This window comes from Mycobacterium gordonae (assembly GCF_002101675.1).
In the GTDB taxonomy this organism is placed as follows: domain Bacteria; phylum Actinomycetota; class Actinomycetes; order Mycobacteriales; family Mycobacteriaceae; genus Mycobacterium; species Mycobacterium gordonae.
Map to the genome: position 1 here is coordinate 1 of NZ_LQOY01000260.1, position 57,076 is coordinate 57,076.

The 57,076-nt window shown below is 66.9% G+C and carries 54 protein-coding genes and 1 pseudogene (1 of these 55 cut by a window edge); 30 read left to right on the forward strand and 25 right to left on the reverse strand.

The annotated features are described in order from the left end of the window. Window positions 1–702: PE family protein (locus tag AWC08_RS34385; protein WP_142283977.1), on the reverse strand; the 702-nt coding region annotated here is incomplete at its 3' end. A 199-nt stretch (window positions 703–901) separates the two neighbouring features. Here AWC08_RS34385 and AWC08_RS34390 point away from each other — a divergent pair. The 5 genes from AWC08_RS34390 (at window position 902) to AWC08_RS34410 (ending at window position 6,543) form a co-directional block, all read left to right on the forward strand. After that, complete coding sequence (locus AWC08_RS34390) at window positions 902–1,540, forward strand: TetR/AcrR family transcriptional regulator (RefSeq protein ID WP_065137261.1); 639 nt, start codon at window positions 902–904, stop codon at window positions 1,538–1,540. After that, window positions 1,530–2,459, forward strand: coding sequence for an ABC transporter ATP-binding protein (locus AWC08_RS34395; protein ID WP_065137260.1), 930 nt, complete (start codon window positions 1,530–1,532; stop codon window positions 2,457–2,459). Before AWC08_RS34390 ends, AWC08_RS34395 begins: the two co-directional genes overlap by 11 nt. Continuing rightward, complete coding sequence (locus AWC08_RS34400) at window positions 2,456–4,084, forward strand: ABC transporter permease (protein ID WP_174900805.1); 1,629 nt, start codon at window positions 2,456–2,458, stop codon at window positions 4,082–4,084. The genes AWC08_RS34395 and AWC08_RS34400 overlap by 4 nt, the downstream gene beginning before the upstream one ends. Continuing rightward, on the forward strand, window positions 4,081–4,755 hold the full coding sequence (locus AWC08_RS34405) for a methyltransferase family protein (RefSeq protein ID WP_065137259.1): 675 nt from the start codon (window positions 4,081–4,083) through the stop codon (window positions 4,753–4,755). The genes AWC08_RS34400 and AWC08_RS34405 overlap by 4 nt, the downstream gene beginning before the upstream one ends. A gap of 105 nt (window positions 4,756–4,860) precedes the next feature. After that, entirely contained in the window at window positions 4,861–6,543 is a 1,683-nt protein-coding gene (locus AWC08_RS34410; protein ID WP_069433526.1) for a CocE/NonD family hydrolase, read from the forward strand. Between the two features lie 16 nt (window positions 6,544–6,559). On the opposite strand, the gene glgC is transcribed toward AWC08_RS34410, so the two are convergent. Beyond that, complete coding sequence (gene glgC / locus AWC08_RS34415) at window positions 6,560–7,774, reverse strand: glucose-1-phosphate adenylyltransferase (RefSeq protein WP_065137257.1); 1,215 nt, start codon at window positions 7,772–7,774, stop codon at window positions 6,560–6,562. A gap of 226 nt (window positions 7,775–8,000) precedes the next feature. Here glgC and glgA point away from each other — a divergent pair, with 226 nt between their 5' ends. Continuing rightward, window positions 8,001–9,164, forward strand: coding sequence for a glycogen synthase (gene glgA, locus AWC08_RS34420; protein WP_069433527.1), 1,164 nt, complete (start codon window positions 8,001–8,003; stop codon window positions 9,162–9,164). 25 nt (window positions 9,165–9,189) lie between these two features. Here glgA and AWC08_RS34425 read toward each other — a convergent pair whose 3' ends face one another. The 5 genes from AWC08_RS34425 to folP all read right to left on the reverse strand — a co-directional run bounded on the left by AWC08_RS34425 (window position 9,190) and on the right by folP (window position 12,441). Further along, entirely contained in the window at window positions 9,190–9,357 is a 168-nt protein-coding gene (locus tag AWC08_RS34425; protein WP_003406247.1) for a DUF3117 domain-containing protein, read from the reverse strand. Window positions 9,358–9,533: 176 nt separating this feature from the next. Further along, on the reverse strand, window positions 9,534–10,127 hold the full coding sequence (locus tag AWC08_RS34430; protein ID WP_069433528.1) for a DNA-3-methyladenine glycosylase I: 594 nt from the start codon (window positions 10,125–10,127) through the stop codon (window positions 9,534–9,536). Then, on the reverse strand, window positions 10,124–10,489 hold the full coding sequence (locus AWC08_RS34435; RefSeq protein WP_065137254.1) for a DivIVA domain-containing protein: 366 nt from the start codon (window positions 10,487–10,489) through the stop codon (window positions 10,124–10,126). Before AWC08_RS34435 ends, AWC08_RS34430 begins: the two co-directional genes overlap by 4 nt. Window positions 10,490–10,528: 39 nt before the next feature. After that, window positions 10,529–11,476: a glucosyl-3-phosphoglycerate synthase gene (locus AWC08_RS34440; protein ID WP_069433529.1), complete on the reverse strand. Its 948-nt coding sequence runs from the start codon at window positions 11,474–11,476 to the stop codon at window positions 10,529–10,531. Beyond that, window positions 11,473–12,441 (reverse strand): dihydropteroate synthase, encoded by a 969-nt coding sequence (folP, locus tag AWC08_RS34445; protein WP_142283978.1) that lies wholly within the window; start codon window positions 12,439–12,441, stop codon window positions 11,473–11,475. The genes AWC08_RS34440 and folP overlap by 4 nt, the downstream gene beginning before the upstream one ends. Before the next feature lie 468 nt (window positions 12,442–12,909). On the opposite strand from folP, the gene AWC08_RS34450 reads away from it, so the two are divergent. Both AWC08_RS34450 and AWC08_RS34455 read left to right on the forward strand, forming a co-directional pair. Continuing rightward, window positions 12,910–13,698 carry a hypothetical protein gene (locus AWC08_RS34450; protein ID WP_142283979.1) on the forward strand — a complete coding sequence of 263 codons (789 nt, stop codon included), beginning with the start codon at window positions 12,910–12,912 and terminating at the stop codon, window positions 13,696–13,698. Between the two features lie 320 nt (window positions 13,699–14,018). Continuing rightward, a complete protein-coding gene (locus AWC08_RS34455) occupies window positions 14,019–14,450 on the forward strand; it encodes a hypothetical protein (RefSeq protein WP_232007846.1) in 432 nt (143 codons plus the stop codon). A 318-nt stretch (window positions 14,451–14,768) separates the two neighbouring features. Here the strand turns inward: AWC08_RS34455 and fadD6 are convergent, their stop codons facing one another. Together fadD6 and AWC08_RS34465 are read right to left on the reverse strand one after the other, a co-directional pair. Next, window positions 14,769–16,541 (reverse strand): long-chain-acyl-CoA synthetase FadD6, encoded by a 1,773-nt coding sequence (fadD6, locus tag AWC08_RS34460; RefSeq protein WP_069433532.1) that lies wholly within the window; start codon window positions 16,539–16,541, stop codon window positions 14,769–14,771. Window positions 16,542–16,575: 34 nt separating this feature from the next. Next, entirely contained in the window at window positions 16,576–17,133 is a 558-nt protein-coding gene (locus AWC08_RS34465) for a TIGR00730 family Rossman fold protein (protein ID WP_065137248.1), read from the reverse strand. Window positions 17,134–17,196: 63 nt separating this feature from the next. On the opposite strand from AWC08_RS34465, the gene AWC08_RS34470 reads away from it, so the two are divergent. After that, entirely contained in the window at window positions 17,197–19,323 is a 2,127-nt protein-coding gene (locus tag AWC08_RS34470) for a GTPase domain-containing protein (RefSeq protein WP_069433542.1), read from the forward strand. On the opposite strand, the gene dapE is transcribed toward AWC08_RS34470, so the two are convergent. Further along, window positions 19,320–20,384, reverse strand: coding sequence for a succinyl-diaminopimelate desuccinylase (dapE, locus tag AWC08_RS34475; RefSeq protein ID WP_069433541.1), 1,065 nt, complete (start codon window positions 20,382–20,384; stop codon window positions 19,320–19,322). The two genes, AWC08_RS34470 and dapE, sit on opposite strands and share 4 nt — an antisense overlap. A gap of 86 nt (window positions 20,385–20,470) precedes the next feature. Between dapE and dapD the strand changes: the two genes are divergently transcribed. Next, on the forward strand, window positions 20,471–21,424 hold the full coding sequence (gene dapD, locus AWC08_RS34480) for a 2,3,4,5-tetrahydropyridine-2,6-dicarboxylate N-succinyltransferase (protein ID WP_142283981.1): 954 nt from the start codon (window positions 20,471–20,473) through the stop codon (window positions 21,422–21,424). On the opposite strand, the gene AWC08_RS34485 is transcribed toward dapD, so the two are convergent. Together AWC08_RS34485 and AWC08_RS34490 are read right to left on the reverse strand one after the other, a co-directional pair. Further along, window positions 21,385–22,701: an MFS transporter gene (locus AWC08_RS34485; RefSeq protein WP_069433533.1), complete on the reverse strand. Its 1,317-nt coding sequence runs from the start codon at window positions 22,699–22,701 to the stop codon at window positions 21,385–21,387. The two genes, dapD and AWC08_RS34485, sit on opposite strands and share 40 nt — an antisense overlap. Window positions 22,702–22,813: 112 nt before the next feature. Then, window positions 22,814–23,314: a MarR family winged helix-turn-helix transcriptional regulator gene (locus AWC08_RS34490; RefSeq protein WP_069433534.1), complete on the reverse strand. Its 501-nt coding sequence runs from the start codon at window positions 23,312–23,314 to the stop codon at window positions 22,814–22,816. 78 nt (window positions 23,315–23,392) lie between these two features. Between AWC08_RS34490 and AWC08_RS34495 the strand changes: the two genes are divergently transcribed. Next, complete coding sequence (locus AWC08_RS34495; protein ID WP_069433535.1) at window positions 23,393–23,638, forward strand: hypothetical protein; 246 nt, start codon at window positions 23,393–23,395, stop codon at window positions 23,636–23,638. Between the two features lie 89 nt (window positions 23,639–23,727). Here AWC08_RS34495 and AWC08_RS34500 read toward each other — a convergent pair whose 3' ends face one another. Both AWC08_RS34500 and AWC08_RS34505 read right to left on the reverse strand, forming a co-directional pair. Continuing rightward, window positions 23,728–24,897, reverse strand: coding sequence for a PPE family protein (locus tag AWC08_RS34500; protein ID WP_069433536.1), 1,170 nt, complete (start codon window positions 24,895–24,897; stop codon window positions 23,728–23,730). A gap of 17 nt (window positions 24,898–24,914) precedes the next feature. Next, entirely contained in the window at window positions 24,915–25,214 is a 300-nt protein-coding gene (locus AWC08_RS34505) for a PE family protein (protein ID WP_069433537.1), read from the reverse strand. Window positions 25,215–25,679: 465 nt separating this feature from the next. Between AWC08_RS34505 and AWC08_RS34510 the strand changes: the two genes are divergently transcribed. Next, window positions 25,680–26,927, forward strand: coding sequence for an Rv1453 family transcriptional regulator (locus AWC08_RS34510; protein WP_065134579.1), 1,248 nt, complete (start codon window positions 25,680–25,682; stop codon window positions 26,925–26,927). Between the two features lie 3 nt (window positions 26,928–26,930). Here the strand turns inward: AWC08_RS34510 and AWC08_RS34515 are convergent, their stop codons facing one another. From AWC08_RS34515 to AWC08_RS34540, 6 genes are all read right to left on the reverse strand, one after another. Continuing rightward, a complete protein-coding gene (locus tag AWC08_RS34515) occupies window positions 26,931–28,334 on the reverse strand; it encodes an acyl-CoA synthetase (protein WP_065134578.1) in 1,404 nt (467 codons plus the stop codon). A gap of 10 nt (window positions 28,335–28,344) precedes the next feature. Further along, on the reverse strand, window positions 28,345–29,130 hold the full coding sequence (locus tag AWC08_RS34520) for an alpha/beta hydrolase family protein (RefSeq protein WP_065134586.1): 786 nt from the start codon (window positions 29,128–29,130) through the stop codon (window positions 28,345–28,347). Between the two features lie 29 nt (window positions 29,131–29,159). Continuing rightward, window positions 29,160–30,068, reverse strand: a complete 909-nt coding sequence (locus AWC08_RS34525) for an alpha/beta fold hydrolase (protein ID WP_065134585.1) — start codon at window positions 30,066–30,068, stop codon at window positions 29,160–29,162. A gap of 113 nt (window positions 30,069–30,181) precedes the next feature. Next, a complete protein-coding gene (locus AWC08_RS34530) occupies window positions 30,182–30,391 on the reverse strand; it encodes a hypothetical protein (protein ID WP_065134577.1) in 210 nt (69 codons plus the stop codon). 90 nt (window positions 30,392–30,481) lie between these two features. Beyond that, a complete protein-coding gene (locus AWC08_RS34535; protein WP_065134576.1) occupies window positions 30,482–32,737 on the reverse strand; it encodes a CaiB/BaiF CoA transferase family protein in 2,256 nt (751 codons plus the stop codon). Then, entirely contained in the window at window positions 32,734–34,200 is a 1,467-nt protein-coding gene (locus tag AWC08_RS34540; RefSeq protein WP_065134575.1) for an aldehyde dehydrogenase family protein, read from the reverse strand. Before AWC08_RS34540 ends, AWC08_RS34535 begins: the two co-directional genes overlap by 4 nt. A 168-nt stretch (window positions 34,201–34,368) precedes the next feature. Between AWC08_RS34540 and AWC08_RS34545 the strand changes: the two genes are divergently transcribed. The 8 genes from AWC08_RS34545 to AWC08_RS34580 are packed head-to-tail and all read left to right on the forward strand — an operon-like array spanning window position 34,369 to window position 41,080. Then, the gene (locus AWC08_RS34545; protein WP_069433538.1) at window positions 34,369–35,571 is read left to right on the forward strand and encodes a cytochrome P450; all 1,203 of its coding nucleotides are present in this window, start codon (window positions 34,369–34,371) and stop codon (window positions 35,569–35,571) included. Window positions 35,572–35,575: 4 nt separating this feature from the next. Beyond that, complete coding sequence (locus tag AWC08_RS34550; protein ID WP_082986419.1) at window positions 35,576–36,778, forward strand: acyl-CoA dehydrogenase family protein; 1,203 nt, start codon at window positions 35,576–35,578, stop codon at window positions 36,776–36,778. Beyond that, on the forward strand, window positions 36,775–37,317 hold the full coding sequence (locus tag AWC08_RS34555) for an FAS1-like dehydratase domain-containing protein (protein ID WP_065134573.1): 543 nt from the start codon (window positions 36,775–36,777) through the stop codon (window positions 37,315–37,317). Before AWC08_RS34550 ends, AWC08_RS34555 begins: the two co-directional genes overlap by 4 nt. Next, the gene (locus AWC08_RS34560; protein WP_065134572.1) at window positions 37,317–37,715 is read left to right on the forward strand and encodes a Zn-ribbon domain-containing OB-fold protein; all 399 of its coding nucleotides are present in this window, start codon (window positions 37,317–37,319) and stop codon (window positions 37,713–37,715) included. The genes AWC08_RS34555 and AWC08_RS34560 overlap by 1 nt, the downstream gene beginning before the upstream one ends. 2 nt (window positions 37,716–37,717) lie before the next feature. Continuing rightward, window positions 37,718–38,833: an acyl-CoA dehydrogenase family protein gene (locus tag AWC08_RS34565; RefSeq protein WP_069433539.1), complete on the forward strand. Its 1,116-nt coding sequence runs from the start codon at window positions 37,718–37,720 to the stop codon at window positions 38,831–38,833. Next, a complete protein-coding gene (locus AWC08_RS34570) occupies window positions 38,830–39,282 on the forward strand; it encodes a MaoC family dehydratase (RefSeq protein ID WP_065134570.1) in 453 nt (150 codons plus the stop codon). Before AWC08_RS34565 ends, AWC08_RS34570 begins: the two co-directional genes overlap by 4 nt. Next, entirely contained in the window at window positions 39,282–40,451 is a 1,170-nt protein-coding gene (locus AWC08_RS34575; protein WP_065134569.1) for a lipid-transfer protein, read from the forward strand. The genes AWC08_RS34570 and AWC08_RS34575 overlap by 1 nt, the downstream gene beginning before the upstream one ends. An 8-nt stretch (window positions 40,452–40,459) precedes the next feature. Next, window positions 40,460–41,080, forward strand: coding sequence for a TetR/AcrR family transcriptional regulator (locus tag AWC08_RS34580; RefSeq protein WP_065134568.1), 621 nt, complete (start codon window positions 40,460–40,462; stop codon window positions 41,078–41,080). Between the two features lie 86 nt (window positions 41,081–41,166). Here AWC08_RS34580 and AWC08_RS34585 read toward each other — a convergent pair whose 3' ends face one another. Further along, a complete protein-coding gene (locus AWC08_RS34585; RefSeq protein WP_069434824.1) occupies window positions 41,167–42,123 on the reverse strand; it encodes a proline dehydrogenase family protein in 957 nt (318 codons plus the stop codon). After that, the gene (gene pruA, locus AWC08_RS34590) at window positions 42,123–43,754 is read right to left on the reverse strand and encodes an L-glutamate gamma-semialdehyde dehydrogenase (protein ID WP_069434825.1); all 1,632 of its coding nucleotides are present in this window, start codon (window positions 43,752–43,754) and stop codon (window positions 42,123–42,125) included. Before pruA ends, AWC08_RS34585 begins: the two co-directional genes overlap by 1 nt. Before the next feature lie 82 nt (window positions 43,755–43,836). Between pruA and AWC08_RS34595 the strand changes: the two genes are divergently transcribed. From AWC08_RS34595 to AWC08_RS34625, 7 genes and pseudogenes are all read left to right on the forward strand, one after another. Beyond that, the gene (locus AWC08_RS34595) at window positions 43,837–45,408 is read left to right on the forward strand and encodes a PucR family transcriptional regulator (RefSeq protein WP_069434826.1); all 1,572 of its coding nucleotides are present in this window, start codon (window positions 43,837–43,839) and stop codon (window positions 45,406–45,408) included. Between the two features lie 97 nt (window positions 45,409–45,505). Beyond that, window positions 45,506–45,964: a DUF4190 domain-containing protein gene (locus AWC08_RS34600; protein ID WP_232008059.1), complete on the forward strand. Its 459-nt coding sequence runs from the start codon at window positions 45,506–45,508 to the stop codon at window positions 45,962–45,964. Between the two features lie 95 nt (window positions 45,965–46,059). Next, window positions 46,060–46,863 carry a trehalose 2-sulfotransferase gene (gene stf0, locus AWC08_RS34605; RefSeq protein ID WP_069434827.1) on the forward strand — a complete coding sequence of 268 codons (804 nt, stop codon included), beginning with the start codon at window positions 46,060–46,062 and terminating at the stop codon, window positions 46,861–46,863. Beyond that, window positions 46,812–47,774, forward strand: coding sequence for a sulfate adenylyltransferase subunit CysD (gene cysD, locus AWC08_RS34610; RefSeq protein ID WP_276077505.1), 963 nt, complete (start codon window positions 46,812–46,814; stop codon window positions 47,772–47,774). Before stf0 ends, cysD begins: the two co-directional genes overlap by 52 nt. Next, complete coding sequence (gene cysC, locus AWC08_RS34615) at window positions 47,774–49,681, forward strand: adenylyl-sulfate kinase (protein WP_065134561.1); 1,908 nt, start codon at window positions 47,774–47,776, stop codon at window positions 49,679–49,681. The genes cysD and cysC overlap by 1 nt, the downstream gene beginning before the upstream one ends. Window positions 49,682–49,849: 168 nt before the next feature. Beyond that, window positions 49,850–50,460 (forward strand): annotated as a pseudogene (locus tag AWC08_RS34620) (putative sulfate exporter family transporter); the annotation flags it as partial. A gap of 185 nt (window positions 50,461–50,645) precedes the next feature. Further along, entirely contained in the window at window positions 50,646–50,936 is a 291-nt protein-coding gene (locus tag AWC08_RS34625) for a CDGP domain-containing protein (protein WP_069434829.1), read from the forward strand. Here the strand turns inward: AWC08_RS34625 and AWC08_RS34630 are convergent, their stop codons facing one another. The 3 genes from AWC08_RS34630 to fdxA form a co-directional block, all read right to left on the reverse strand. Continuing rightward, window positions 50,937–52,202 (reverse strand): alpha/beta hydrolase, encoded by a 1,266-nt coding sequence (locus tag AWC08_RS34630; protein WP_065134559.1) that lies wholly within the window; start codon window positions 52,200–52,202, stop codon window positions 50,937–50,939. 220 nt (window positions 52,203–52,422) lie between these two features. Then, window positions 52,423–53,508, reverse strand: a complete 1,086-nt coding sequence (gene dapC / locus AWC08_RS34635) for a succinyldiaminopimelate transaminase (RefSeq protein ID WP_069434830.1) — start codon at window positions 53,506–53,508, stop codon at window positions 52,423–52,425. A gap of 20 nt (window positions 53,509–53,528) precedes the next feature. Then, the gene (gene fdxA, locus AWC08_RS34640) at window positions 53,529–53,855 is read right to left on the reverse strand and encodes a ferredoxin (RefSeq protein WP_065134557.1); all 327 of its coding nucleotides are present in this window, start codon (window positions 53,853–53,855) and stop codon (window positions 53,529–53,531) included. 190 nt (window positions 53,856–54,045) lie between these two features. On the opposite strand from fdxA, the gene AWC08_RS34645 reads away from it, so the two are divergent. The 3 genes from AWC08_RS34645 to AWC08_RS34655 form a co-directional block, all read left to right on the forward strand. Continuing rightward, the gene (locus tag AWC08_RS34645; protein ID WP_069434831.1) at window positions 54,046–54,618 is read left to right on the forward strand and encodes a PadR family transcriptional regulator; all 573 of its coding nucleotides are present in this window, start codon (window positions 54,046–54,048) and stop codon (window positions 54,616–54,618) included. After that, window positions 54,615–56,651 (forward strand): NADPH-dependent 2,4-dienoyl-CoA reductase, encoded by a 2,037-nt coding sequence (locus AWC08_RS34650; protein WP_069434832.1) that lies wholly within the window; start codon window positions 54,615–54,617, stop codon window positions 56,649–56,651. Before AWC08_RS34645 ends, AWC08_RS34650 begins: the two co-directional genes overlap by 4 nt. A 214-nt stretch (window positions 56,652–56,865) precedes the next feature. Continuing rightward, window positions 56,866–57,076, forward strand: partial view of a hemophore-related protein gene (locus AWC08_RS34655; RefSeq protein WP_065134555.1) — the 5' portion only. The gene runs 122 nt beyond the window's last position; the window shows 211 of its 333 coding nt (coding positions 1–211); the start codon lies at window positions 56,866–56,868; its stop codon lies beyond the right edge, outside the window.

Consider the following 57,076-nt stretch of genomic DNA (forward strand, 5'->3'; position numbering starts at 1 on the left):
CAACCCGCCCACCCCACCGGCGCCGCCCGCACCACCGGCCCATCCGGTACCGCCGATGCCGCCGGTGCCGATCAACCCGGCATTCCCGCCGATTCCGCCGGTCAGGGGCAGCACACCTCCGGTCGGGGAATAGCCGGCACCGCCGTCGCCGAGCAGGAAGCCGCCGGCCCCGCCGTTAGGCTGAGCCGCTGTTCCCGCGGCACCGTTGCCGATCAGGTCGCGGCCGAACAACGCCTGGGTGGGCGCGTTGACGATCGGGTCGACCGCCTGGCCGAAGGGGCTGGCAATCCATGCCTGCCCGGCCTGGTGAACCGGCTTGTACACAAGGGCCTGAAACGCGCCGGAAGTAAATTCGTTCAGCGCTTCCACCGGAGCGGCCGCGAAACCGCCGCCGAGCAGGGTGGCCTCCAATTGCGCGAGAATCGCCGCTTCGGCGCCGCCGTAGGAGGCCGCCGCGGCGCCGAGGTTCTTGACGAATTCCTGGTGGTAGACGGCCGCCTGCGCCGCGGCCGCCCGGTAGTCGGTGGCGTGGGTCCCGAACAGTGACGCGATCGCGACGGACACTTCGTCGGCCGCCGCGGCGGCCAGCTGAGTCGTCGGGATCGCCGCGGCCAGGTTGCCGGCACCGACGGCCGATCCGATCTGTCCTGCGTCTGCCGCCGCCGTTTCGATCATGTCCAGTGCCGCGACCACAAATGACATTTCGCTACTCCTCGATGCGTAATTCAGCCCGCTCGACATCTTGGCACTCGACGCAGCAAAAAGTGGTGGAATCGGCGACTTCGCGTGTCGCCGGAAGCCGCACCGGCTGCGATCCCGTGGCAACCGCCGCCTTGCCTGCAAAACAGGGCGATGCGAGCCCCCTTGACGATAGGCTGAACGCGCGTTTAGTGTACTGAACATGCGTTCAGCCGACCTGACTGCGGTGGCCCGGATACGCGATGCGGCCATCGAGCAATTCGGTGAGCACGGATTCGGGGTGGGCCTGCGCAGCATCGCCGAAGCGGCCGGGGTGAGCGCAGCGTTGGTCATCCACCATTTCGGGTCCAAGGACGGCCTGCGGAAGGCCTGCGACGAATTCGTCGCCGAGGAAATCCGCACCGGCAAGTCCGCGGCGATGCGGTCCAACGACCCGGCCACCTGGCTGAGTCAGATGGCCGAGGTCGAGTCCTATGCGCCACTGATGGCATACCTGGTCCGCAGCATGGTGTCCGGCGGTGAACTGGCGAAAATGTTGTGGCAGCGCATGATTGACAACGCCGAGGCGTACCTGCAGGAAGGCGTGCAGGCCGGCACTGTCAAGCCGAGTCGCGACCCGAAGGCCAGGGCCAAATATCTGGGCATCACCAACGGCGGCGGGTTCCTGCTCTATCTGCAAATGCACGAGACGCCAACCGATTTGCGCGCGGTGCTGCGCGACTATGCCCGTGACATGGTGCTGCCCGCTCTGGAGATCTATTCCCAGGGCCTGCTGACCGATCGCACCATGTACGACGCGTTTCTCGCCGAAGAGAACCAAGGAGGGTCACATGACAAGTAATTCCCAAGCGCCCATCGATGTTCGCGGTCTCACCAAGAACTTCGGCAATGTCCGGGCGCTCGACGGTCTCGACCTCACCGTGCACGAAGGAGAGGTCCACGGTTTCCTCGGACCCAACGGCGCCGGCAAGTCGACCACCATCCGCATACTTCTCGGGGTAGTCAAGTCCGATGGCGGTAGCGCGCGGCTGCTGGGCGGCGACCCGTGGAGCGACGCCGTCGCCCTCCATCGCCAAATCGCTTACGTGCCGGGCGATGTCACATTGTGGCCGTCACTGACCGGTGGGGAGACGATCGACCTGCTGGCCCGGATGCGCGGCGGAGTCGACGCACGGTTGCGGGCCGAGCTGACGGAGCGCTTCGAGTTCGACCCGACCAAGAAGGTGCGCACCTACTCCAAAGGCAACCGCCAGAAGGTTTCGCTGATCTCGGCGTTTTCGTCACGGGCCAGGCTGCTACTGCTCGATGAGCCGACCAGCGGACTGGACCCGCTGATGGAGAACGTTTTTCAGCAATGCGTCACCGAAGCCCGGAACCGCGGCGTGACAGTACTGCTGTCCAGTCACATCCTGGCCGAGACGGAAGCGCTGTGCGAACGCGTGACCATCATCCAGGCGGGCAGGACCGTCGAGAGCGGCTCACTGGAATCCATGCGCCACCTCAGCCGGACCTCGATCAAGGCCGAATTAATCGGCGACCCCGGCGATCTCACCCGAATCAAGGGCGTCGCCGACGTCAGCTTCGAAGGCAACACGCTACGGGCTCAGGTCGACAGCGACAGCCTCGGAGAACTGATCCGGGCACTCGGCGATGCCGGGGTGCGCAGCCTGGTCAGCCAGCCGCCCTCGCTCGAGGAGCTGTTCATGCGTCACTACAGCACCGACGGCGCACGGGACGCTAAGGAGGTGGCGGCGCGATGAGCACTGCGCTGCTGGACCGGCCGGCCGTTGCGCCGCAAGGCAATTCGATTTTCACCGGGACGCTGGGGCTGCTACGACTGTACCTGCGCCGCGACCGGGTCTCGCTACCGCTGTGGGTGCTGCTGCTGTCAGTCCCGCTAGGCAGCGTGTACATCGGCAGCATCGAGAAGATCTATTCCACCGACGCCGAGCGGGCCGGATTCGCGGCCACCATCATGGCCAGCCCCGCTCAGCGCGCGCTCTACGGTCAGATCTACAACAACAGCCTGGGCGCCGTGGGCATCTGGAAAGCCGGGATGTTTCATACGCTGATTGCCGTGGCGGTCATTCTCACCGTCATTCGGCACACTCGGGCCGACGAGGAAACCGGCCGCGCGGAATTGATCGATTCGACCGCGGTAGGCCGCTATGCCAGCCTCACGGCGGCGCTGCTGCTGTCGTTCGGGGCCTCGGTGGTCACCGGGCTGATCGGTGCGGCCGGCCTGCTCACCACCGATGTCCCCCTGGGCGGTTCGCTGGCGTTCTGTGCGGCGCTGGCCGGGTCCGGCCTGGTGTTCACCGCGGTGGCCGCGGTCGCCGCACAGGTGTCACCCAGCGCCCGAGTTGCGCGTGGGTCAGCCTTCGCCGTGCTCGGCGTGGCGTTCAGCCTGCGCGCGGTCGGCGATGCGGGTTCCGGTGCGTTGTCATGGTTCTCGCCGCTGGGGTGGTCGCTGCAGGTCCGCCCGTTCGCCGGTGATCGCTGGTGGGTGTTGCTCCTGCACGTGGCGACGACCGTGGCCCTCACCGTGGTGGCGTACCGGCTGTTGGCAGGCCGCGACGTCGGTGCCGGACTGTTCGCCGAGCGCACCGGACGCGCTACCGCGTCGGCAGCACTTGGGGGCGTTTTCGGCTTGGCGTGGCGCCTTGATCGCGGCGCACTGACGGTATGGACGGTGGGGCTGGTGCTCTACGGGCTGCTGATCGGCAGTGTCACGCACGGCATCGGCGACGAAATGGGCGGCGCGGCCGGACGGGACATCCTGGCGCGACTTGGCGGCACCAGTGCGCTGGAGCAGGCCTTCATCACCGTGGGATTCGGCATGCTGAGCATGATCGCGGCCGCGTTCGCGGTCTCGTTATCGCTGCGCGTGCATCAGGAGGAGGCTAGTCAGCGCGCCGAAACCCTACTGGCCGGGTCGGTTTCGCGCTCCCGCCTGCTGGCGAGTCATCTGCTGATGGCGTTGGGCGGGTCGACGTTCGCGATCCTGCTTTCCGGGTTGGCCGGCGGGCTGGCCTACGGCATGGCCGCCGGTGATGTAGCCGGCAAGCTGCCCATCGTCGTGGGCACCGCGGCGGTACAACTGCCCGCCGTGTGGCTGCTGTCCGGGGTGACGATCGTCTTGTTCGGTGTCACACCGCGATTCACGCCGATCGCGTGGGGTGTGCTGGTCGGGTTCGTCGCGCTGTACCTGCTCGGCTCGCTGTCGGGATCACCGCAGTGGCTGCTCGACCTGGAGCCGTTCGCGCACACACCGCGAGTCGGCCACGATTTCACCGCGGTGCCGCTGCTCTGGTTGCTGGCCGTCGACGCGGTGCTGATTGGACTGGGCGCCATAGCCTTTCGCCGGCGAGACCTACGGTCATGAAGACGGTATTGAAACTCATCTCCTCGCTGCTGTACGGCGCGGTGGTGTACGGCGTGCTGGTGTTCGTTCCGGCGGGGACGTGGCACTACTGGCAGGGATGGGTGTTCGTCGCGATCACGATGGGCTTGACCATTACCTCCAGCCTCTGGTTGGCCGTCAACAACCCGGCAGCGCTGCGGCGGCGCATGCAGGCCGGCCCGCGCGCGGAGGGCCGGCCCCTGCAAAAGGTGCTCATCACAGTCTTGTTTCTGATGAGTATGGGGGTCATGGCGTTCAGCGCGTTCGACCATCGGATGGGATGGTCGTCGGTCCCGCCGTGGGTGTCGGTCCTCGGCGACGTGATGGTCGCAGTCGGCCTGGCTTCGGCCTTGTTTGTCGTCGTCCAAAACAACTATGCCGCAGCTAATATCACGGTCGAAGAGGGGCAGACGCTCACCTCCGACGGCCTGTACGGCGTGGTCCGCCACCCGATGTACAGCGGGTCGCTAATCATGATGCTGGGTACGCCTTTGGCGCTCGGTTCGTACTGGGGACTGCCGATCGTCATGGCAGGCGTCGTGGCGCTGGTGCTGCGGATCCTCGATGAGGAGGAATTGCTCCGAGCCGAACTGGCGGGGTATCCCGAATACGCCCAGCGGGTGCGCTACCGCCTGGTCCCGCACGTCTGGTAGCTGGCGGCCTTCGCCGAGCAGACACAAAATCCCCTTGGAGCATACGTTCCAGTGGGATTTTGCGTCTGCTCGCGCAAGGAGGCGACCCGTGTCTAAGGTAACGGCGTGGCGCGAGACCCAGCACCTGCCCTGGACCGGCCCTGGCGGCGTCCCGGCGTCGGCCGGTACGCGCTGGAGCGGGTCCGCGGTATCGCCCGGCCGCCGGTCACCGTCACCGACCCACCACCGGACCTCGTCATCGACCGCGACGTCGAAGTTCCCACCCGCGACGGAACGGTGCTGCGCGTCAACATCTTCCGCCAGGGCGAGTCCGGGGCACGGCCTGTCATTCTCAGCATCCACCCGTACGGCAAGGACAACCTGCCCCGCCGGCGGCGCAACCGCTGGACATTCTCGCCTCAATTCCGCGCTCTGCGCCAACCTGCACCGCTGACGTTCTCGGCGCTGACCGGGTGGGAAGCCCCCGACCCGGCGTGGTGGACCGCTCAGGGCTTCACCGTCGTCAATGCCGACTCACGCGGATGCGGACACTCCGACGGCACCGGAAAGCTGTTGTCCCGTCAGGAGGCCGAGGACACCTACGACCTGGTGCAGTGGGCGGCCGAACAGCCGTGGAGCGACGGACACGTCGTCATGCTCGGGGTGTCCTACCTGGCAATCAGCCAGTACGCGGTCGCGGCGCTCCGGCCGCCGGCTCTGTCGGCAATCTGCCCGTGGGAAGGCTTCACCGACGCTTATCGCGACCTGACCTTCCCCGGCGGTATTCGGGAGTTCGGCTTCACCAGGTTGTGGTCACGGATGGTGAGCCGGACCCGCCAGACCTACACCCTGCAACAGATGCAGGACGAACATCCGCTGCGTGACGACACCTGGCGGTCCGTGGCGCCCGATCTGTCGGCGATCACCGTGCCGATGCTGGTCTGTGGCAGCTTCTCGGACAACAACCTGCACAGCCGCGGCTCGGTCCGGGCGTTCACCGAGGCCGGATCCGCTGCGAAGCGGCTGTACACCCACCGCGGCGGCAAATGGGAGCGGTTCTACTCCCCGGATGCGCTGGACGAACAACTGCAGTTCTTCCGCGACGCGCTCGGCGGGGGGCTGGCCGCGTCCCGCAGTGTGCGGCTCGAAGTTCGTGAAGACCGCGATACCGTGGCCTCGGTCCGCGAGGAGAGCGAGTGGCCGCTGGCCCGGACCCGGTGGCGGCGTCTGCATCTGGCAGGAGCCGGAGTTCTGGCGACCGAGGCGCCGACCACCGCCGGCAGCATCACATTCGAAACACATTCCCGCGCAGCGGCTTTCAGCTGGACCGTACCGGAGGACATCGAGTTGACCGGACCCATGGCCGCGCGGCTGTGGGTTCAACTGGACGGCTTCGACGACGCCAATATCTTTGTCGGGGTGGAGAAATGGCGAGACGGGCACTTCGTCGGCTTCGAGGGTTCTTACGGTTACGGCCGAGACCGGGTCACCACCGGCTGGCAGCGGGTGTCGTTGCGTGCATTGGACGCCGAACTTTCCAAACCCTGGGAGCCGGTCCCGGCATGTGACCGGCCGCAGCCGGTACGTTCCGGCGAGGTGCTGGCCCTGGATGTGGCGCTGGGTCCGTCGGCCACGTTGTTCCGTGCCGGCGAACAGTTGCGCTTCGTGGTGGGCGGGCGGTGGTTGTCCGCGCGAAACCCGCTCACCGGCCAGTTCCCGGCCGCCTACCCTGACCCGCCGCGCGGTTTGGTGACATTGCGCTGGGGCCCCCGCTACGACGCGCATCTGCTGATCCCCGAGGTTCCCTAGGCGGTGCGGCGACCCTTTAGATCCAGACGCCCTTGCCTACCGCCACCACTCCGCCGGCGCTGATCGCGAACCGCTCGCGGTCCTTCTCCAGGTCGACCCCGACCATCTCGCCGGGCCCCACGACCACGTTCTTGTCCAGGATCGCGTGGCGCACCACCGCGCCGCGGCCGACGCGCGCGCCGGGCATGATCACGCTGCCCTCCACGATCGCGCCGTCATCCACGACGACGTTCGATGACAGCACCGAATTGCGCACCGACGCCGCCGAGATGATGCTGCCGGCACCCACCACAGATTCCTGGGCCGAGCCGCCGTTAACGAACTTCGCCGGCGCCAGGTTCTCCGACTCTCCCCGGATCGGCCAGCGCTTGTTGTACAGGTTGAAGACCGGGTGCACTGACACCAGATCCATATGCGCGTCGTAGAACGCGTCCAGCGTTCCCACATCGCGCCAATAACCTCGGTCCCGGTCCGTGGCGCCGGGCACCTCGTTGTCCTTGAAGTCGTAGACGGCGGCCAACCCGTCCTCGACGAGTCTCGGAATGATGTCCCCGCCCATGTCATGGTCGGAGTGGTCATCGTCGGCGTCGGCGCGAATCGCATCGATGAGCACCTTGGTGGTGAAGATGTAGTTGCCCATCGAGACGAACGTGCTGGAGGGATCGTCGGGGGTGCCCGGCGGGTCCAACGGCTTTTCGACGAATTCCCGGATCCGGCCCGACTCGTCGGCGTCGATGCAGCCGAAGGCGCTCGCGTCGGTCCGCGGCACTCGGATACCGGCCACCGTGGCACCGGCTCCGCTGTCGATGTGGAACCGCACCATTTGCTCGGGATCCATGCGGTAGACGTGATCGGCGCCGAAAACCACTATGTAGTCGGGATCTTCGTCGTGGATCAGGTTGAGCGACTGGTAGATGGCGTCGGCTGAACCGGTGTACCAGCGGGGGCCGAGGCGCTGCTGGGCCGGAACCGGGGTGATGTACTCGCCGGCCAAACCTGATAGACGCCAGTTCTGGGATATATGGCGGTCCAGCGAGTGCGATTTGTACTGCGTAAGCACGCAAATCCGCAGATAGCGGGCGTTCACCAGGTTGGATAGCACGAAGTCGATCAGCCGGTAGGCCCCGCCGAAGGGAACCGCGGGCTTGGCACGGTCGGCGGTCAAGGGATAAAGCCGTTTGCCCTCACCACCGGCCAGCACGATGCCGAGCACGTGCGGCGCTTCCCTCATGGCTCAAACCTATCGGCAGCCACCGAGCGCTGCCACCGGTAGGTCCCCGATTGTCCAGTCACTAGACGAGCGGCTATTTAAGCAAATTGTTGCAGTTCGGGCCCCTCCTGTCCAGCTCCTCACCAGCCCGCCCGGCGGGCTGCGTCGTCGCCGGCCCCGCCCCTCCCGTCCAGCTCCTCAACAGCCCGCCCGGCGGGCTGCATCGTCGCCGAACTAACGTTCGGGTATGCGGGTGGCGATGATGACTCGGGAATACCCTCCGGAGGTCTACGGCGGAGCCGGCGTACACGTCACCGAACTGGTATCCCAATTGCGCAGGCTCTGCGCTGTCGACGTGCACTGCATGGGTGCCGACCGCCCGGGCGCCGTCGCCCACCAGCCCGACCCCCGCCTGCGCGGCGCCAATGCCGCGCTGGCCACCCTGTCGGCCGACCTGGTGATGGCCAATGCCGCCAATGCGGCCACCGTCGTGCATTCGCACACCTGGTACACCGGCATGGCCGGCCACCTGGCCAAGATGCTCTACGACGTTCCGCATGTGTTGACCGCACATTCGCTGGAGCCGATGCGACCGTGGAAGGCCGAGCAACTCGGCGGCGGCTATCACGTGTCGTCCTGGGTCGAGCAGACCGCCGCACTGGCCGCCGACGCGGTGATCGCCGTCAGCTCCGGCATGCGCGACGACATCCTGCGCGTCTACCCCACGATGGATCCGAATGCGGTGCACGTGATCCGCAACGGAATCGACACCGAATTTTGGCACCCGGCCGGCCCCGTCCACACCGGTTCGGTGCTGGCGGAACACGGCGTGGACCCGAACCGCCCCATCGTCGCGTTCGTCGGGCGTATCACCCGGCAGAAGGGCGTTCCGCACCTGGTCGCGGCCGCCCACCAGTTCAGCCCGGACATCCAGTTGGTGCTGTGCGCAGGCGCGCCCGACACCCCCGAGATCGCCGAGGAAGTGCGCTCGGCGGTCGCCAGACTGGAGCACAGCCGCACCGGGGTGTTCTGGATACGCGACATGCTGCACAAGACGAAGTTGCGCGAAATACTCACCTCAGCAACAGTTTTCGTGTGCCCGTCAGTGTACGAACCGTTGGGCATCGTGAACCTGGAGGCAATGGCGTGCGGGACGGCGGTGGTCGCCTCCGACGTCGGGGGCATCCCGGAGGTGGTCGCCGACGGCGTCACCGGGTCATTGGTGCATTACGACGCCGACTACTCCGAAGCCTTCGAGGCACGGCTGGCCGAGGCCGTCAACGCGCTGGTCGCTGACCCCGCGAGGGCCCAGCAGTACGGCCACGCGGGACGGCAACGTTGTATCGAGGAATTCTCGTGGGCACACATCGCCGAGCAGACGCTGGACATCTACCGGAAGGTGTGTGCCTGACGCAGACGGATGACCCGTCCGCAGGTTAGCTGGTGACGCCCTTCAGTTCGTCACCCAACGCGGCAGCCTCGTCCGGCGTCAACTCGACTACCAGGCGACCGCCACCTTCAAGTGGTACCCGCATCACGATGCCGCGCCCCTCTTTGGTTGCTTCAAGTGGACCGTCACCGGTCCGGGGCTTCATCGCCGCCATCGAGTGCTCCCTCCAGATTCGAGCTGGCCCGCACCCGCGGACCTGGTCGGCGCCGAGCATGCCCCGCCAGTGGATTTCCAGCCATACCCGACATTGAACTGCCAAATCACCCCTCTATTGTTCCCTATCCGGGAGACCAGGTGACAAAGACCCGCTTGTGAGGCCAACCTGATGCTTCACTGAACCCGCTTAGAACCGTTCGCCTGGACCCAGCAAGCGCTGATGTGATCGTCAACCATGCCCGTCGCCTGCATCAGCGCGTAAGCGGTCGTCGGTCCGACGAAGCGGAAACCACGGCGCTTCAGCTCGCGGGCCATCGCCGTGGATTCCGGGCTAGTCGAAGGGATATCGGACAGCTCAGCAAACCGGGGACGGGGTGGGGGCGCGAAGGACCACAGCAGATCAGAGAGGTCTTGCGGTGACCCCAGGTCGACAGCCGCGCGCGCGTTGGCAACCGTTGCTTCAATCTTGGCCCGGTTACGCACGATCCCGTTGTCGGCCAGCAGGCGCTCGACGTCATCGTCAGTGAAGCGGGCGACCTTCTCGACGTCGAACCCGTGGAACGCGCGGCGGAAATTCTCCCGCTTGCGCAAAATGATCAACCACGACAGACCGCTCTGAAAAGCCTCCAGGCTCATCCGCTCGAATAACGCCGTGCCGTCTTTGAGCGGGTGACCCCATTCGTCATCGTGATAGTTGCGGTAGAGGTCGGCGTCGGGTCCGGGGCGAACGACCGCCCACCCGCAGCGAACCAGGCCGTCGTCACTCATGTGGGCCCGGAGCGGTCTACCGCGACAGCATCCACGTCGGATACCTCGGCGTCAGCGTCGGGCTGCGCCTCCGTGCTCGAGCCCTGCAGCGCAGCTATCTGGCCGCGCAGCAAGTCCAGCTCGCGCCCCAGGCGCTCCAGCACCCAGTCGACTTCGCTGGTCTTATATCCCCGCAGTACTTGGGTGAATTTGACGGCCTCGACGTCCGCGGCCGTAACGCCGTACGCAGGCAGCACCGTGGCCGTCGTCGCCCTCGGCAGCGGCGGCAATTGCTCACCGCGACCGAACAACAGGCTGGCCACACCGAACAAAACGACCGCGACGAGAGTCAGAACCACCAGGTAAAGCAACACCAATGCCACGAGAGTCGATCTTGCCCTACGGCACCGACAAGCCGTCGATCAGCGCGGCCGCAGCACGCTCATCGGGGGCCGGTCGGTCAACGACACCGGCAAGGTGTGCTGGGTGTAACCGTCACCGGCGGGAAAGAACTGGGTCAACCCGACTCCCGAATCGGGAATGCCGCAGCGCGACAGCAAGGTTGCGATCACCTGCCGGCTCATCGCGCCCAATTCCTCCAGCGGCCGGTTCCGGTGAGCTCGCACACCCAGGTTGACCTGGGCGATGGCGTCCAAACCGAGCCGGTCGAAGGTGTCGACCAGCAGGCCGATTTCCACGCCGTAGCCCGGCGCGAACGGCAGCGACATGAGCAGCTCCCGGGTGGCCGCGTACTCCCCGCCCAAGGGCTGCAACACCCAGCCCAACTCGGGACGCAGCGCCGCCAGCAGTGGGCGCGCAACCAGTTCGGTGACCCGGCCACCGCCGGTGGAGCCGGCGTCGCCGCTGGCATCGCCCACCTTGAGGGGCCGCCGGTAAAACCCCTTGACCAGGTGAATGCCGTCCCCGGTCAGCAGCGGGCCGACGAGGTTCGGCACGAACATCGGATTCGGGTCAATGAGGTCGGAGTCGATGAACACCACGATGTCGCCGCTGGTGGCCGCCAGGGACCGCCACAGGGCCTCACCTTTGCCCGGCCGGACCGGTAGCTCCGGCACCGCCTGCTCGCGACTCACCACTCGGGCACCGGCGGCGATGGCACGGATCTCGGTGTCATCGGTGGACCCCGAATCCAGCACGATCAGTTCGTCGACCAGTCCGTCAACCAGCGGCGAGACGCTGTCGATCACCGATTCGACGGTTTCTTCCTCGTTGAGAGCCGGCAGCACTACCGAGATCGTCCTGCCCGCCTTGGCCGCGACGAGTTCGCTGACGGTCCAGCGCGGCCGGTTCCAGCTCCGGTCGGCCAGGTCACCGACGAGATCCGCAGCGACCAGATCGGATGCTGTCATCCAAGTCCCCTCACGGTGCGCGTGGGCGGCCGGATGCCCTGAATCGAGGCCACCATTTCCAGCACCCTTCTGGTCGCCGCGACCTGGTGGACGCGGAACATGCGGGCTCCGGCGGCCGCGGCCAGCGCCGTGGCGGCCAGCGTCCCCTCGAGCCGTTCGGTCACGTCCACGCCTAGAGTCTCCCCGACGAAGTCCTTATTACTCAAAGCCATGAGCACCGGCCATCCGGTACTAACAAGATCGGCCACGTGTCGCAACAGGAGCAGCCCGTGGAAGGTGTTTTTGCCGAAATCATGGGCCGGGTCGATCAGTATCCGGTCGCGGGCTACTCCGGCCGCTACGGCCCGCTCTGCGGCGGTTGTGACCTGGCGAATCACGTCGTCCACCACGCCGCGGGTAGTCGTACCGTAGCTCACGCGGAAGGGCCGGGTGCGTGGTAGCGCTCCCCCGGTGTGGGCGCACACCAGACCGGCGCCGAACTCGGCTGCCACCTCTTGCAGCTGCGCGTCCACGCCGCCCCAGGTGTCGTTGATGATGTCGGCGCCGGCCGCGCACGCCAGCTTGGCTACCTCAGAGCGCCAGGTATCGACGCTGATCAGCTGGTCGGGATAGGCGCCGCGCAGCCATTCGACGAACGGCACCAGCCGCGAGATTTCGGTGTCGGTGTCGACGGTTTCGCCGGGGCCCGCCTTGACCCCGCCGATATCGATGACGTCCGCGCCCTCATCGACCGCGCGGTGCACCGCCTCGCGAGCTGCGTCGTCGGCGAACGTCGCGCCCTTGTCGTAGAACGAGTCCGGCGTGCGGTTGATGATCGCCATGATCAGGGCGCGATCACCCGCGACCGGGCGACCGCACAGGGTTTGTGGGCCGGCTGACGAAGACGTCGAACGCACGCCTCCATAGTGCCTGCTGGTTTGACATTGCCGGGAGCGGCCTGCTTCGCGTTCCCGAAAGACTCGCATCTGTTCAGGCCATGAGTGCAGGCGGCCGAATCGTGATTCGACCACGATCAGCCAGACCGTCACAACCCATGGGAATAGACGCTCCGGCTGGGTGCGACGACAAGAAGGCTTTTCAATGCAGCCACACATCCTTGAGCTGGAGTCGCAATCGTTATCGCTGCTCGGCCCGCAGCTACGCAGTATGTCGACGGTGCTGGAAACGGCACCGCCGGGCGTGGCCACCGACCCGGCGAGTGATACTCCGACGATGGTGATTGCCAGATCGGTGAGCGTAGAGACGCTTCCGGCGATACGAACCGCCGTGGCCAAGCGTTTCGGCCGAGTGGCTGACCACGTCGATCGGGCATGTGCTCATTCCGCGGACGCTGAGGTGGACTTGACCGCATCAATTGCTGGTGTGAACGGTAAACCGCCTCCTCGGGGATCCGCGTCCTCTCTGTGATCGAGTGCGACTTCGGAGCTGCCTTGGTGACACGCAGCCAGATCGATGCGGCACGGCCGGACTTGGTGGTGGCGTGGATCCAATCTTGGCGAAATACCGTAACCGATTTGGAGACCCATGCCGATGACTATGTCCGGCTCATGGAGAAACCCGGCGGGCAGGCGTACTCGGGACGTTTCGCCGAGGCTGCTGTCAAGACTGCGCACACCGATCGTAGGACCATCATGAACAGCTCCGACGCGATCGAGGCGATGGCGAAAAGAGCGTTTCGTGGCATGACCGAGTCGGTAATGCCAAAACTTGCGAACGTGCGGGCGATGATTGACAACGCCGAGCGCCTCGGTTTCGCCGTCAAAGACGACTTATCGGTGTCCTGGTCACAGCCAGCAGGGATGAGCGAAGTGACGGCGCAGAAGTATCGGCAAGCCAGCGTTCGGTTCTCCGGGGAGATAAAGAACGCCGCCCAAGACTGGTGGGAAGCCGAACAGCAGGTATCGGCTCAGATGAGCCGAGACCGAGATGCGCTTCGGATGCCCTTCGGCGGCTCGACGGGCGCCTCACGCAGCGGCGTGCAACTTGTTGATTACCGATTTCCGCTGCATCCGGGCGGCCCGTTACCCCAGGACACGCAGCCTTACCCGGTCAATGAGGTGATCGCCGAAGCCACTGACTTAGATGGCAACCACGTTCTTCTCCGCCGCGGCTACTACGACGCAAGTGCCGGAAGAGGATTCGGGTGGGATAAGGCCTTCTGGCGGCACGGCGTGACTAACCCGAAGGTGTTTACCGACCTTATTTCACACATCGGCCATTGAGCAAAAAGGATGGAGAACTAATTTATGAGATTCCGATCAATCGCGCTCACTGCTCAACTAGCTTCGGATTGTTGACTAGTTGTGACGACACCGGTGAGAGTGTGACTATGAGAGTCGTGGTTGACACCACCGGGGGCGCCCCGACGTGCCCGACGGGGCGCAAAAAGGGGTAATAACAATGTACCCGCTCGAAGGCGGAAGCGGAGTAATAAACTTGGGGCCGAGATGGACCTGGACCCCGCCATGGGTCAACAACAATGTGCCCATCAACTGATGCCGGCAACGCAGCGGGTGAGTTCGCGACCGAGGTTTTGCGAAACTTGCTGCATCGCATCGACAATGAAAACCAAGAAGGTAGCGGTCCCTACATCATCTCGCATGCCTGGACCGAGGGGCCGATCATGTTCCTGGTGTATTCGACTCCGCCGTCGGAGATCACCTGGGGGCTCGCCCGCGACACAAGTGAGTCGCTCATAGACCCGAGTCCCTGGCCCAACATAGACGAGGCTGTGCGGTATTACTACCGTCTGGACCTGGAAGAAGGCGCGCCTTCATTCGTACCGCCGGGTGAGCCGGGCGCCATATTGTGGGGCGGCGATCCACAGGACGATCTCCCGGAGCGCCTCACCGACATTCCCGAAGAACATCGCTACATGTCCCGGACCTCCCCGTCGACCGCCACGCGCGGGCGCGAACAGGGTCAGCACATAGTCAACGAGGCACGCCGTTACGTCGATCCGCGGGAATTGTGAGCAGAACACTGCAGCCATCGAGCTTGAATAGAATAGATCAGCGTTAAGATTTCACGCCGATATTTCAACCGACTACACTATTCCAACCCGAACTTCTCGGCCGACAAGACGGATTGGACGATTCCGAATTCATTCGCGTGCGCCTGTCGCCTCAGCGATCGCAGCTAGGCATTTTGTTCGACCTTCATTGGTGTGAAGGCTTTGCGGGTTCCAACGCCGCGCTTAATGGGTTGAGCGGCGTGTCGGTCACACCGACGGACTAGCTGGTGCACCAGCCGCGTACCCCGTCAGGCAGTCAACGATTTCTTCTGAGCCAGATCAGCCCTGCGGTCGCTTACCCGCGGCGACCTCAGCCGGATACTCGTCGTAGAAAGGCACGTAGCCCTCTTTGCGGCCCGCCAATACGTAGAGCGGATCCTCGACATCCGAGCCATAGGCCTGCTTACGCAACTCCACCTTGCGGCTCTTGAACGTCGTGGTGTGCTCCAGCGACTCGACCAGCCGCACGAACAGCGGCAGCGCATAACCGGGCAGCTTGTCGTAGACGGCGCGGGCCAGGGATTGCCCGTCGAACTCGGCGCCTTCACGCAGCTTGATCGCGGCCATGCCGGCCCGCCCGCCGGTGTCGGGCACCTCGACACCGAAAACCGTGCACTCTTCGACATGGGGATCGGTCGCCACGGCGGCCTCGACCTGGGTGGTGGCGACGTTCTCGCCCTTCCAGCGGAAGGTGTCACCAAGCCGGTCGACGAAGGCGGCGTGGAACAAGCCCTGGGGACTCATCACATCGCCCGTGTTGAACCAGCAGTCGCCCTCTTTAAAGGCGTTGCGCACCAACTTCTTTTCGGTTGCCGACTTGTCGGTGTAGCCGTCGAACGGCTGCAACCGGTTGACCGGGCTCAGCAACAGGCCGGGTTCGCCGGCGGGCACCCGGCGCACCCGTCCGTTCTCGTCGCGCACCGGTTCACCGGTGTCGGGGTCGTATTCGACATACGCGAGCGGCATCGGCGAAATCCCGGTGCTGCGAGGCACATTGAAGACGTTGATGAACGCGGTGGTGCCTTCGCTGGCGGCGTAGAACTCGCAAACCCGGGAGATGCCAAAACGTTCGGTGAAGTCGTCCCAAATGTCCGGGCGCAGGCCGTTGCCGGCGATGACGCGGATCTGGTGCTTGCGGTCGGTCGGTTTGGCCGGCTGGTTGAGCAGGTAGCGGCAGACCTCGCCGATGTAGATGAACGCGGTGGCGCGGTGTTCAATCACCTCGTCCCAGAATCGCGACGCCGAGAACGACTTCCCCAGCGCCAGTGTCGCGCCCGAGTTGATCACCGACGAGACCGCGACCGTCAGCGCATTGTTGTGATACAGCGGCAGGCAGCTGTACAGCGTGTCCGAGCTCCGCAACCGCAGCCCCAGCCCGCCGAAGGCACCGAGCGCTTTGAGCCAGCGGTAGTGGGTCATCACGCTGGCCTTCGGATAGCCGGTGGTGCCGGAGGTGAAGATGTAGAAGGCGGTGTCCTTGGCGCGCACCGCCGTTGACGAGGACGGGTTGGTGGCCGGGGCCGTGGTGGCGAATCGCGCCAGGTCTTCGATGGTGAGCACGTCACCCACCGCGCCACCGGATTCGCTGACGGCGCTTACCAAGTCGGACTCGGCGATCAGTACCTTGGCATCCAGCAGGCCGAGGCTGTGCGCCAAGACATCGCCGCGCTGGTGATAGTTGAGCATGCCGGCCACCGCGCCGCACTTGACCACTGCCAGCATGGTCAGCACCGCGTTCGGCGAGTTGCGCAGCATGACACCCACCACGTCGCCGGGCCCCACCCCGCGCGCGGCCAGCACGGCGGCGTAGCGGTTGGCGGTGGCGTTGGCTTCCCGATAGGTGAGCTGTTGATCGCCGAACTTCAAGAAAACCCGGTCCGCGTAGCGGGCGGCCCGGTCCTGGAAGACCGAGGCGATCGACGTCTTGGAGCTGGGCCGGGCCAACAGGCCGCCGATGCCCCGCGCGATCGACGGCGAATCGGCGATCAGGCCGGGCACCTGCATCGCGATGTCAGTGAGCTTGATCCGTGCGCGTGCGCCTTGATCGGACACGTCATCCCTCGCTTCGTTGAACCCACTTGGCCCGTCAACCGGGCGCGCACGCGTTAAGCGCATCGCCGACTTTATCGACCACCATCAACCGGTCGACGGCGGCCTGTGAGATGTAGCCGCTGTCGATCAATCCGTAAACCCAGGCGCGCACACCGTCGTAGTGACCCCAGGGGTCCAGCAGCACGATGGGTTTGTCGTGCACACCCAGATAACCCTCGGTCCATGCGCTCAGCAACTCGTCCAGGGTGCCGACGCCGCCCGGCAACGCGATGAACGCGTCAGCCCGCTCCTCCATCACCTGCTTGCGCTCGCGCAGCGTGTCCGTGACGATCAACTCGTCCGAATCATGGTCGGCCAGTTCGCGTTCCAGCAACATCGTCGGTATCACCCCGACGGTCCAACCGCCGTGGGCCCGGGCGGCCGAGGCCACCGCCCCCATCGCCGACACATGGCCGCCGCCCCACACCAGCGTCCAACCCCGCTCGGCGATGGCCGCACCCAGGGAGGCAGCGAGCTCCAGCAACTCCGGGTGCGTCGGCGAAGCGGCGCAGTACACCGCGACCGTCCACTGGCCGCTGGTTGCGGAAGGCATATCCGAAAGGTAGACCAACCCTGCACAAGCTGCGTACCGAACCTGGGCCATAGACTCGCAATGGTGCCGATTCGTTGGAATGTCCCCCAGCACACGGCCGCGCTGCAGCGGCTGACCGCCGCGTTGGCCGACAAGGGTGGCGCCGTCGTGCTCGGACCCGACGGCGTCGGCAAGTCAACCGTGGCGCGCCTGGCCGCCGAGGAGTTCTGCGCCGAACACCCGACGACGACAACTCGCTGGGTGATCGGCACCCCTGCCGAGCGTGTCGTGCCCTTCGGCGCCTTCGGACACCTGATCGACATCGCCGACGTCGGCAAGCCGGCCGCATTGTTGCGCGCCGCCCGCACCTCGCTGACCCGCGCCGCCGAGCAGGGAGATCTGCTGCTGATCGTCGACGAGGCGCATGACCTGGACATCTTGTCGGCCACGCTGGTGTACCAACTGGCGCTCACCCGGGCGGCCCGGATGATTGTCACCGCGCGTGCCGATGCGGCGCCGCCGGCGATTGCGGCGTTGTGGACCGACGGCCTGCTGGAGCGCATTGACCTCGAGCCGCCCGCCGGGGTGACGACCGCCGCCGAGGTCGACGAGTTCCTGGCCGAGTTGCCGGGGCCGGCGCGGTCGGTGGTTGAGTTCCTCTCGATCCTGGAGCCGTTGACGCTCGACGATCTGAACGTCCTGGCCGGTGACGGCGCGGTCGGGCAGGCCGAGGAGTTGGGGGCGGCGGAGACTCGGGTGCGCAACCATGACGACCAGCGCCCGGTGGTCTACACCGCGCACCCGCTGTTCGCCGTGCGCATGCGTGCGGCGCTCGGCGACGACGGAACACGGCGACGGCGCACCGAACTCGTCAGGCTGCTGGCCGGGCATCCGGCCGAACACCTCAGCGACAGGCTCCGTTTGGCATCCCTGGCTCTGGACTCCGATGTCCCCCAACCGGTCGACGAGGTGGCCGCCGCCGCGCAGCAGGCACTGCGACTGGGCGACCTGCTGCTGTCCGAACGGCTGGCGCGGGCGGCCGTGGAACGATCGGGCGGACTGGATGCGCGCCTTACCCTCGGGCAGGCACTGGGTTGGCAGGGCCGCGGCCGCGAGGCCGGCGCGGTGCTGGCGGCGGTAAATCCGGCCGAGCTATCGGAGTCGGAGTTGATGGCGTGGGCGGTGCCGCGGGCCGCTAACCAGTTCTTCATGCTCGGCGAGCCGGAGAAGGCCACCGCGTTTCTGCAGACCACCCGCGGCCGGCTCACCGACCCGGCGGCGCGCACCGTGCTGGACGGGTTGAGTGCCACGTTTGCGATGAATGCCGGAAACCTACGGCACGCAATGACTTTGGCCATGGAAGTGCTGTCCGGCTCGACGGCCAGCGACATGGCGGTGTCTTGGGCGGCCAGTGCTGCCGCGTTGTCCTCGGCCCGGATGGGCCGGTTCGGTGACGTCGAGCGGCTGGCCGGACAGGCCACGGCCGCCGAGCATCCCGGGCTGTTGCGATTCACGGTGGGGCTTGGTCAGATCACCTCGCTGGTGATGTCCGCAGAAGTGGCGCAGGCACAGGCGCTGGCCCAGCAGTTCACCGACTTCGCCGAGTTGCAACAGCCCGGCCGGGCGATCGGCGAGGTGCTATCAGCGTACGTGCTGCTCATTCAAGGCGAATTCGAGACTGCCGCAGCGCTTTTGGAGCCCGCAGCCGCCGAACTGGAACGCACCGGCTACTCCTGGGGCCCGTTGTCGCTGATGTTGTTGGCGACGGCCATCGCGCACCAAGGCGATATCCCCGGCTCGGCGAAAGCGTTGCGGCGCGCGGAATCCCGGCATGGAACGAAATCGGCCCTGTTCGCGCCCGAGCTGGGTCTGGCCCGCGCGTGGACCAGGGCGACCGCCCGGGATGGCACCGGCGCGGTGACGGCGGCGCGGGAAGCGGCGCGCGCCGCGGAGCGGGCCGGCCAGTCGGCGGTGGCACTGCTGGCCTGGCATGACGCGGTGCGACTGGGTGACCGGCGCGCGGCGGATCCGATTTCCCGCCTCACCTCCCAAATAAAGTGTGCTGTCGGCGATCTCATCGCCAAGCACGCCAGAGCGCTGGTTGCCGGCGACGCGGCGGGCCTGACGGCGGTGGCTGACGAACTGGCCGCGACCGGGATGGGCGCCGCCGCCGCGGACGCTCGGCGGCAGGCCCAGCAGTTCAGCGGCTAACCGCTCAGGTAGCTCCGCAGCATGTCCACCGCGGCTGTGATCTCACCGACCGCGACCCGCTCGTCGCGCTTGTGCGCCAGATTGGGGTCGCCCGGTCCGTAATTGAGCGCCGGGATGCCCCGCGCCGCAAACCGGGAGACGTCCGTCCAGCCGTACTTCGCCCGCACCTGGCCCCCGGCGGCATCAACCAGCGATCTCGCCGCCGGCGCGGACAGGCCGGGCAACGCGCCCGCCGCGGAGTCGGTCAGTTCGATGGACACGTCCAGCCCGTCGAGCACCTCGTGGACGTGCCGTAGAGCAGCGTCGGGTGAGCGGTCGGGGGCGAAGCGGAAGTTGACCGTGACCGAGGCGGCATCGGGAATCACATTGCCCGCAATGCCGCCATCGATGCGCACCGCTGACAGGCCCTCCCGGTACACGCAGCCGTCGATGTCGACGCTACGCGGCGCATAGCCGGCCAGCCGGTCCAGCACGGCGCCTAACTTGTGAATAGCGTTGTCCCCCAACCAGGAACGGGCGGAATGCGCGCGTGTTCCGGTGGCGCTGACCACCACGCGCAGCGTGCCCTGGCAACCGGCCTCGATGAAGCCCCCGGTGGGCTCGCCCAGGATCGCGACGTCGGCGGTCAACCAGTCCGGCAGCTCGCGCTCCAGGCGACCCAAACCGTTTGCCGCGGACTCGATTTCCTCGCAGTCGTAGAACACCAGGGTCAAATCGTGGGCCGGTTCGGTCACCGTGGCGGCGAGGTGGAGGAACACCGCGTCGCCCGATTTCATGTCGGAGGTGCCGCAGCCGTGTAATTCGCCGTTCTCGATCCGGCTGGGCAGATTGTCGGCCGCCGGAACGGTGTCCAGGTGCCCGGCCAGCAGCACCCGCGACGACCTGCCCAGGGCCGTGCGCGCCAGCACCGCGTTGCCGTTGCGAATGATCTCGAACCCCGAGGTCTGGTCACGAAGGGCCGTCTCGACCTCGTCGGCGATGCGGGCCTCGTCACGCGACTCGCTGGGAATATCGACCAGCGCCGCGGTCAGCTCCACCGGGTCTCCCCGCAAATCCAGCACGTCCCCCAGTATGCCGAGCAGACACGAAAGCCCCTTCACCGTCGGCGTGTCGCGGGCTTTTGTGTCTGCTCGCCCAGGAAAGTAACCTGACCGCCGTGACTGGAGCTGCAGGCATTGGCCTGGCGACCCTCGCTTCCGACGGAGCGGTCCTCGACGCGTGGTTTCCCGAACCCGAACTGATCGAGTCGGAGACCACGGCGACTACCCGGCTGGCGTTGTCCGATCTGCCCGCCGTGCTGGGTGCGCTCGTCGGGCGCGACGACGACCGTCAGACCGAGACCATCGCCATCCGCACGGCCATCGGCTCGCTGGACGATGCGGCCGCCGACGCCTACGACGCCTACCTGCGGCTGCACTTGCTATCGCACCGTCTGGTGGCACCGCACGGGCTGAACGCCGGCGGCCTGTTCGGGGTATTGACCAATGTCGTGTGGACCAACCGTGGCCCCTGCGCGGTCGAAGGCTTCGAAGCGGTGCGGGCGCGGCTGCGCCGGCACGGACCCGTGACGGTCTACGGCGTCGACAAGTTTCCCCGGATGGTCGACTACGTGCTGCCCTCGGGGGTGCGCATCGCCGATGCCGACCGGGTGCGCCTTGGCGCCCACCTGGCCCCGGGCACCACCGTGATGCACGAGGGCTTCGTGAACTTCAACGCCGGAACCCTGGGCGCCTCCATGGTTGAGGGCCGTATCTCGGCGGGCGTCGTGGTGGGTGACGGCTCCGACGTCGGCGGTGGCGCCTCGATCATGGGCACGCTGTCCGGCGGTGGCGCACAAGTCATTTCGATCGGCAAGCGCTGTCTGCTGGGAGCAAACGCCGGGCTGGGCATCTCACTGGGCGACGACTGCGTGGTTGAGGCGGGCCTGTACATCACCGCGGGCACCAAAGTCACTACGCCCGAAGGGGATTCGGTCAAGGCACGCGATTTGTCCGGTGGCAGTAATCTGCTCTTCCGGCGCAATTCGCTGACCGGCGCGGTCGAGGTGGTGTCTCGCGACGGTCAGGGCATCGCACTCAACGCCGAACTGCACGCCAACTGAGCGGGTTTCGTCACCCGCTCGAAGAGCGCGATCCCGTTGGTCTCCGGCAGGAGATAAGTGGCGAGCAGGCTGACCAGTGCCAGCGTCGCCATCATCAGTCCGATGGCCCAGCTGCCGTAATGCTCTAACAACGGATCCGCGATCAGCGGCGGCACCGCCCCGCCGATGACGCCGGCGACGTTGACCGACAGCGCCGTGCCCGTATAGCGGTAGCGCGTCGGGAACAGTTCGGGGACGAACGCGGTGACCGGCCAGAAGACGGCGCCGTCGAGGGCGAACAGCCCGCCGATCGCGACCGCGAACAAGGTGACATCGCCCGAGTCGACCATCGGCATCACCAGCAGCGCCCACGGCACGCCCACGGCCCAACACACCAACAGGACACGACGGCGACCGAATCTGTCGCACAGTGTCGACGTGAGCGCTGCCGCCGCAATGCACATCAGCCCGCCCAACGCTCCGACCAGCAGGATGACGTTGCGCGAGTACCCGAGATGGGTGGCTGCGTAGGCGGTCAAATAAGTGCTGGCCAGATACACCAGACCGAAGCAGCCCAGCACGCAACCGGCGGCCAGCACCACCTCCCGACGCTGCATCCGCAGCACTTGCGCGAACGGTGTTCCGCTGGCGGCGTTCGGCGACTCTTGCCGCGCGAAAACCGGGGTCTCTTTGATGTTGAGGCGCACGTACAGCGCGATCGCGATCAGGACCCCGCTGAACAGGAACGGAAGACGCCAGCCCCAAGTCATAAACGCCGAGCTGCGCTCACCGATCGTGAGGTTCACCCCGAGGAAAGTCAGGCTGCTCAGCACCAGGGCGATGCCACCACCGATCACGGTGAACATGCCGTAACGTCCGCGTCGTTCCGCGGGAGCGGTTTCGGCGCTCAACAGGGCAGAACCCGCCCACTCACCGCCCACCGCGAAACCCTGCAACAGGCGAAGGGTGATCAGGATCAGTGGAGCCGCGATACCGACCGTCGCGGTACCCGGGACCAGCCCGACGGTCACCGTGGACAGTGCCATGATCAACAGGGTGACGACCAGAGTCCGCTTGCGCCCCAACCGATCTCCGAAGTGCCCGAAGACCGCGGCGCCGAGCGGCCGGGACAGGAACGCGGTGGCGAATGTCCCCATCGACGCGACAGTGGCCATGGTGGGACTCAGCTGCGGATAAAAGACGGTGGGAAACACCAGTGCCGCCGCTGTTCCGTATATGAAGAAGTCGTAGAACTCGACCGCCGAGCCGACCAGACAGGCAAGTGCTACCCGTCTCATGGGCGAAGCGTAGGTATCAACGGCGGATCGGCGCACAGCGACCGAGGTTAAGGCGTCAAACCCGTTGAGCGCCGTGAATAAGCTGCGAACATCCTGAGTCTTACGCCGCGCGCTATCCCCACAGCTTGGGCGATTTGTAGACGTTGGTCGGGTCGTAGTCGATTCCGGCGGTCGAGACGTCACCGACCTCGTGCAGTAGCCGCTGCAGTTCGACCAGACCGGCTTCGCCGACCCGCTCGGCGATCGCATGATCCAGCTCGGCCGCCGCGCGCCGCCGCGCGGTGACGTACTCGATCGCCTTCGGCGTCAGCACCACCACCTTCTCGCGCTGATCCGTGGCCGAAACCTCGGTCTCCACATAACCGTCGCGGCGCAGTTCGCCGACGAGCTTGCTGGCCGCCTGCCGTGAGACGTCGAATTGCCGACCCATATCTGAAATCGTCATCGGTCCGGGTTGCGCGTAGAGGGCGAAAACGTAGTTCATCGCAAAGCGCCGCTCCGGGAAACCGGCCGCTTGCATGTCGTTATCCAGCCGAGTGACGTAACTCCACCAGGCCATGCGCATGCCCTGACCGAGCTCTGTCTGCGGCGATCGCGGCTGCTCGTCAACCATTATTGACAAGGTACCCGACCGCACCTATGTTGGTAACTGTCAACCGTAGTTGACAGATACGCAAGAAGGGAGCACGAAATGTCGAAGATCCGAATCTTGTCGGCGGGGGTGCTGTGCGCCGCCGGACTGTCGCTGGCGGCCACCCTGGCCGGACCGGCAGTAGCCGCGGCCGACCCCGGCCAGCCCAACATGGGCCCGATCCATTCACCGGGGGCGCCGATGCGACCGACCCCGCCCCCGACCCACCCGATCTACCACTACACCGACGACCTGACCCACCCGGTCTGGTCGGTCACCCACCCCTTCTGGGCGATGGTGCCCTGATACCCCTCCCGCGCGAGGGAGCGCGAACTGCCGGCACCGTCGGCGTGTCCTGGGACCTTCGCGCACCCTCGCGGCGGCCGGCGTAGGCGCTAGCCGGCGGCCGGGCTGCGCGGCATGACATAAGCGCGGGGCGGGACCCGCAGCACGTTGCTCAGGCTCATCCCGCCGCCGGCCCTGCCGCCCAGCTGACCGAGCGGAACCCCACCCGGCAGGTGTTCTGACACCTTCTCGGCGGCAACGTCGACGTTGGTGAGTGCCCTGGCGGCCGGCGTGATGGCCTGGTTAGCCGCGGCCCACCCCCGCGGCACCGACAACTCGCCGACCGACGCGGCGCGCCCCATGCCGGCCACCACCCCCGGACCCCCCGGGGAGCCGACCACGTTACCCAGCGCACCCATCGCCCTGGCCCCGTTCTCGACCGCTCCCTCCACCGCTTTGGCCGCGGCCGGGACCATCCCCTTCATGAAGGAGCTCGTCGTATTCGTCATCGACACACCGGAATTGAGCATCGACATGTTGTTGTTGACCATCGAGACGATGTTGCTGATCGGTGAGAGGTGCGGGCTGAGGGCCTTCCAGGTGTCGCCGAGCCACGACGTCGGCGACGAACCTTGCTGAGCGGGGGCGGCGAGTTGCTGCAGCGCCTGCGGCACATTGGTCATCAGCTGAGTGGCGGCCGCCGAGTCGGTTGCCTGCTCCACAGCAGCGGCCTGCTCGGCCACTCCACCGACGTTGGTGATCTCCGGCGCCTCCTCGAAGGCCGACAATGTCTCGGTCGCGGCCGCCGCAGCACCGGCGTAGCCGTACATCGCGGCGGCGTCCTGGGCCCACATCTCGCCGTACTCTGCCTCGGTCACCGCGATCGCCGGAGTGTTCTGGCCGAGGAGGTTGGTGGCGATCAGCACCATCAACTGGGCGCGGTTCTCGGTGATCACCGTCGGCGGCACGGTCATGGCGAACGCCGCTTCGAAGGCGGCCACCGCCGTCCGGGCCTGGTTGGCGGTGAGCTCGGCCTGCGCCGCGGTGACGTTGATCCAGGCCAGATAAGGGGCCGATGCGGCGGCCATCAGGGCGGCCGACGAACCGATCCAGGACCCCACCGTCATTCCCCAGACCACCGATTGGACCGACGACGCCGCGGAATACAGATCCACTGCCAGGATCTCCCACATCTGTGCGGCGACCAGTAGCGAACCGGCGCCGGGGCCGGTGTACATCCGTCCGGAATTGACCTCCGGCGGCAACGCTCCGAAATCCATTTCTGTTCCCTCTCAGCTCAGTGCGCGGCCGCCGCGTTGGCGGCTTCGGTTATCGCATAGGAGCTGGCGCTGGTGGCCAGCGTGGCAACGAACCGGTCGTAGATCTCGGCAGCCTTGGCGCCGACCGCCTGGTACATGGCGGCGTGGGTGGCGAACTGCGCCGCGGTGAGCAGCGACACCTCATCAGCGGCCGGGGGGACGACTCCGGTGGTCGGCGCGGCCGCGGCTGCGTTGCTCGCGGTGGTGGCCGCACCGATGCTCTGCAGCACCTCGGCGGCGGCGGCCAGCATCTCTGGTTGTGCCGTGAGAAAAGACATGCCCACTCCTAAGAATTGTTCGGCGACTGTGGTACTCGTCACTGGCTGCATTGGTGGTGACGGAAAGAGATGCACATGATTGCCGGGGCACGCGCCGCAGCGATAGGCCAACAATTCCCAATCGCTTTGAGCCGAAGTGCACTGTGCACCGTTGCGCAGTTGCGGGAGGTTGATTTTCACCAAACGCCACCGTCAACGGTGCAAACTGCACCTTTCAACTTTCAGCAACCGCATCTGGTGCGACGAGAACGGCTGGGCTACCATCCGCCGCCTGTTCGATATGCACTGTGCTGCAAGTCATTCAGGGCACCGGTTGGGGCTGTGTTATGGGCGGGGTACTGGACGACCAGAACCTGATTTCGATTCATCCCGATTGCGATTATTCCTGCGGCACATCAGGTTAAATCCCGCATAACAGTCCGAACGTAAAGTGCGCCGGTAGCCGCTCACCCTTAAAATCAGCGCGTGGCATGGCAACAACCCTCGCCGCGCATCCGTGAACTCATTCGGGAGGGAGCGCGCATTGCCCTGAACCCGGGCGCCGAATGGATTGAGCAACTCGACCGGGCCACCATCGCAGCCAACCCCGCGGTTGCCGCCGACCCGGTACTGGCAAAAGTCATCCAGAAAGCCAATCGGGCCAACCTGGTGCACTGGGCGGCGGCGAACATGCGCGACCCCGGCGCTCCGGTGCCGGCCAATCTCGGCACCGAACCGCTACGGATGGCACGCGACCTGGTACGCCGCGGACTCGACGCGCTGGCCCTCGATATCTATCGGATCGGCGAATACATGGCCTGGCGGCTGTGGATGTCGATCGCCTTCGACCTCACCTCCGATCCCGACGAGCTGCGCGAATTGCTGGATGTCTCTGCCAAGTCCGTCAACGACTTCATCGAGGCCACGCTGGCCGGCATCGCCGCGCAGGTACAGCAAGAGCATGACGAACTGACTCGCGGCACTCATGCCGAGCGTCTCGAGGTGGTCGGCCTCATCATCGACGGCGCTCCGATGAGCCGCGAACGCGCCGAAGCGCGGCTGGGATACGCCCTGAGCCGCCACCACACCGCTGCCATCATCTGGAGCGACGAGCTCGACGGCGACCACAGCAACCTCGACCGCGCGGCCGACGCGTTCTGCCGCACCGCAGGTTCGGCGCGACCGCTGACCGTGGTGGGTGGGCTCGCCAGCCGGTGGGTGTGGGTGTCTGACGCCGAAAGCCTGGACGTCGACGATGTGCACGCCGCAGTGGCCGACGCGCCGGGTGCGCGCATCGCGGTCGGAACCACCGCGTTCGGGCTCGAGGGTTTCCGGCGCAGCCATCTGGAGGCGCTGACCACCCAGCGCACGCTGGCCCGCCTCCGGTCAGATCAGCGGGTCGCGTTTTTCGCCGATGTGCAGATCGTCTCGCTGATCACCCAAAACCCGGAGGCGGCAAGCGAATTCATCACGAATACGCTGGGCGGACTCGAGTCGGCCGGCCCGGAACTGCAGACCGCGCTGTTGGCTTTCATCAACGAACAGTGCAACGCCTCCCGTGCGGCCAAACGCCTCAATACGCACCGAAACACGTTGCTGCGCAGACTCGAGTCGGCGCAGCGGCTGCTGCCGCGGCCACTGGATCACACGTCGGTGAACGTGGCGGTCGCCCTGGAAGCGCTGCAATGGCGGGGCACCAGGACACCTACCCGCGACAACAGCGTGCCCGCCTGACCCTCAGCCTTCGGCCAGCAACTGCTTCTTGAGCACCTTGCCGAGAGCGTTGCGGGGCAGCGAATCGACGAAACGCACTTCGCGTGGCCGTTTGTGGACCGAAAGTTGTTGAGCGACAAAGTTGATCAGCTCATCCGGATCGGCGGCACCCACCACGTACGCGACGATCCGCTGCCCCAGGTCCTCGTCCGGCGGCCCGACCACGGCAACCTCCTCGACACCGGGATGCCCGAGCAGTACCGTCTCGATTTCCCCCGCACCGATCCGGTAGCCGCCGGACTTGATCAAGTCGACCGACTCGCGGCCGACGATGCGGTGCATGCCGCCGCTGTCGGCCACCGCGACGTCGCCGGTGCGGTACCAGCCGTGCGGATCGAAGGCCTCGGCGGTGGCCTCCGGCCGGTTCAGATAGCCGTCGAACAGCGTCGGGCCCCGAACAAGGAGCTTGCCCACGGTTTCGGCGTCATGCGGAACGGGCTCACCGTGGTCGTCGATCAGCCGGGTCTGCACACCGGCCAACGGCAGCCCCACCCAGCCCGGGCGCCGTTCGCCGTCGGCCCGCGTCGACAGCGTGATCAACGATTCCGAGGCGCCGTACCGTTCGATCGGTCGGTGCCCGGTCAACTGCTCGAGCCGCTCGAACACCGGCACCGGCAGCGCGGCGCTGCCGGAGACCAGTAGGCGGGCCGGGCGCAGCGCCTCGGCCGCCGCGGCATCGCCCACGACTCGGGACCACACCGTCGGGACCCCGAAGTACAGGGTGCCGCCCGCGGCAGCGTATCCCGCCGGCGTCGGTTTTCCGGTGTGCACGAAGCGATTTCCCACCCGCAGCGACCCCAGCAGGCCCAGCACCAGGCCGTGGATGTGATACAGCGGCAGCCCGTGCACCAACACATCGTCCGGGGTCCACTGCCAGGCCTCGGCCAGCGCGTCGAGGTCGGCCGCGATCGCCCGCCGACTGACCTGCACGCCCTTGGGCAATCCGGTGGTTCCCGAGGTGTAGACGACCATCGCCACCGACTCCGGTGGCGGTTCGGCATACCGGTGCCAGGAGCGGGCGTGCAGCCGTACCGGAATGTGCGGCAGGCCTTCGGGATCCTCGGGCATCGGCCCGAGCCACGCCTGGACCCCCGAGTCGGTGAGCATGTGGCGGCGTTCGGCCACTCCGACGTCGGCCGGCACCGGGACGACGGGCACGCCGGCAATCAGGCACCCGGTGATCGCCAGAACTGTCGACGCCGTCGGCGTGGCCAGCACCGCGACCCTGCTGGCGCCGGCCACCCTTTCGGCCACCGATGTGGCGGCACCGAGCAGGTCGCTGCGGCTCAGGGTGAACCCGTCGATGCTGACCGCGTCCGGAATGTCAGTGGCGGCAACGGCCGAGGGATTCAGCGAGGTCAGCAACACCTCTGGGACGTTACCCGTGCGGCGCCGGGAACAACGGGCGCAGTGCCGTCGGCGGCCGGAACGGCGCCCAGGTCCCCGCCGGCTGCGCCAGTCGATCGGCGATGGCCCAGATGGTCGCCGGGTGATGGCCGTAACCGATGTGGCTGCTGAGCACGGCGATGTTCTCCGCGCGGTCGGAGGTGGCGTCGATGCACGTCTGCCACGCCACCATGCCGTCGTAGCGCGAGTAGATGGATGTCGAAGGCACGGCCAGCGGTTCGTTTTCCATCGACAGCGGCAACTCGTGCCGTTCGGCGTGCAGGCGCGCGAACAGGTTGAAGTGGCGGGCGGCGCGGGACTGGCCCTCGTGCTGCATCCGGTACGGGCTGCCCAGGGTGATCACCTGGCGCACGGCCGAAGGATTGCGGCGGGCCAGCCTGCGCGCGAAGATGCCGCCCAGGCTCCAGCCGATCAGGCTGACCGGGGCGTCATATCGGGTGTGCAAGTCATCGAGAAGCGCGCTCATGCCCGCGACCGCCTTGGTGGTGGGGCCGATGTTGACCCCAAGCCCCCACCCGTGCGCCTGATAGCCGAGGCGGGTCAGCAGACGGCGCAGCGTCCAGGTGGTGCCGTCGCCGGCAAGCAGACCCGGCAACACCAGCACAGGATGGCCGTCACCGGAAGGCAGCGCGCGCCGCAGCGGCAGCGCGGCGACCAACTGGCCGTACTCGATCACGGCGCGCGGGATGTCGGTGAGCCAGAGTCCCACTCCGGGGGCTACCGCGGCGGTGTGATCCGACCATGGAGGACGGTCCATGCCCGGCTCGGCGGCTTCGGCCAGCGTCATCACGCCTCCTCGTCCCAAACCTTCATCAGCGTTGCCAGGATCTCCTCGCCGCGGCCGAGGCCCGCGAGGTGGCTCTCGCCGGGCAGGTGAAACAGCTCCGCGTTGGGCAGTCGGGATACCACGTGCTCGCCGTGGGAGAACGGGATGATGTGGTCGTGGTCGCCGTGCCACCAACGGACCGGCACCGTGACCTCCTCGAGCCGGAACCCCCAGTCCCGGGCGAAGACGATCACGTCGTTGAACGGCGCAGCGAGTTGCTTGCGGCTGCCGTTGAGCAGGTCGTCGAGGAACATCGCCTTGAACTCGGGCCGTGCGAGCAGATGACGGTCGGCCTCGGGCGAGAGCAGCGCGTAGACGTCGAGCGCTGGAGACGCGACCGGGCGGGCGGCACGGATCATCAGGCTGGCGCCTAGGCGCAACGGGGTGCCGCCGAGCCGCAGCAGGGGCGCGACCCGCAGCCCGAGGTTCATCAGTCCTCCGCTGATCGCGTCCGGTCCTTGGGTGGGCGCCACACCTCCCAGCACCCCGGCGGCCACCACCCGATCGGCCAGTCCGGCGGCGGAGGCCAGGGCGTACGGGCCTCCCCCGGACAGTCCGACGACGGCCAGCTTGTCGATGCCCAGGGTGTCGGCGATGGCACGCAGGTCGTCGGCGAAAGCCGAGACGGCCTCGTACTGATAGGGCGTCGACGAGCCGATACCGGGCCGGTCGACGCCGATCAGACGGATGTTGTGGTGGTCGGCGTAGACGCGGGCCTCGGTCGGGATCTGCCGGCGCGCTCCGGGAGTGCCGTGCAGCCAGAACACGGCGCGTCCCTGCGGCGCGCCGAATTCGGCGAAACCGATCTGCCGGTCTTCTCCGACGGCGATGCTTCCTTCGATCTTGGGACGGGCAATCGCGACAACCATGCCGTGCAGCTTGTCATGCGGATGGGCCGCCACGCACTACTTTCGGGCGGTTTCGGAACGTGATATCCGATACACTCTCGCATCTGATCAGAGATCCGCGCAGGTCAGAGCGGTCAGTCGTTGGCCAGGTAGATCACGCGGTACCACCGCCGGGGCGGGCGCACGCTGGCGTCCACCTCGTCCAGCGGGGTGGCCGCCGCCAGCCGGATGTCCGTCAGCTGCGGGTTGTGCATGCGGATGTAATCCTCCAGCTGGGCATCCCGGGCGTCCTCGCCCAGGGCGCTGTCCGCGATGGCCTTGCCCTCGCACCTCTTCCACGTCACTCCGACACGGTAGATCGTCAGCCGAGGGTGAAGATGGCTTCGCGCTCGCCGACGACTGTGAAACCAGCTTCACGCTCGGCCGCTGGAAGGTCAGCCGCCCCGCACCCTTTCCCCGATGACACCTTGCTCACGCAGCGCGGCCAGGTCGTCGCCGGACAGGCCGAGCCCGCGCAGGATCTCGTCGTTGTGCTGGCCCAGGGTCGGCGCGCCCGTACGGTGGTGGCTCGCCGGACCGGGGGTGATGCGAAACGGCCAGCCGGGATAGCGTCGCGGACCGGTGACCGGGTGGGTGAACTCTTGGTAGAACGCACAGGCGCCGAGCTGTTCGAAGTCATACATCCGCTCGCCGGTAGCGAGCCGCTCGGCCGGAACACCTTGCGCGCGAAGATGTTCCACAATATCGATGGCGGTCTGGGTGCTGGTCCAGCCGGTGACCAGGTCATCGAACATGTCGTGGTCGAGTGCTCCCTCGTCAGGCACCGAGAGCGCGACCCACACCTCATCCTCGACCGTCGGGTAGACGCCCTGCAGGTAACCCCCCAGACGGTTGCCGGTCCGCGGCCGCACGACACCGTTCATCGAGAAGTCGATCACCGGTTCGGCGGTGACGCACGCGGCGACCTCGATCTGGGCGATCTCGACCAGCTGGCCTTCGCCGGTTCGACGCCGGTGCTCCAGAGCGGCAAGGAGCGCGACCGCGGCGTGCACCCCGACGACGGGGTCGGCCGGCCCCTGCAGGTTGCACGGCGGACCCTCGGCGTAACCGGTGACGGCCGTCATCCCGGAGGTTTGTTCGATGTTGAGCGCCCACCCGACGTAGTCGCGCCAGGGCCCCTCCAGTCCGAAGCCGGGCATCCGCACCGCGATCACATCCCGCTTCATCGCGCTGAGGGATCGGTAGTCCAGACCGAACTGTTCGACCACTCGCGGCGAGAAATTCTCCACCACGACGTCCGCTTCGGCGGCCAGCCTGCGAGCGATCTCGCGTCCGCGCGGCGACGTCAGGTCCAGGGTGAGGTCCTTCTTGTTGAGGTTGGTGGCCTGCCACAGGGCGCTGCGCTCGTACCAGTCCTCACCCTCGAACGGATAGGCACCCGAATACCGGTGCCCATCGGGACGCTGAATGGACTCGACCTTGACGATGTCGGCGCCGAAGGCGCCGAGGTAGCAGGTCAGATAGGCACCGGCCCAGAAGGTGGACAGGTCCAGCACCCGCAGTCCGGCAAAGGCCATGGAACCTTGTGCAGCAGAAAGCGATTCGCCAGGACCAGACCACTCGGCACGGGCGCCGAGCCGTGGGCCCGGCTTCGGCTGCCCCACCGGCGTTTTCGACATCCGGAACGGCGCACCGGGGCGCCGGAAACCGCCAGTTTCGAGGAAGAAGCCGCGCTGGGCGTACTGGGGGCAATCCAGCACAGTGGCGCCGTCGTTGACCGGTGCGGCCGGGATGCGCATCGCCTGGCACACCTCGACTGTTTCGGCGACGGTGCGCTCGGCGAGCAATGGCTCTGCCTTGGCGAAGAATTCGGCCCGTTCGGGGCCTCCGAGCATGATCGCGATCTGGTGTTCTCCGTACTCCGATAATCCGAGCAGCGCGCACACATCGAGCCAGTGTTGCCCGGTCAGACAGTTGATTCCCACCCAGCCGTCGGCCGCGGCCACCACCCCCAGCATCGGCGCGGCCCGCACATTCGGCGGTAGCCCCAGCTCGCGCATCCGCTGCGACATCAACATCGGGTACGGCAGCGTCGACAGCAGCGACTCGAACTCTGACACATCGACCACGCGGCCGGAATTGCCGAGCCTTAGCGCCGTTAATGCCCCCAGCGCGGCGTAGGCGCCCGCGACGTACTCCGATATGCGGGCACCCGCCTGCACCGGCGGGCGCTGCGGATCACGGGCGCTGATCCAGCCCGACACCGCCTGCATGGTCAGCGCGGTGGCGGACCGGTCCCGCCATGGACCGGACTGGCCGAAGTGAGAAATGTTGACCTGCAATATCTTTGACATGACGGGCCCCAGCCCACTCGTCCGCAGCGTTCCAGGCGGCAGGTTCTCGATCAGGACATGAGCACCGGCCACGAGCTCACGTGCGGCCGCCTGCCCGTCGGGGGCGGTGAGGTCCAAGGTCGCGCCGCGCTTGCCCGCGTTGAGGTACTCGAACAGGCCGCCCTGGTGGCCGATGGCGCCGCCGCGGAACGGCCCCCACCGCCGCAGCGGATCACCGCCGGGCGGCTCGATCTTGATGACCTCGGCGCCCAGATCGACCAAAAGCTTTGCGGCGTAAGGACCGGAGATCTGAGTGGCGATCTCGACGACGTGGAGCCCCGTAAGGGGTCCACTCATCCGGGCACGCCGATCGCCATGGGCTCCATGTATTGATAGACCCCACCGATCCCGCCGCCTTCCCGGCCCAGACCGCTGAGCTTGAACCCACCGAAGGGGGCGGCGCCGGGTCCGCATCCGTTGACCGCGACCTGCCCGGTCCGGATGCGGGCGGCGACGCTCACCGCACGATCCACGTCACCACCCCACACCGAGCCGGACAGGCCGTAACTGGAGTTGTTGGCGATGGCGACCGCATCGTCGTCGTCCCGGTAGCGCAGCACGCTCAGGACGGGGCCGAACACTTCCTCTTGGGCGATCGTGGAATCGGGTCGGACGTCGGTCAAGATGGTCGGTTCGAAGTAGAAACCGCGATCCAGTGCGGCGGGCCGGCGGCCGCCGGTGGCCAGCCTGGCGCCTTCGTTCAGCGCAACCGCGACGTGGGCCTCCACCCGGCTGCGCTGGGCATCGCTGATCAACGGCCCCATCTGCACATCGAGATCGGCGGGATCTCCGACCTTCACCGCGCGGGCCAGCGCGACCAGCCGCTCGACGACGTCGTCGTAGCGGGAGTCGGGCAGCAACAGCCGGCTCTGCAGGATGCAAGCCTGCCCGGAATGCATTGAGCAGCAGTCGAAGAGCATCTGCTGCAGCATGTCCTCGGTGAGGTCGGCGTCGTCGAGAACAATGCATGCCGACTTGCCGCCGAGCTCCAGCAGGAGCCGTTTCATCGTGTCCCCGGCGGCGGACATCACCTGGCGGCCGACGACGGTGCTGCCGGTGAAGCTGACCATGTCGATCCGCGGATCGGTGGTGAGCAGTTGCGCGGCCTCGATGCCCGACGGGGTCACCACGTTGATCACGCCGGGCGGAAAGTCGGTGTGCTCGTCAATGATTCGCGCGAGGGCCAGACCGGCCAGTGGTGTGAGCGGTGACGGCTTGAGGACGACGGTGTTGCCCGCGGTCAGCGCGTGGTTGAGCTTCATGACGTTGAGCAGGTGGGGAAAGTTCCATGGGGTCAGCACCGACACGACGCCCAGCGGCACGTGCCGCAGCACGGTGGTGCCGGCGCCGATCCCGGTGACCGCTTCGTCGGACAGCTGGGTCGCGAGTTGTGCGGCGTGCATGGACATGAACGCGGCGCCGTCGATCTGCATCATCCGCTCGTTGGCGGTGCAGCCCCACTCCACCTGGGACAGCGCGAAGAAGTCGTCGGCGTACTTCAGCAGCGCGTCACCGAGTTGGCTCAGGCAGTTGGATCGCTCCTGCGCGCTCATGCCGGCCCACGGCCCTTCGTCGAAGGCCCGGCGCGCGGCGGCCACCGCGTCACTGACCTGGCCGACGCTGGCGTCCGGCGCGGTGGCGATGACCTGCTCGCTGGCCGGCGAAATGTCTTCGTAGCGGCCGCCTTCGGGTTCCACCCAACGGCCGTCGATGTAGAGCTGATAAGTGTCGATCAGTCCGGTGGGCGGTAGTTCGGCCATCTGCTTCCTCACCCCAAACGTCGGTCATCTATCAACCTGGTGTACACCTGCCGAGACGCGTGGTCAATCACCAGCACAATGAATTGCCGGTTATTTCAACGCGTTGACCGTGTGTTGACAGCCGTATGCCACACAGAGTAGACACGATCCACAGGACACTTCATGACAATGTGTCGGATCGCAGGGAGGCGTGCCGTGCTCACCGATGCTCCGCTGCACTCCCCCGACTTTTATGCCGGTGACCCCTATCCGGCCTACCGCGAGCTGCGCGCGACATCCCCGGTGCACTGGAACGACGTCACCAAGTTCTGGGCACTGCTGAAGTACGAAGACATCCGCCACGTCTCGAGCAACCCGGCGCTGTTCACCTCCACCAAGGGCATCTCCATACCCGATCCGCAAGTGCCGAATCCGGTGCAGGAGGGCAACCTGATCTTCACCGACCCGCCGCGCCACCGGCAGATGCGCAAGCTGATCAACTCGGGCTTCACCCGGCGGCGCGTGGCGGTGCTCGAGCCGAAAATCCGCCAGATCGTGCGCGGCATCCTCGATCAGGTGGAATCCGGCTCGGTGCACGAGTTCGCCGAGGAGATCGCCGCCCCGCTTCCCACCCGGATGATCGCCGAACTGATCGGCGCCCCGACGCAGGACTGGGAACAGTTCCGCGCCTGGTCGGATGCCGCCACCGGCACCGCCGACCCCGAGATCGAACTCGACGCTTTCGTGGCCATCGACCAGTTGTTCGAGTACTTCCAGAAACTCATTGCGGTCCGTCGCGCCGAGCCGCGCGAGGACCTGCTTTCGGTGCTGTGCGCAGCGGAGATCGACGAGCACCGGCTCACCGACGAGGACCTGCTCAACTTCTCCTTCCTGCTGCTGGTCGCGGGCAACGAGACCACCCGCAACCTGATCGCACTGGGCACCCTGGCCCTGATCAACCACCCCGATCAGCACCAGTTGCTGGTGCAGAACCCGGCGCTCATTCCCGGCGCCGTCGAGGAGATGCTGCGGTGGACCAGCCCGGTAGTCAGCATGTCGCGGGTAGCGACGGCCGAGACCGAGATTCGCGGCCAATTGATCCGCGAGGGTGAGGTGGTCACCATGCTCTACGGGTCGGCCAACCGCGACGAAGATGTCTTCGGCGCCGATTCCGAGCAATTCAAGGTGACGCGCCACCCCAACCCGCACATCGCGTTCGGGTGCGGCGAACATTCCTGTATCGGGGCGCAATTGGCGCGGCTGGAAGCGACGGTGTTTTTCGAGGAGTTGTTGCGCCGCTATCCCCGGCTCGAGCTGGTCGGTGACGTTGACCGGATGAAGGCCACCATGGTGCCCGGGGTGAAGCGGATGCCCGTGCGGCTGGGAGCCTGAGCCGGTGCACCTCGAGTACACACCCGAACAGGAGCAGTTGCGCGCGGAGATGCGGGCGACGCTGGAGCGGGTCATGACGCCCGAGCGCGCGGCGGCGATCGGCGACAACATCGAGGGCGGTCCCGCGGTGCGCGACACCGTGCGGGCGCTGGCGCAGGCGGGGCTACTCGGTGTCGGGTGGCCCAAAGAATATGGAGGAAGCGGGTTTTCGGCGATCGAGCAGTTCATCTTCTCCGAGGAGGCCCGCCGGGTTGGCGCGCCGATCCCGTTGGTGACGCTCAACACGGTGGGCCCGACGCTGATGCAGCAAGGTACCGAGGAGCAGAAGCAGCGGTTTCTGCCGGCCATCCTGGACGGCAGCGTCGAGTTCGCTATCGGCTACTCCGAGCCGGGCGCGGGCAGCGACCTGGCATCGATACGCACCACGGCGGTCCGCGACGGCGACGACTACGTGATCAACGGCCAGAAGATGTTCACCAGCGGCGCCGCGTACGCCGACTACGTCTGGCTTGCGGTCCGCACTGACCCGAATGCCAAGAAACACAAGGGTATTTCCATCCTCATCGTGCCCACCTCGTCGCCTGGCTTCTCCTGGCAGCCCTTGCACACGATGCCCGGCATCTCCACGTTCTACACGTTCTACGACAACGTCCGGGTCCCGGTGAGCGCGTTGGTGGGCGAAGAGAACCAGGGCTGGCAGCTGATCACCACCCAGTTGAACTTCGAACGTGCCGCGCTGGGCAATCTTGGGGCGCTGGAGCCGCTGTTCGAGAAGACCCTGCAGTGGGCCACCGAAACCGAACTCGACGGGGGCCGGGTCATCGACGAGCCGTGGGTGCAGCTCGCACTGGCCCGGGTCGAAGCGCAGGTCGCCGCCTACAAACTCGTCAACCTCCGGGTGAACGCGGCCATGACCAAAGGCGTGCTGAACATGGGTGAAGCGTCCGCGGCGAAGGTGTTCGGCACCGAACTCACCCAGCAGGTGGCCCGGCAGTTGCTGGAAGTGTTGAACGGCAACGGAATACGGCGTGGAGCCCAGGCCCCGCTGCGGGGCGCGCTGGAATCGGCCTACCGGCAGGCGGTCATCAACACATTCGGCGGCGGCGCCAACGAAATTCAGCGTGACATCATCGCCATGGCGGGCCTCGGCATGCCCCGGGCACCGCGTGATCTGCGAGCAACGGAGAAATCAGGAGGATCTCAGTGACAGACGCTGAGCTGCTAGCCAAGGTGCGGGCCCTGGTCGGTCAGCCCACCGGCGGAACCGGAAAGCCCCAGCTGGCACCGGATCCGGTCAACCAGCCGATGATCCGGCACTGGGCGTATGCGCTCGCCGATTTCAATCCCGTCTACCTCGACCCGGACTTCGCGGCGACATCGAGGTTCGGCGGCATCGTGTCCCCGCCGGTCATGCTGCAGACCTGGATCATGCCCTCGCCGAAGCTGGAGGGCATCGGTGAGCGCGGTGGTGCCCCCGTCGAAGTCAAGTCCAACCCGACGGCATTTCTGGACGAAGCCGGATACACCAGCACGGTGGCTACCAACTCCGAGTTCGAGATCGAGCGCTATCCCCGGTTGGGCGACGTGATCAGCTCAACAGCGGTCTACGAGTCAGTGTCCGACGAGAAGACGACAGCGCTGGGCACCGGTTTCTTCCTGACCTGGCTGACCACCTACACCGATCAGCACGGTGAAGTGCTGGGCAGGCAACGATTCCGGGTCCTGCGATTCAGGCCGGCCGACTGATGGCCACCCGACTGCCGCCGACGGTCAGCCCGGACACCGAGTTCTTCTGGAACGGGTTGCGGGAGAACAAACTTCTGATCCAGCGCTGCAGCGGCTGCGGTGGGCTGCGCCACCCGCCCCGGCCGATGTGTCCGCAGTGCCGCTCGCTGGACTGGGAGGCGATCGAGTCAACCGGGCGCGGCACCGTCTACAGCTACGTGCTGCCCCACGAACCCCGGTTCCCGTTCTTCGACTACCCCTACGTCGTGGCGCTGGTTGAACTCGAAGAGGGCATCCGGCTGGTGTCCAACCTTACCGACATCGACCCCGCCGACGTCACCGTCGGAATGCCCGTCGAGGTCTATTTCCAGAGTTTCGACAACGATCTGGTGCTGCACCAGTTCCGGCCGAGTAGCTAGCCATGGACTTCACCTTCACCGAAGAGCAGGAAACGATCGCCAAGCTGGCCCGTGAGATCTTCGAACGTCGGGCCGCCCCGGCGCGGCTCACCGAACTCGAAGCCGGAACCCGCTACGACGAGGCGCTGTGGCAGGAACTCGCCGCCGTCGATCTGCTCGGCACCGCGCTGCCGGAATCGGTGGGCGGAAGCGGTGGCGGCTTCGTGGAACTGGGGGTGCTGCTGGCCGAGGTCGGCTGGGCCGTGGCCCCGGTGCCGGCCTTCGCCACTTTGGTCCTGGGTGCAGATCCCATTGCGCGCCATGGTGATTCGGACCAACAGCGGCGATACCTCCCCGGTGTCGTGGCCGGCGACCGCATCCTGACCGCCGGGCTCGCCGAGCCCGGCCGCTCCGATCCCCGGTTTCCTGCCACCACCGCACGGCGGAACGGGACCGGCTGGCGCCTCGACGGAGCCAAGGAACTGGTGCCGGCCGCGCAACTGGCCGACACCCTGCTGATTCCGGCCACGGCGCACGACGGCCAAACCGCGGTTTTCCTGGTGGCCACCGACGCACCCGGCGTCGAGGTCCGGCCCGTGCCGACCACCAGCGGTGAACCACATGCCGACGTATTTCTGGACGGTGCAACGGTTTCCGGGCAGGACCGGCTGGACGGCGACATCCACGAGCTCTACACCCGCGCCCTGGTCGCACTGTGCGCGGTGCAGCTCGGCGTCGCCGACCGGGCCTTGCACATCGCGGCCGGCTACACCACCGACCGGGAACAGTTCGGCCGGCCGATCGGCAGCTTTCAGGCCGTGCAGCAGCGGATGGCCGACGCGTTCATCGACGTGGAGGCGATCCGCTGGACCACCTGGCACGCTGCCTGGCTGCTCGCCAACGGCCGACCCGCCGACCGCGCTGCCCGCATCGCCAAATTCTGGGCGGCCGAAGCGGGCGCCCGAGTGGCCGCTACCGCCCAGCAGGTGCACGGCGGCATCGGAATCGACATCACGTATCCGCTGCACCGTTATTTCCTGTGGGCCAAGCACAACGAACTCACCCTCGGGCCGGCCTCCCAGCAGCTGGCCCACCTCGGCGCGACGTATGGCGCGACATACTCGGAAGGACCCGCATGACCACCACCGACAGCCGCACCACCACCCTGCGGTGGCAGGACATTTCCGAAGGTGACGAGGTCACGCCGCTGGAAATCCCCATCACCACAACGATGATCGTCGCCGGTGCGATTGCCTCCCGGGACTTCATGCCCGTGCATCACGACCGCGACTACGCCAACAAGCAGGGTTCGCCGAACCTGTTCATGAACATCCTGACCAGCAACGGGTACTGCGTGCGGTTCCTCACCGACTGGGCCGGGCCCGACGCGATGGTCAAGAAGCTGTCGATTCGCCTTGGCGTGCCCTGCTTTCCGGATGACCCGCTGCGTTTCACCGGAACGGTGACCGGAAAGACCGAAGGCACGGATGGCGAGAACTTCGTCGAGGTGACGTTCCAGGCCGCCAACAGCCTCGGCAATCACGTCTCTGGCACCGCAGTACTGAGCCTGCTCGACGGGGCCGCCTGATGAGCGGCACCCTGCCCGGCGCGGCGGCCATCGTGGGAATCGGCCAGACGGAGTTCTCCAAGGAATCCGGCCGCAGCGAACTGCAATTGGCGTGCGAAGCGGTCAGCGCCGCGCTCGACGACGCCGGACTGGTACCCGGCGATGTCGACGGCATGGTCACCTTCACGATGGACTCCAGCGACGAGATCGACATCGCCCGCAACGTCGGCATCGGTGACCTGAGCTTCTTCAGCCGCGTTCACCACGGGGGAGGCGCCGCGGCGGGCACCGTCGTGCATGCCGCGATGGCCGTCGCCACCGGAGTGGCCGACGTGGTGGTGTGCTGGCGTGCCTTCAACGAACGCTCCGGGTTCCGCTTCGGTGGCAGCGGACGCACCGACCTGGGGACTCCGTTGTTCATGGCGCACTATGCGCCGTTCGGTTTGCTCACCCCCGCGGCGTGGGTGGCGATGCACGCGCAGCGGTACATGTCGACCTACGGGGTCACCAACGAGGACTTCGGCCGCATCGCCGTCGTCGACCGTGCGCACGCCGCCCGCAATCCCGACGCGTGGTTCTACGAGCGCCCGATCGCGCTGGAAGACCATCAGAAGTCGCGGTGGATCATCGAACCGGTGCTGCGACTGCTGGACTGCTGCCAGGAGAGCGACGGCGGGGTCGCACTGGTGATCACCAGCGCCGAACGCGCGCGCGACCTGCGCCAGCCGCCGGCCATCATCACCGCCGCGGCTCAGGGCGCAGCGGCCAACGGCGAGATGATGACAAGTTACTACCGCGACGACATCACCGGGCTGCCCGAGATGGGCGTCGTCGCCGAAAGACTGTGGCGCGACTCGGGCCTCAAACCCGCCGACATCCAAACCGCCTTCATCTACGACCATTTCACCCCGTTCGTCTTTACCCAACTGGAAGAGCTGGGGTTCTGCGGCCGGGGCGAAGCCAAGGATTTCGCCACCATCGAAAGGCTCTCGCTGGGCGGGGAGTTCCCGATCAATACCAACGGCGGATTACTCGGCGAGGCGTACATCCACGGCATGAACGGCATCACCGAAGGCGTCCGTCAGGTGCGGGGCACGTCCTACAACCAGGTGCAGCACGTCGAACACGTTCTGGTCACCTCGGGCACGGGCGTGCCGACCAGCGGCTTGATTCTGGCGCCCGCCGACTAGGTCCGGTCATGACTCAGGCTTCCGCTTCGACGGATACACGCGAACTCATCCTCGACGCCGCGTACGCGTGTTTCCGCAAGCACGGGCTGCTGAAGACGACCATCGTCGACATCTCGCGGGAAGCCAACGTCTCACGTAGCACCATCTACGAATACTTCCGCGACAAGGGCGCCATTTTGGAAGCTTGCGCCGAGCACGCCTCCGAGCAGTTCTACCGCGAGATGTCCCGGGCCATGGCCCGCGGCGGTTCACTGGAGGAAAAACTCTCCCACGCTGCGGTTTTCGTCAGCCAGGCGCGGCGTGCCATCGCCTCCGAGGAGTACTTCGACGAGGACGCGATCAGCCTGCTGCTCACCAAGGACGCCGCTTTGCTGCTGCGCGAATGTATCGACTTTTTCGCGCCCTACCTCTCAGCTGCCAAGCTCACCGGTGAGGTACGCAAGGACCTCGATGTCGAGGCGGCCGGTGAATGGTTCGCGCGAATCCTGTTCTCACTATTCAGTACGGCATCGCCGATACGGGATATGGACGACCCTGCCGTCGTCTCCGAGTTCGTCACCGCGCATGTGGTGCGCGGCTTCGGAAGCGACCGCCCGCGGCCGGTGCGGGGCTCGTCGCGTCCGCGCTGAAGCGGTCTGCAATCGAGTGTGCGGGCACTGCTTCGAGTGGGCAATCACGCTGCCCGGAACGCGATTTCAGCGCTGCAGCCGCACGCTCAACGCGCGGACAGTGCCCGCAGGAAAAACCCCAGGTTCGCCGGCCGTTCGGCCAGCCGCCGCATGAAGTAGCCGTACCACTGGGCGCCGAAGGGGACGTAGACCCGGACCCGGTCGCCCGCCGCGGCCAGTCGGAGTTGCTCGTCGTCGCGGATGCCGTACAGCATCTGGTATTCGAAAGCATCACAGTCGAATTCGTGCGCCAGGGCGGGTACCGCGCCGATGATCGCCGGGTCGTGTGAGGCCACCATGGGATAACCGCCGCCGGCGAAAAGCGCCCGCAGACAACGCAGATACGAGTCGGTGACCTCGGCGGCGTCCCGGTGGGCCACCGAAGCGGGTTCGTCATAGGCGCCCTTGCACAGTCGAACCCGTGCGCCCACGGACGCCAACTCAGCGCAGTCACCCTGACTACGACGCAGATAGGCCTGCACAACCGTTCCCAACCAGGGAAAGTCGACCCGCAGGTCTCCGGATATGGACAACGTCGAGTCGGTGGTGCTGTGGTCCTCGGCGTCCACCGTGACCCAGGCACCGACGGCCTGCGCCCGCTCGCAGATGGCGCGGGCGTTTTCCAACGCGATCTTCTGCCCGTCGCGATCCACCGCCTGCCCCAGCGCCGACAGCTTGACCGAAACCTCCAGCGGCCGGACACCGTCGGACACGCCGTCGTCCCGCCGCCCGAGCGCGTCGAGCAGGTCAAGGTAGGCCTGCACCGTAGCCGCCGCGTCGTCGGCGTCGGTGACGTTCTCGCCCAGGTAGTCGATGCTGATGCAGCGACCCGAATCACGCAGCGCGGCAACGACGTCCAAGACGGCGTCCAGGGTCTCCCCCGGTACGAACCTGCGCACCACCCGGCGGGTCATCGCCGAGCGTTCCGCCACGCGCCGCAACCCGTCGGCCCGACTGGCGGCCAGCAGCGCCGGGCGCAGGGTATGGGCGAATAGCCCGGCCATTACTCTGCCGCCATGTGCGCGTAGGTGTGGTCGGTGGCCGGGACGAACGTCTCCTTGAGGGTGCGCGCCGACGTCCAGCGCAGCAGGTTTAGCGGCGAACCCGCCTTGTCGTTGGTGCCGGACCCGCGGGAACCCCCGAACGGCTGGCGTCCCACGACGGCGCCGGTCGGCTTGTCATTGACGTAGAAGTTGCCGGCAGCGAAGCGTAACCGGTCTTGTGCGGTCAGCACGGCCCCGCGGTCGTCGGCGATCACCGCACCGGTCAACGCATACCGTGACCCGGCGTCGATCACATCCAGGATCCGGTCGTACTCGTCATCGGGGTAGACGTGTACCGACAGCAGCGGCCCGAAGTACTCGGTGGCGAACGCCTCGTCGGTCGGGTCGTCGGACAGCAGCACGGTGGGTCGCACGAAATAGCCTTCGCTGTCGTCGTATTCGCCGCCCACCGCGATGGTGACACCGGCCGCGCCCTTGGCCCGCTCGATGGCGTCGACGTTCTTGGTGAACGCCCGCCGGTCGATCAGGGCGCCGCCGAAATTGGACAGGTCGGTGACGTCGCCGTAGCGCAACGCGCCCACGATACCCAAGAAGTCGTCACCCATCCGCTGCCACACCGAATGCGCGATGAACGCCCGGGACGCCGCCGAGCACTTCTGGCCCTGGTAGTCGAATGCGCCGCGAATCAACGCGGTGCGCAACACATCCGGGCGTGCCGAAGCGTGCGCGAGCACGAAGTCCTTTCCGCCCGTCTCCCCCACCAGCCGCGGATAGCTCTGGTAGCCGGCGATATTCGCGCCCACCTGCTGCCACAGGTGCTGAAAGGTCGCGGTGGATCCGGTGAAATGAATGCCGGCCAGCCGCGGATCGCGCAGCGCCACCTCCGAAACCTCGAACCCGTCCCCGGTCACCAGATTGATCACGCCCGGCGGCAACCCCGCCGCCTCGAGCAGTTGCATGGTCAGGTAGGCCGACAACGTCTGCGTGATCGACGGCTTCCACACCACGGTGTTGCCCATCAGCGCCGGTGCCGTCGGCAGATTCGCGGCGATGGAGGTGAAGTTGAATGGCGTGATCGCATACACGAAGCCGTCCAACGGGCGGTAGTCGCTGCGGTTCCACTCACCTGCTCCGCTGATCGGCTGCTGCGTCAGAATCTGACGGGCGAAGGCGACGTTGAACCGCCAGAAGTCGATCTGCTCGCAGGGCGCGTCGATCTCGGCCTGATACACCGACTTCGACTGACCCAGCATGGTGGCGGCGGCGATCTTTTCCCGCCACGGCCCGGCCAGCAGGTCGGCCGCTCGCAGGAACACCGCCGCGCGTTCGTCGAACGGTGTGGCGGCCCATGACGCTTTGGCGGCGCAGGCGGCCTCGATGGCGGCTGAGGCGTCCTCATGCCGGGCGTTGGTCAGCGTGCCCAGCGTCGCGGCATGGCGGTGCGGCTGGACCACGTCGACGCGTTCGCCGTCGCCCATCCGGTGTTTGCCGCCGATCACGTGCGGCAGGTCGATCGGGTGGTCGGCCAAGGCTGTCAGCGCCGCCCGCAGCCGAGCGCGCTCGGGGGACTGCGGGGCGTAGTCGTGCACCGGCTCATTTGCCGGCATCGGCACTTGTGTGATCGCGTCCATTTCGCCAGAATCCCCGCCGCAGACCCCTGATCAGTTGGCGGATCGGACAAGGTTTTGGCTCGGTGCTAGTAGAATTCGCCAAATGGCGGGTGTCGGTCTCGGGCAGTTGCTGCTCGCGCTGGACGCAACCATGGTCACCCTGGTGCAGGCGCCCCGCGGCCTGGATCTGCCCGTGGCCTCGGCGGCATTGATCGACTCCGACGATGTGCGCCTGGGCCTGGCACGGGCGGCCGGCGCCGCCGACGTGTTCTTCTTCGTCGGGGTCAGCGACAACGATGCGGCGCGCTGGATCGGCAAGCAGGTCAACGTCCCGGTGGCAGTCTTCGTCAAGGAGCCGTCGGATGCGCTCGTCACCAGGGCGGTGCGGGCCGGCGCTGCGGTGGTTGCGGTGGAACCTCAGGCGCGCTGGGAGCGGGTCTATCAACTGGTGAACCACGTCCTGGAGCACCACGGGGACCGTGCGGATCCGCTGGACGACTCGGGCACCGACCTGTTCGGCCTGGCCCAGTCCCTGGCCGACCGCATCCACGGCATGGTCAGCATCGAAGACGCCCAGTCACACGTGCTGGCCTACTCGGCTTCCAGCGACGAAGCCGACGAGTTGCGGCGCCTGTCCATCCTGGGCCGCGCCGGCCCGCCCGAGCACCTCCAGTGGATCGGCCAGTGGGGCATCTTCGACGCACTGCGGTCGGGCGGCGACGTGGTACGCGTCGACGAGCGACCCGAGTTGGGACTTCGCCCGCGGCTGGCGGTGGGCATCCACCACCCGCGGCCGCCGTCGTTCGCCGGCACCATCTGGGTGCAGCAGGGTTCGCAGCCGCTGGCCGACGACGCCGAGGAGATGTTGCGGGGAGCCGCGGTGCTTGCCGCCAGGATCATGGCCCGGCTGGCGGCGCGGCCCTCCCCGCATGTCCGACAGGTGCAGCACCTTCTCGGACTGGGCCAGGGCGAGCCCGGCGACGTGGCAGCCATTGCGGGCGAGCTCGGGTTGCCGGTCGAGGGAACCGGTGCGGTGATCGGTTGGGACACCATCGGCGGCACCGCCCGCCCCGCCCGCCTGACCGATGTTCTGGCGTTGAGCGCCAGTGCTTTTCGGCGCGACGCGCAGGTGGTATCGAACGGTTCGCGCATTTACGCCCTGCTTCCGCAGATTTCGAAGACCCGGTCGGTCGCCTCCTGGGTGCGCGGCACGATAGGCGCGCTACGCACGGAGTTGAGCGTCGAACTGCGGGCGGCCATCGCCGCGCCGGTCGACGGTTTGGCCGCCGTGGCGGCGGCGCGCATGGAAGTGGACCGGGTGCTGGACAGCGCTGAGCGCCATCCGGTCTCGTTCGGCCGGGTGACGTCGCTGGCCGAAGCACGCACCGCGGTGCTGCTTGACGAGATCGTCACACTGGTCGGGGCGGACGAGCGGTTGATCGACCCGCGGGTACGCGAACTGCACGCCCGCGATCCGGTGCTGACCGAGACGCTGCGCGCCTACCTGGACTGCTTCGGTGACGTCGCCGCCGCAGCCAGCTGGTTGCAGGTGCACCCCAACACAATCCGCTACCGGGTGCGCCGCATCGAGCAGCTACTGGCCATCTCACTGGCGGATCCCGATGTGCGGCTGGTGTTTTCGTTAGGGCTTCGGGCCGCCGAACGACCGGCTTAGCCGGCGGGCTGCGAGGTTACCCCAGAACACGGCCACGCAGAGTAGAGTTTGTGACGCTCAAACTCGAGCAATGGTTGCGAGCCGTGTGGAGGTAGCCGTGACGGAACAACCGCCGAATTATCCGCCACCGAACTATCCACCACCGACACCCGACGGATACGGGTATCAGCCACCGAACTATCCACCGCCGGCGCCCGGCGGGTACGGCTACGGCTACCCGCCACCGATGTATTCCGCCCCCAGGACGAATGCGTTGGCCATCGCGTCGCTGGTTGCCTCGATAGCAGGGCTGTTCACGTGCGGTATCGGCAACATCCTCGGGTTGATCTTCGGCGTGGTCGGGCTGAGTCAGATCAAACGGACCGGCGAGGGCGGCCGCGGTCTGGCGATAGCCGGAATTGTGATCAGCGTGCTCACATTCGTGCTACTGGTGGTCGCATTCATCATCGGGACGGTCAACCGGCACGACCGCGAAGACGACAACTACAGTTCCCAGCACGCCGTGGTCAGCGTCGAAGAGTTGGCGGCGCCGGCCGAGCTGATTTCCTGCCGCTGAGCAGGCGCGCTTCGGCGCCACCGCGCAATAGTTATTCTCAGGGTGAAGGTAACGGCATGTGTTGCACCGCATTTGCGTGCGGTTAGGCTTCGTTGGTGGCCGATCATCCGTCGTCGTATCTGGTGCTGGCATCCCAGCGCAGCGGCAGCACGCTCCTGGTCGAATCGCTGCGTGCGACCGGTGTGGCCGGCGAGCCTCAGGAGTTCTTCCAATACCTGCCTACCACCAGCCAGTCTCCGCAGCCACGCGAGTGGTTCGCCGACGTTGAGGACGAGTCGATCCTGGCGCTGCTCGATCCATTAGACGAGGGAAAGCCTGACCTGGCGCCGGCCGAGATCTGGCGTGACTACATCCGCACGGTAGGCCGCACACCCAACGGGGTGTGGGGCGGCAAGCTGATGTGGAACCAGACGCCGCTGCTGCTGGATCGGGTGGCGGGGCTGCAGGAGCGCTCCGGCGAGGGACTGCTGGCCGCGATCCGCGACGTGGTCGGTGAGGATCCGTTGCTCATTCACATCCACCGCCCCGACGTGGTGTCGCAGGCCGTGTCGTTCTGGCGGGCGGTGCAGACCCGGGTGTGGCGGGGCAGGCCGGACCCGGTGCGCGATGCGCGGGCCACCTATCACGCCGGTGCGATCGCGTACGTGGTCAGGATGCTGCAGGCGCAGGAGGCGGGCTGGCAGGCCTGGTTCGCCGAGGAAAACGTCGAACCGATCGAGATTTCTTATCCCGTGTTGTGGCGCAACCTGACTGAAGTGGTCGGTGACATCCTCGAGCGACTGGGCCTGGACCGGCGGTTGGCACCCGAACCGGTGCTGCAGCGCCAAGCCGACCAGCGTTCCGACGAATGGGTGGACCGCTATCGGGCGGATGCCGAAAGAGAGGGGCTACCAACGTGACGCTCACGGACACAACGCACGTCGACGAACTGCGTCTGCTCGAAGCCGAGGCGGTGCACATCATCCGCGAGGTCGTCGCCGAGCTGGAGCGCCCCGTCCTGCTGTTCTCGGCCGGCAAGGACTCCATCGTGCTACTTCGTCTGGCGGAGAAGGCTTTTCGTCCACTACCGCTGCCCTTCCCGGTGATGCACGTGGACACCGGACACAATTTCCCCGAGGTGATCGAGTTCCGCGACCGCCGGGTGACCGGACAGGGCCACAAGCTGATCGTCGCGTCGGTGCAAGAGTCGATCGACAAGGGACGCGTGCCGGATCCCGGTCCGAGCGCATCGCGCAACCGTGCCCAGACCCGCACGTTGCTGGACGCGCTGGAAGAGGGTGGCTTCGACGCGGCGTTCGGCGGTGCCCGTCGCGATGAGGAACGCGCCCGCGCCAAGGAACGGATCCTGAGTTTCCGGGACGAGTTCGGCCAGTGGGATCCGCGTGCCCAGCGACCGGAGCCCTGGAGCCTCTACAACGGCCGGATCAAGAAGGGTGAACAAGTCCGGGTGTTCCCGCTGAGCAACTGGACCGAGATCGACGTCTGGCGTTACATCGAGCTGGAAAACCTTGAGATACCGTCGATTTACTACGCCCACGAACGTGAGGTGTTCGAGCGCGACGGCATTCTGCTGGCCGTTTCGGAGTATGCCGGCCCGCAGGACGGCGAATCGGCCGCGGTGGAGTGGGTGCGCTACCGCACCGTCGGCGACCTCACCATCACCGGGGCGGTGCGTTCCAAGGCCGCCGACATCACCCGGGTCATCAGCGAGATCTCGGCGGCCACGGTGTCCGAGCGCGGTGAGACCCGCGCCGACGACCGCACGTCGGCGGCCGCGATGGAAGACCGCAAGCGAGAGGGGTACTTCTGATGACCGTCCAGGATCAGGTCGCACCGACCAGGGGCTTGACGCGGCAGTTGCTGCGCATCGCGACGGCTGGGTCGGTGGACGACGGCAAGAGCACCCTGATCGGCCGGTTGCTGCACGACACCGACAGCTTGCCGCTGGACCACCTGGAGGCGGTCACCGATGAGGAGGGCGTTGCCGACCTGGCGGCGCTGTCCGACGGGCTGCGGGCCGAGCGCGAGCAGGGCATCACCATCGACGTCGCCTATCGCTTCTTCTCCACCGAGAACCGCAGCTACATTCTGGCCGACACCCCCGGTCACGAGCGCTACACCCGCAACATGTTCACCGGTGCCTCCAATGCGCACGTGGCGATCCTGCTGGTCGACGCGCGCGCCGGCGTGCTGCGTCAGACCCGCAGGCATGCGCGGATCGCAAAGCTGTTGGGCATCAAGCACTTCGTCGCCGCCGTCAATAAAATCGACCTCATCGACTTCGACCAGCGGGGGTTCGCCAAGGTAGAGGAAGAGCTGGGTCACGTCGCGGCGCGCCTCGGCGAGGTCGACCTGACGGTGATCCCGTTGGCCGCCAAGCTCGGCGACAACGTCGTGCACCATTCGGAAAACACGCCGTGGTACACCGGGCCCACGCTGCTGGAGTATCTGGAGAATGTGGACCTCGTTGCCCCCCAGGCAGAGGCGTCGCGGCTGCGGCTGCCCGTGCAGTGGGTGTCACGGCCCACCGCCGAGGCGCGTCGCCGCTACACCGGCCGGCTGGCGGCCGGCACGCTGAGTGTGGGCGACCCGGTGATCTCGCTGCCCGCCGGCACTCGCTCCACGGTCACCGCATTGGACACCCTCGACGACGAACGAACGACAGCCGTTGCGCCGCTGTCGGTTTCGATCGAACTCGCCGACGACATCGACGTGGGCCGTGGCGACGTGTTCATCAGCGGCGCCGACGACGCGGTTGCGCCGGTGCTGGCCCGTGAGCTTGACGCCGTCGTGTGCTGGTTCGTCGACTCGCCGCTGCGGGCCGGTGACCGGCTCGCCCTCAAGCAGACCACCAAGAGCGTGCGGGCCACCGTGCAGGAATTGCACTCCCGGCTGGACCCCGAGACCCTCGACGAACTCGACGGCCCAGTTGAGCTGGTTCTCAACGACATCGGTACCGTGACGCTGCGCACCAGCTCGGTCGTGATCGCCGACCCTTACGACGACAATCGGGACAGCGGCGCGTTCATCCTGATCGACGAGGCCACCAACGACACCGTCGGCGCCGGCACCATCGTGGAGGCCCGGGAGGTGAAGCCGGGTAGCCACCAGCGCACCGACATCCGTTGGCATCCGTCGGCGTTGGACCGCAAGCACCGCTGGACCGCTACCGGCCAGCCGGGAGCGACGATCTGGTTCACCGGGCTGCCGGCGTCCGGCAAGTCCACGGTCGCGGTGGCCGTGGAACGGGCCCTCGTGGAATCGGGCCGGGTAGCCTATTTGCTGGACGGCGACAACCTGCGCCACGGCCTGTCCGACGACCTCGGCTTCTCCCCCGGTGACCGGACGGAAAACATCAGGCGGGTAGGGCATTTGACGCGTCTGCTGGCCGACGCGGGTGTGGTGGCGCTGGCGTCGCTGGTGTCGCCACTGAAGTCGGACCGCGAAACCGCCCGCGCGCTCAGCGAAGCCGCCAAGTTGCCGTTCCTGGAAGTGCACGTCGCCACCTCGCTGTCGGAGTGCGAAAAGCGTGACCCGAAGGGGCTTTACGCGCGCGCCCGCAGCGGTGAACTCAAGGGCTTGACCGGAGTCGACGCGCCCTACGAGCCACCGGAAAACCCCGACCTGGTGCTGGATACCACCAACGCCGACATCGACGAACTCGCCGCGCAGGTCATCAGCCTGCTCAACGAAGTCAGTCCCCGCCCGCCCCGCTGACACTGGACTCAGCACGATCCGATCACTTGGTCGACGGGCCTTGGCGCGCAACAATTCCGCCATGAGTAAGGCCCGCAGGCAGCCTGCGATTCCGGCCGATTGGTGGGCCACTCTGGTGGCCGGGGTGATCGCGGCACTCGCGGTCGCCGACGTGCTTCCCCGGATTCCCTGGTGACCCGCGTCCAGGCCGAGGCGAGATCCGACGACGCCACCGGCGCGCGTCCACTCGAGTACGTCCCGGGCCTGCTCTTGCTGGTTGCCGCGGGCGTACTCGGCAAGTACGCGCAGATCTGGTGGAACGCCCTGGCCCGACGCGAACACTGGACCGTGCCGGACATCGAATATGTGTTGTGGGCCATCCTGATCGGGTTGCTGATCGCCAACACGATCGGACTGCATCCGGTCTTTCGCGCCGGGGTGGCGACCTACGAATTCTGGCTCAAGATCGGCATCGTGCTGCTCGGCTCCCGATTCGTGCTCGGTGACATCGTGAAACTGGGTGGCGCCAGCCTGGTTCAGATCCTGATCGACATGCTGATCGCGGGGACCATCATCCTGGCCGCGGCTCACGCGTTCGGGCTCTCCGGCAAGCTGGGCTCGTTGCTGGCGATCGGCACCTCGATCTGCGGGGTGTCGGCCTTCAAAAAAGCATTGTGGCCGCCAAGGGCGCGATCCGGGCCCGCAACTCCGACGTCAGCTACGCCATCGTCGCCATCCTCGCACTGGGTGCCGTCGCGCTGTTCGCCCTCCCGCCGCTCGGGCATGCGATCGGGCTCACCCGAACCGGTTGGCGCCCTTTGGTTGTCGCGGTGATCGGTCTGACCGTCGTCGCCTCGGTCTCGCTGGGGCTGGTGTTGTTCACCTCGCGCGTACTGCACTGGGGCGTGGGCGGCTAGCGCGCAAACCGCCTTGTCAGCGGTAACGTCGGTAGTAGCCAACCGGGCCGTCGACGGGAGAAACCATGATGAGGTACGGCATCGTCGGAGGAATGGCTGTCATCCTGACGGCCGGGGGACTGATCGCTTCGGCGCCGCCGGCTAGCGCCGGCTGCCTCTACGGAGGCCCCTATCTCAGCAAGTGCGACGGACCCGTGCAGCCCGACGGCACCTGGCAACGCTGCGTCGCGGTCACCCGTCTGGTTCCCAACGGCGCCAGTTCCTATCTGGTGCCCGACAAGCGCTGCGACCTGATGGGTCCCGGTCAGAATGCGGGAGATTTCCCCTTCGCCGACCCACTGACGCACATCGACGACTAGTTAGCCGACCCGTCGGCCGTCCCGCGCAACCCCCATCCGGTCGCGGAGGTAGACCTCGGCCAGGAACTGCTCGACGGCCACCGCGGTGTGCGCCGCGCGGACCGAGCCGAAGATGTCGAAAGCGTGCTGTGCCCGGGGCAATTCGGCGTACACCACCGGGTTCCGGCTGACCTCACGCAGCCGCTCGGTGAAGCTGCGCGCCTGCTCGACCGGGATCAGCGAGTCGTTGGTGCCGTGCAGGACGAAGAACGGCGGCGCGTCTTCGGAGATGTGGGTGATCGGTGAGGCGAGCCGGAAGGGCTCGGCAATCTCGTGCCGGCCCAGCTTGAAGACCCGCTTGGCCATCATGGCGTGCATCATCGGATGCACCGCGTCGTCCCGGGTGAAGTCGTAGAACCCGTAGAAGGGGATCGCGGCCTGGACCCGGGTGTCCGCGTCTTCGAAGCCGGCCTGGAACAGCGGCTCGTTAGGGGTAAGGGCGGCAAGGGAAGACAGGTGTCCCCCGGCCGAGCCACCGGTGATGGCGATCCAGTCCGGGTCGCCGCCGTACTCCGCGATGTTCTGCTTCGTCCAGGCGATCGCCCGCTTCACGTCGACGATCTGGTCGGGCCAGGTCGAACGCGGGCTGAGCCGGTAGTTGACGGACACGCAGATCCACCCGAGTTCGGCCAGGTGGCTCATCAACGGATGTGCCTGGCCGCGCTTGTTGCCCACCATCCAGGCGCCGCCGTGCACCTGCAACAGCACCGGAGCCGGACCACCGCGCTCGAGGTCGGGCCGCCGCCAGATGTCGAGATGGTTGCGTGAGCCGAACTCCCCGTAGCTGATGTCCACGTCGTGCGCGTAGTCCCGCCAGATGCGGAGCATGCGCGCCGGACCGGGCTTCTTGGCGGTGGCGCCGTCGGGCGCCGCCCGCTTCCACAGGTCCCCGGCCTCGGTGCGCCGGTCGGGTCCCAGCCCTTCGTCCAGGGCAGCGGTCAGCGCCTCGTCAGCCGACCGGCCGGTCCGGTGCAGCCCGAGTAGCCCCAGTCCGGACACCGTTGCCAGCAACCAGCTGACCAGGTGCGTGCGGCCAGGCGCCCGAGGAGTTACCGCGGCGAGCGCGGCGAACTGCGCAGCAAGGGCCGGTACGGGAAGCTCGGTCGCGAACAGGCCGTAGCCGAACGCATGGCCTGCCAAATACCCCCGCTTGCTCACCGGGCGGTAGCCGTTGACGGCGAACAACACCCCGGCTAAAGCCACGAATATCGCCGCTATCCGCTTCATCGACTTCCCCTCCCGTCGACCTCGGCCGCAATCGGCCGGATGGGTTTCCTTAACTAACCTAACCGCCCCGCTCGGGCATCTCTCAACCAGTTTCCCCCGCCGCACCGGTACCCCCGGCGTCATGAGTCTGCGTCGCCGTGCCGCTCCTCGCCGAGCAGACGCGGAAGCCCCCAAAAATGGCGAATTTTGGGCGCTTCCGCGTCTGCTCGCGGTAGAAAGGCTAGCTCAGGCGGGCGGCGGCGGCGTTGATGCGTTCGTCGGTGGCGGTCAGCGCGACACGGACGTGCCGGGCGCCGGCGGGACCGTAGAACTCCCCGGGCGCCACCAGGATGCCGCGGTCGGCCAGCCACCCCACCGTCTCCCGGCAATCCTGGGCACGGCTGGCCCACAGATAGAGACCGGCCTCGGAATGGTCCACCGAAAAACCTGCGGCCCGCAGCGCCGGCAGCAGCACGGCGCGGCGCAGCGCATACCGCTCGCGCTGCACCTGCTCGTGCTCGTCGTCGTCCAGCGCAGCCACCATCGCGGCCTGCACCGGGGTCGGCACGATCATCCCGGCATGCTTGCGCACGGCCAGCAATTCGGTGACCACATCGGCGTCGCCGGCGACGAAGCCGGCCCGGTAGCCGGCCAGTGACGAGGTCTTGGACAGCGAGTGCACCGCCAACAACCCGGTGTGGTCGCCGTCGCACACCGAAGGGTGCAGCACCGAGAACGGTTGGGCATCCCACGCCAGCCCCAGGTAGCACTCGTCGGAGGCCACCAGCACGCCGCGTTCCCGGGCCCACCCCACGACCTTGCGCAGGTGATCGACGCCCAGCACCCGGCCCGTGGGATTGCTCGGCGAATTGAGATAGATCAGCGCCGGGGATTGCGGCCCGAGTTGGGTCAGCGAGTCCGCCCGCACTATCTGCGTCCCGGCCAGCCGCGCACCCACGTCGTAAGTGGGGTACGCCAGTTCCGGAACGACGACCACATCGGCGGCACCCAAGCCCAGCAGGGTCGGCAGCCACGCGATCAGTTCCTTGGTGCCGATGACCGGAAGCACGGCGGCCTCGGACAGACCGGTGACACCGAATCGGCGGGTCAGCGCGGCCACGGCCGACTCCCGCAGCCGTGCGGTGCCGGCGGTGGCGGGGTATCCCGGCGCCGAACTGGCGGCCGCCAGCGCCTCGCGGATCAGTGGCGCGACCGGGTCCACCGGGGTGCCGACCGAGAGGTCGACGATGCCGTCCGGATGGGCCGCGGCCGTGGCCTTCGCCGCGGCCAGCGTGTCCCAGGGAAACTCCGGCAGCGACGCCGACACCCGGCGTAGCTGTCGCGCGCTCAGTCGTCCTCGCCCTGCGGCGGCAAATCCTTGACCACTTGCGGGTCGTTCTCGGTCATACCGACCTTCGCCGCACCCCCCGGCGAGCCCAACTCGACGAAGAAGTCGGCGTTGATCTGGGTGTACTGACTCCACTGGTCGGGCACGTCGTCTTCGTAGTAGATCGCTTCGACGGGGCAAACCGGTTCACATGCTCCACAGTCGACGCATTCGTCGGGGTGGATGTACAGCATCCGGGCGCCCTCGTAGATACAGTCCACCGGGCACTCTTCGATGCAAGCCTTGTCCTTGATATCGACGCAAGGCTGGGAAATCACGTACGTCACGGACGTCTCCTCAACGTGTCCTCCATGAACGGGCTGCGGGGCGCGTCACCCCAGGGGCTTCTAAGGTGAGCGTTCGGTTACTGATACTAAACGTCGCAGATACAACTCCGGCAATTGGCACGCCCGTGGGACAGACCGCCGCTATGAACCTTGTTGCATAGGTACGGTCGCCGCAGCTAAGGTGCGCGGGGTGGCGCTGCCTCACGCGATCCTCATCTCGCTGTGCGAACAGACCGGTTCCGGCTACGAATTGGCTCGCCGCTTCGATCGCTCGATCGGCTATTTCTGGAGCGCGACCCACCAGCAGATCTACCGGACACTGCGCGACATGGAGAGCAAGGGCTGGTTGCGCGCCACCATCGTGACCCAGCACGGTCGTCCCGACAAGAGGGTCTACACCGTCTCCGCGCGTGGCCGCGAAGAATTGGCGCGCTGGATCGCCGAGCCGCTGCAGCCGTCCCGGCCCGGGCGGGGTAATGGCTTGAGCGACAACAGCACCCGGGACATCGCGGTCAAACTGCGCGGGGCGGCCTACGGCGACATTGCTGCGTTGCGCGCCCAGGTCGACGCGTTGCGCGCGGAGCGGGCCGCGTCGCTGGAGACCTACCGCGGACTGCAGCGACGCACCTTCCCCGACACGTCCGCACTGCGCGATGCCGCGCTGCACCAGTACCTGGTATTGCGCGGCGGCATCCGCGCCGAGGAAAGCGCCATCGAGTGGCTCGACGAGGTGGCCCGGGCACTGCAGGAGACAAAGCCTTGACGTCGTACCCGAACCTGTTGTCTCCGTTGGACCTTGGCTGTATCACCCTGCGCAACCGGGTGGCGATGGGTTCCATGCACACCGGGCTGGAAGACCGGGCCGGCCACACCGATCGGCTCGCCGAGTACTTCGCCGAACGGGCCCGCGGCGGCGTCGGACTCATCATCACCGGCGGGTACGCGCCCAACCGCACCGGATGGCTGCTGCCGTTCGCTGCGCAGCTGGTCTCGCCGGCCGAAGCCCGGCGCCACCGGCGCATCACCACGGCGGTACACGACGAGGGCGCCAAGATCCTGCTGCAGATCCTGCACGCGGGACGCTACGCCTACCACCCACTTTCGGTGAGCGCATCGTCAATCAAGGCTCCCATCAACCCCTTTCGCCCTCGGGCACTGACCGGCCGCGGCGTCGAATCGACCATCACCGATTACGTGCGGTGCGCGCAGCTGGCCGCCGACGCCGGCTACGACGGCGTCGAGATCATGGGCAGCGAAGGGTATCTGATCAACCAGTTCCTGGCGCCGCGCACCAACAAACGCACCGATTCGTGGGGCGGCACGCCGCCCAACCGCCGCCGGTTCGCGGTCGAGATCGTGCGCCGAACCCGTGCCGCGGTGGGGCCTGACTTCGTCATCTGCTACCGCATGTCGATGGCCGACTACGTCGAGGACGGCCAGAGCTGGGAGGAAATTGTCGCGCTGGCAACCGAAGTCGAGGCCGCCGGCGCCACGCTGATCAACCCCGGGTTCGGCTGGCATGAATCGCGGATTCCGACGATCGTCACCTCAGTGCCCAACAGTGGCTTCGTCGACATCAGCAGCGCGGTGGCCGAACGGGTCACCATCCCGGTCATGGCGTCCAATCGAATCAACATGCCCCAAGCCGCCGAGCAGATCCTGGCCGACACCGGTGTGCAACTGATCTCGATGGCGCGACCGCTGTTGAGCGACCCGGACTGGGTGCTCAAGGCGCGATCTGGCAGGGCAGGCGAGATCAATACGTGCATTGCCTGTAACCAGGCCTGCCTGGACCACGCCTTCGCCAAGAAGACGGTGTCATGCCTGCTCAATCCTCGGGCCGGACACGAGACGACGTTGAGGTTGTCGCCGACGCGCCGGGCCCACTCGGTGGCCGTCGTGGGAGCCGGCCCGGCCGGACTCGCCGCCGCGGTCGGCGCCGCCCAGCGCGGACACCACGTCACCCTGTTCGACGCGAACGACTTCATCGGCGGCCAGTTCGACCTGGCACGCCGCATCCCCGGAAAGGAGGAGTTCGGTGAAACGCTGCGCTACTTCGCCACGATGCTCGACAAACACCGCGTCGACGTCCGGCTCAACACCCGGGTCGCCGCCGCTGACCTCACCGGATACGACGATGTCGTGCTCGCCACCGGCGTCCTGCCGCGCCGGCCCCGCATTCCAGGGATCGACCACCCCAAGGTGCTGACCTATGCCGAGGCAATCACCGAGGTCAGCACGGTCGGCAGAACGGTCGCGGTGATCGGCGCCGGCGGCATCGGGTTCGACGTCAGCGAGCTGCTGGTCACCGATCAGTCGCCGACACTGAACGTCAAGGACTGGAGAGCCGAGTGGGGTGTGCTCGACCCGGGCCTCGATCCCGGCCAAGGTCGCACGGCGCGGGGCAGCCTGACCACTCCGTTGCCCGGGCCGCCGGCCCGCGAGGTCTATCTGTTGCAGCGCACCAAAGGGCCGCAGGGGACACGACTGGGCAAGACCAGCGGATGGGTGCACCGGGCATCGCTGCGAGCCAAGGGTGTCCGCCAGCTCTCCGGGGTGAGCTACGAGCGCATCAGCGACGACGGCCTGCACATCAGCGTCGGCAACAACGGGCCGCGGCTGCTGCCGGTCGACAACGTGGTGCTGTGTGCGGGCCAGGAGTCGGTGCGTGACCTACAGGGCGATCTGCGGCGCGTCGGCGTGGCCGCCCACGTCATCGGCGGCGCCGCGTTAGCTGCCGAGCTCGATGCCAAGAGCGCCATCCGGCAGGGCACCGAACTCGCGGCCCGGCTGTGACCGGCGGCCGGGCCTTCGATTTCGCTCACCGCGAAACCGCGGTTTACAAGCTTCTGACCTGGGAATAGTTACATCCGCACACCGCCGTGCGATAACAATTTGCGTAGTAGCAAGTCCAGGGGGCCTGGTAGCCTTGACCGCAGACGGCAACCGCTGGGCAGATGTCGTCGCCGTTGAAGCTAGCGGTGCAATAGTTGGGGAAGGTGTCCACAATATGAGGCTGTCGTTTATCGGAATGGGTGTCGCCGCGGGCGCCGCCGCCATGTCTTTGGGTCTGGGAGCCGGCGTCGCCTCGGCAGACCCGTTTGACGGAGTCGTCAACACCACCTGTAGTTACCCGCAGGTGATCGCCGCGCTGAACGCGACCAACCCGGGTGCGGCGGCTCAGTTCAACTCGTCGCCGATCGCTCAGAGCTATCTGCAGC

Coding starts and splice junctions, on each gene's coding strand:
- AWC08_RS34390 (WP_065137261.1), top strand. CDS start 902: ATGCGTTCAGCCGACCTGACTGCGGTGGCCCGGATACGCGATGCGGCC.
- AWC08_RS34395 (WP_065137260.1), top strand. CDS start 1,530: ATGACAAGTAATTCCCAAGCGCCCATCGATGTTCGCGGTCTCACCAAG.
- AWC08_RS34400 (WP_174900805.1), top strand. CDS start 2,456: ATGAGCACTGCGCTGCTGGACCGGCCGGCCGTTGCGCCGCAAGGCAAT.
- AWC08_RS34405 (WP_065137259.1), top strand. CDS start 4,081: ATGAAGACGGTATTGAAACTCATCTCCTCGCTGCTGTACGGCGCGGTG.
- glgC (WP_065137257.1), bottom strand. CDS start 7,774: ATGAGGGAAGCGCCGCACGTGCTCGGCATCGTGCTGGCCGGTGGTGAG.
- glgA (WP_069433527.1), top strand. CDS start 8,001: ATGCGGGTGGCGATGATGACTCGGGAATACCCTCCGGAGGTCTACGGC.
- AWC08_RS34425 (WP_003406247.1), bottom strand. CDS start 9,357: ATGGCGGCGATGAAGCCCCGGACCGGTGACGGTCCACTTGAAGCAACC.
- AWC08_RS34430 (WP_069433528.1), bottom strand. CDS start 10,127: ATGAGTGACGACGGCCTGGTTCGCTGCGGGTGGGCGGTCGTTCGCCCC.
- AWC08_RS34440 (WP_069433529.1), bottom strand. CDS start 11,476: ATGACAGCATCCGATCTGGTCGCTGCGGATCTCGTCGGTGACCTGGCC.
- folP (WP_142283978.1), bottom strand. CDS start 12,441: ATGCGAGTCTTTCGGGAACGCGAAGCAGGCCGCTCCCGGCAATGTCAA.
- AWC08_RS34465 (WP_065137248.1), bottom strand. CDS start 17,133: ATGCCTTCCGCAACCAGCGGCCAGTGGACGGTCGCGGTGTACTGCGCC.
- AWC08_RS34485 (WP_069433533.1), bottom strand. CDS start 22,701: ATGAGACGGGTAGCACTTGCCTGTCTGGTCGGCTCGGCGGTCGAGTTC.
- AWC08_RS34490 (WP_069433534.1), bottom strand. CDS start 23,314: ATGGTTGACGAGCAGCCGCGATCGCCGCAGACAGAGCTCGGTCAGGGC.
- AWC08_RS34495 (WP_069433535.1), top strand. CDS start 23,393: ATGTCGAAGATCCGAATCTTGTCGGCGGGGGTGCTGTGCGCCGCCGGA.
- AWC08_RS34500 (WP_069433536.1), bottom strand. CDS start 24,897: ATGGATTTCGGAGCGTTGCCGCCGGAGGTCAATTCCGGACGGATGTAC.
- AWC08_RS34505 (WP_069433537.1), bottom strand. CDS start 25,214: ATGTCTTTTCTCACGGCACAACCAGAGATGCTGGCCGCCGCCGCCGAG.
- AWC08_RS34520 (WP_065134586.1), bottom strand. CDS start 29,130: ATGGACCGTCCTCCATGGTCGGATCACACCGCCGCGGTAGCCCCCGGA.
- AWC08_RS34525 (WP_065134585.1), bottom strand. CDS start 30,068: ATGGTTGTCGCGATTGCCCGTCCCAAGATCGAAGGAAGCATCGCCGTC.
- AWC08_RS34535 (WP_065134576.1), bottom strand. CDS start 32,737: ATGAGTGGACCCCTTACGGGGCTCCACGTCGTCGAGATCGCCACTCAG.
- AWC08_RS34540 (WP_065134575.1), bottom strand. CDS start 34,200: ATGGCCGAACTACCGCCCACCGGACTGATCGACACTTATCAGCTCTAC.
- AWC08_RS34545 (WP_069433538.1), top strand. CDS start 34,369: ATGTGTCGGATCGCAGGGAGGCGTGCCGTGCTCACCGATGCTCCGCTG.
- AWC08_RS34560 (WP_065134572.1), top strand. CDS start 37,317: ATGGCCACCCGACTGCCGCCGACGGTCAGCCCGGACACCGAGTTCTTC.
- AWC08_RS34565 (WP_069433539.1), top strand. CDS start 37,718: ATGGACTTCACCTTCACCGAAGAGCAGGAAACGATCGCCAAGCTGGCC.
- AWC08_RS34570 (WP_065134570.1), top strand. CDS start 38,830: ATGACCACCACCGACAGCCGCACCACCACCCTGCGGTGGCAGGACATT.
- AWC08_RS34575 (WP_065134569.1), top strand. CDS start 39,282: ATGAGCGGCACCCTGCCCGGCGCGGCGGCCATCGTGGGAATCGGCCAG.
- AWC08_RS34580 (WP_065134568.1), top strand. CDS start 40,460: ATGACTCAGGCTTCCGCTTCGACGGATACACGCGAACTCATCCTCGAC.
- AWC08_RS34585 (WP_069434824.1), bottom strand. CDS start 42,123: ATGGCCGGGCTATTCGCCCATACCCTGCGCCCGGCGCTGCTGGCCGCC.
- pruA (WP_069434825.1), bottom strand. CDS start 43,754: ATGGACGCGATCACACAAGTGCCGATGCCGGCAAATGAGCCGGTGCAC.
- AWC08_RS34595 (WP_069434826.1), top strand. CDS start 43,837: ATGGCGGGTGTCGGTCTCGGGCAGTTGCTGCTCGCGCTGGACGCAACC.
- cysD (WP_276077505.1), top strand. CDS start 46,812: ATGGGTGGACCGCTATCGGGCGGATGCCGAAAGAGAGGGGCTACCAAC.
- cysC (WP_065134561.1), top strand. CDS start 47,774: ATGACCGTCCAGGATCAGGTCGCACCGACCAGGGGCTTGACGCGGCAG.
- AWC08_RS34625 (WP_069434829.1), top strand. CDS start 50,646: ATGAGGTACGGCATCGTCGGAGGAATGGCTGTCATCCTGACGGCCGGG.
- AWC08_RS34630 (WP_065134559.1), bottom strand. CDS start 52,202: ATGAAGCGGATAGCGGCGATATTCGTGGCTTTAGCCGGGGTGTTGTTC.